Below are 56,304 nucleotides of genomic sequence, written 5' to 3' on the forward strand. Positions count from 1 at the left end.
CAAGGTCGGCGAACTCCTCGATATCTTCTCCAAAGAGGAATGCGCCAACTATCTCAAAAATTCAGGCTATGTTTCCGTATAAAAACATCATGCTCTAAGCGCGTGCGCGTCGCGTCAGTGCACGCTCACCGCCTGCAACTCGTTGCTCCAGGCATTGGCGATCGCGGCTTCGCGGCTGTCGGTCAGCATGATCGGCGTGCCGTCGGCGGCGTGGAGCGCGAAAAGTTTCAGACCCGGCGCAATCTTGGGCGCCTCGGGAAACAGGCCTGGCACGTCCTCGGAGCGGATCTGCTTCACATAGGCGATGTGGCCTTCGCCAAGGGTCGCCAGCGTCTCGGCTGAGACATTCTTGGCTTCGTATTCGAACGCAACGTGACCTTCACTCATGGTCTCGACTCCTCTCTCGAAATTAAGCGGTCGAGTCCGCTACTCGTTCCATTATTCGTGCTCATTGATAGCGATTGTCTTAACGATCCTTTCCGGTTCCGGCCGGGCAAGATCGATCGACAACAGACCGTTCTTCAGATCCGCCCCCAGCACGAGCATCCCCTCCGCCAGCACGAAGGTGCGCTGGAAGTGGCGCGCGGCGATGCCGCGATGGATGTATTGCCGGGTCTTGTCGTCCTGCTGCCGCCCGCGGATCACGAGCTGGTTTTCCTCAATGGTTACATCGAGTTGGTCGCGGGTGAAGCCGGCGACCGCCAGCGTGATGCGCAAGCGCTCGGGTTGGCCGTCCGACCGGTCGCACCTCTCGATATTGTAGGGAGGATAGCCGTCGGCGCCCTTCACGACACGATCGAGCACGCGCTCGATCTCGTCGAAGCCCAGAAGGAACGGACTGGATAACGTGGGAACACGAGACATAGTTTACAAAGTCCTCGCGGAAAGCGACTTTGACGTTTCAGGGCCCTGAATGGCACCCCTTGTGACCCAATATGGGCACATCCCCGTGCAGGTTCAAGCACCTAGCGGGCGCCCTGCACAGCGGTGATTTCGGGGTTCCACGCCAGCGGGCCCCCCATGCCGGATCCTTTGCATGGGGTTGTTTTCGACATTTTTTATCGCCCGGCTCGGGAAGCCTCAGGCCTCACCCCGGAATCGACCCGATCGCTGCTTTCACCCATCCGAGCCGAGGACGAGGAATAAGGCCGTAATTGTAGAAGCTGAGACCTTCGGCGCCGCCACGGACGGCGCTTTGCACTTGCGCCGCAAGCTCGAGCCCCGAACGGAACTCCGGATAAAGCAGCCGGAAACCGGCACCCAGGTAACGGTCAGGGCCGAGCTTCCGGCGCCCTTCGTGAAACAGCCCTTCCACGTCTTCAGGGGACATCGCGTAGGCGCACAGAATCGCACCGTCGCAGAGACCGGCAACTTCGCTCAGCTCGCACCCTCCGAGCCAACCATCCTTCAGGTCGATGAGATAAACCTTGGTGTCCGGATGCGTTCGGGCGCGAAGCTCCGAGATGAGTGTGAGAACAGGATTCGAGCGCCAGGCGAGGTAGTCGTACAGTGCCGGGCTTGCTCGAAAACCTTCGATCCCGCAGCGCGGGAAGTCGGGCAGGCGAGGCTGGGGCACTTCACGCTCACAGGCTTCAACGATCCATTGGCAAACCACGGCCCGCGCCGCCTTCACGTCGACCCCGGCTCCCGCGGCGGCCACCATGCATGACGGGCAAAAGCACAGCGAGAGCAGGAAGTCGTCCTCGGGCGTCAGCCCCACCGCGTCCTTTTCGTGGTGGTATTCATGCGCAAAGCCCATGAAGCCCGGGCTTTCGAGCTCGATCACATCCGGCCGGTAGCGGTGCGAAATGTCCTCGACGAGCGCGCCCACATAAGCCCGCACGTCCGGATGCGAGGGGCAGAGATTGTAATAATTGGGATCGCCGAACGCGTTCCGCGTCACTGCTTCGGGATGCATCATGCCGAGGCGGGTGTTGTGCAGGCACACGGTCCAGCAAGAGACCCGCGGGCCCCCGGCATCGCGCCGGGCAATCAGCGCGGCGAGCACATCCCCGCCCTCGCGGACGATGTCGGCGACCTTGGGCTGGATACGAAGATCCGCCCAAAGTTTCGGGGTCGGCTCGAAATAGATCGTGCCGTCCTCGGGGAAATACGCCTTTCGCTTCGGGCTTCGCGGCTGGAGAAAGCGCCCGGCGTGATACGACGTCGCAAGGCTGATCGTGTCGATCCCAGCTGTGCCGAGCTCGGCGATCACCTCGTCCACGCCGATATCCTGCACGTCCCACGGATAGGTCCACATCGAAAAGTGCATGCGGGAATCCTCGCCTCAGCCGTCAGACCGCGGCCGTCGCGCTGATCTCGATCCTGAGGTCGGGATCGGCCAGCCGTGCCTCCACGCATGCCCTCGCCGGCGGCCGCGCAGGATCGATCCACTCGCGATAGACGCCGTTCATGGCCTCGAAGTCCGAGATGTGGGGCAGGAAGACGTTGAGTGCGAGGAGCTTCGATTTGCTCGTTCCGGCCAGCGACAGCAGGGCGTCGATCTTGGCCAGCACATCGCGGGTCTGGCTCTCGATGCCGGCCTTGCGATCATCGGCCACTTGCCCGGCGATATAGGCGAGGCCGTTGTGCACCACCACCTGCGCCATGAGCGGTCCAACCTTGTGATAGTCTGTCATCGCATTGCCTCCGGTTGCTCTCGTCGCGTCCCAATTCGTTCGGCCGAAATTGGTCGGATCATTGTGCGATCCTTCCACCGCACGCTAAAGCGCGATGAATCTAGGTTGAATCGTCATCGCGCTTTAGCTCCTTGTTTGAGCACGATCTTTTCGGAAAACCGCTTCACACTTTTCCGGATCGTGCTCTAGTATCGCGTCCTGTCGTTTCCTTGCGCGGTGCCCATGGCGATCTATCGCGGACCGATCGTGGACGCCCATCATCACCTCTGGGATCTCGCTCTCGGCCGTCACGCCTGGCTCCGTTCCACGTCGAAGGATCGCGGCGCGCTCGGCGATCTCGCGCCCATTCGCCGCACGCATCTGCCTGCTGATTACCGCGTTGCGGCTGCCAATCAGAACGTCGTCGCAACCGTGCATTGCGAGGCTGGTTGGGACGTCGCCGATTGTGTCGGCGAAACCCACTGGCTCGAATCGCTCGCCCGCGAAGATGGTGTGGCTATCAGCTATGTCGCGCAGGTGCCGCTCAAGGCGGCCAAAGCCGCGGCCCTCGTTGCGCAGCAGGCGGGGTTTGCCCGCGTGTGCGGCATTCGCGACGCACTGGCATGGGACTCCGACCCCGCCAGGCGCTTTGCCGCCGCCGGCGATCTCATGACCGATCCGGGTTGGCGATCCGGCTTTCGCGCGCTCGGCGACCACGCCTTGAGCTTCGACGCGCTGGTGTTTCCCCGCCAGCTCGATCAGTTGCGGCAGCTCGCAACCGACTTCCCCAACCAGCTCATCATCCTCAATCATTGCGGCAGCCCGATCGATCGCGATCCCGAGGGAATGCGGCACTGGGCGGAGGCGCTGGGCCGCCTGGCGGCGGCGCCCAATGTCGCCATCAAGATCTCCGACTTGGTCGCCTACGATCACCACTGGACCCTCGACAGTCTGCGCGAGGTGACGCTGCGCTGCGTCGATTGCTTCGGGCCCGGGCGCGCCATGTTTGCCAGCGACTTCCCGGTCGCCGGGCTGCATGCGAGCTTCGATGACATCTTCGAGGCGTTCAAAGCCATCGTCTCCGATTTCTCTGAGTCCGACCAGCGCGCTCTTTTCTGCGACACCGCCGCGCGCCTCTATCGCCTGGATCTGCCGTCACCGCCGCTGCCTCTCGCGTCCCGATAGCAACAGCAATGCCATGATGAGCGTGCCGAAAAGGATATTCCGCCATCCGGCGGACGCGTTGAGCATGGTGATGAGCGCGGTGATGGTGACGAGGAGGATCGCTCCGGGGATCGTCCCCGCATAGGTGCCGCGCCCGCCCAGGATCGAAGTGCCGCCCAGCACCACCGAGGCAATCGACGCCAGGAGGTAGGAATCGCCGATCCCCACATAGCCCTGTCCGTTGACACCGAGCACGAGCGCGCCGGCGAGGCCGGCCGTGAAGCCGCTGATGGCATAGACGGCGATCGTGGTCGAACGGACGCCGATACCCGACAGCGAGGTCGCGAGCGGATTGGTCCCGAGCGCGAACAGGCGCGCGCCGAACGGCGTCTTGTGCAGCAACCACAGCGCAATGGCCGAAGCGAGGAGCCACAGCAGGACGGATGCTGAAATTCCGCCGGGCCGGGCGTTGCCGAGCCAGCTCAGCACCGCGTTCTGCGCCGAGATCGCACTGCCGCCGGCGATGAGGATGAGCACGCCCTGCAGGAACGTCGCCATGGCCAGCGTCATGATCATCGGATGGACGCGAAGCAAGGCGATCCCAAGTCCGTTGAGCGCGCCGATCAGCGTCGCGCAGAGGAGGATGAAGAGGGCCGGCGCGGTCCCCGTCGGGTCCGCCAACCAGGTGACGAGCGGCACGCCGATGGCGCTCACCGTGACGATTGCGCCGACCGAGAGATCGATCCCGCCAGCGACGACCACGAGGGTCTGTCCAATCGACACGAGCCCGACGATGGCCGCGAGCTCGAGCAGATAGCGCAGGTGGCGCCAGCCGCCGAAGCCGGGCTGGAAGAAGGAGGCGCCGATCCAGGCAAGCGCGACCATGGCGACAGTGAGCATCGGCCGGCTACGCAGCACGGCCTGCCAACGCGCGGCGGCAAATCGCTCGGTGGGACTCGTCATGTCCTGGGCCTCCGCATGGCGGCGATCTCGGGAAGGGCGACGGCGACGACGATGATCAGTCCCTGCGCCACGTACTGGGCGACCGGCGGCAGCCCGAGAAAGAACATCACGCTGATCATGATGCTGAGCAGCAGGCTGCCCGCCAGGGCGCCCCGCATCGTGCCGCGTCCGCCCAAAAAGCCGACCCCTCCCAGCACCGCCGCCGCGATCGAATTGAGCGTGAACGCATTGCCGATCACCGGATCGCCCGCGCCGGTCTGCGCCGCAACGAACAGCCCCGCTGCCGCGCACAGCAGGCCGCTCAGTCCATAGGCGGCGATACGCGACAGATCGACCGGCGCGCCCGACCGGTAGGCGCCCACCGGGTTCTCTCCCGCCGCGTAGAGGCTGAGGCCGAGCGGTGTCGCCAGATAGAGCTTCCACAGCAGTACCACGAGAACGAGCAGCCCGAGTGCGACCGGCGTGTTGCCGGCCAGCAGGTCGGAGAACCAGGCCGGCACCGCGCCACCGGGGCGCGGCATGATCAGCAGCGCCCATCCGGCGATGATGAAGGAGGCGGCTAACGTGACGACGATGGCGGGCAGGCCCAGGCGAACGACGATCCAGCCCGAGGCAAGCCCGGTCGCCGCGCCGACCAGCAGGACGACGGCCGAGCCGCCGGCGACGCCGAGCGGGCCGGCGAGCAGCGTCGCCGCGATCACCCCGCCGAGGCTCACCGTGGCGCCGATCGACAGGCTGATGCCTCCCGCCAGCATCAGCACCGCCTGCGCCATCGAGACGAGCGCAAGCGGAAACCAGTTTTGCGAGAATTTGGAAATGCCCCCGGTGCTGAGCAGTCCGGGGAAAAGATAGACATAGAGCGCGATGAATGCCGCGACGACGGCGAACAGCCACCATAGCCCGCGGTTTCGCACATTCTGGATGCGCCAGTAGAGCAGCGAGGTGGAGGTCGTCATGCAGCGGCTCCTGGCACGGCCGATTCCATGGCCGCAGAAACGATCGCTTCCTCGCTCAGCTCGGTCCGCTCGAGCACGCGCACCAGGCGCCCGGCGCGCATGACGGCGACGCGGTCGCAGAGGTTGACCAGCTCGGGCGTATCGGAGCTCAGCAGCACCACGGCGCGGCCCTCCGCCGCGAACCGGCGCAGCAGCGCGTAGATCTCGCGCTTGGTGTCGACGTCAACGCCGCGCGTTGGATCGTTGAGCAGCAGCACCGGCGGGTCGCTGGGCAGCCATTTGGCGAGCGCCACCTTCTGCTGGTTGCCGCCCGACAGTGCCTGTACCTCGCGCGTGAGATCGCCCTTGATGCCGAGCCGGTCCGCAAGGGCGATGGCGCGTTCTCGCTCGCTCGCCGTGCGCCGCATGGCGAGCGAGGGGGCGCGTCCGAAGCTCGGGATCATGAGATTCCAGGCAATCGAGTGGATGAGGTGGAGGCCCTCCCGCTTGCGGTCGGCTGGCACATAGGCGAGCCCGCGCGCATTGGCCTGCGGAACGGAGCGCGGCAGCCCGACGACGCCGTTGAACTCGGCTCTCCCTGCGACTGCCGGGATCGCACCATAGAGCCCGAGCAACAGATCTTCCTGGCCCTGGCCGACGAGGCCGCCGACGCCCAGCACCTCGCCGCGCCGGATCGTCATGGCAACGTCGCGCACCATGCCGGCGGAGAGTCCTTCGACCGCAATGATCGGCGCGGGTTCTGCCGAGGGCGTCCAGCGCGGAAAGAGATCACCCGGCTCGCGCCCCACCATCAGCCGCACCAGCCCCTGGGCGTCGACGCCCCCAAGCGACCGGTCGGCAGTTACGACGCCGTCCTTGAGCACCGTCACCCACTCGCACAGCGCCAGCACTTCGTTGAGCCGGTGCGAAATGTAGAGGACCGCGGTGCCCGCATCCCGCAGGCGCCGCAGCACCGCCATCAGATTGGCCGCCTCATGGGCCGAGAGCGAGGAGGTCGGCTCGTCGAGGATCAGCACCCTTGGCTTACGGAACAGCGCCTTGGCGATCTCGACCAGCTGCTGCTGCCCGAGCGGCAGGTCGCCCACCGGGCGCGCCAGGTCCTGCTCGAGGCCAACCAGCGCACACACCTCGTGCGCCCGCCGCATCAGCGCGGAATAGTCGATCAGCCCGAGCCGCCGCGGCAGCGCGCCCATCCCGACGTTTTCGGCGATCGAAAGCTGACTGGTGAGGCTCAGCTCCTGCTGCACGACGGCGATGCCGGCGGCGCGCGCGATGGCCGGCCGGACCGCGGCGTGGCGGACGCCGTCGATGTCGATGTCTCCGGCGTCGGGGGCGAGGGCGCCCGACAGGATGCCGATCAGCGTGGATTTGCCCGCGCCGTTTTCACCAAGCAGGGCGTGGATCGTGCCTGCCCGCAGCGTGATTGAAACGTCGTTCAGGACCCGGTTGGAAAAGAACGACCGGCTGATCGAACGGGCCGCAACGATGGCGTCTTGGGTCATGGGTTGCGGCCCGTCCCGTGGGCTTACTTCTGGGCCAGCAGTTGGTCGAACAGCCCGTCGCTGTAGGGCGAATAGATGTAGCCGTCCGCCGGGAAGTCACCGGCCTTGGCGAGGTACTCGCCGACATTGGCGTTGCTGATCACCGGCAGCGGGATCTTGACGAAGGCGGGGACGTCCTTGCCTTGCAGCGCCTGCACCGCGGCATAGGTCGCGAACGCGCCCAGCCAGTTGGGCTGCATCGTCGCCCAGGCCTTGAGGTTCTTGGACTTCCACATCTCGAGGAACTGCCGCGCGTTTTCGCCCGTGATCGGAACCATCGGGCGGCCTTCCTTGTCGAGCGCGTTGATGGCGCCTGCCGAGAGCGCACCGCCCAGCGACAGGATGCCGTCGATCTGCTGGTTGGCGAACAGCAGGTTGGTCACCGCTTCCTGTGCCGGCGCCACGTTGTAGGCCGTGTTGGTCTCGGTGAGGATCTTGATGTCGGGATGCGCGGCCAGCACCGGCGTTGCGCCCTTGCGGCGGTCGTCGCTCACCGACACGCCGGCCGGACCGTTGAGCACGATGATGTTGCCCTTGCCGCCCATGGCGTCGATCAGCCAGGTCGCGGCCTGGGCGCCCCACTGCGCCGAGTCGGTGTTGATCTTGGCAGTCACCTGGTCGGTATCCACCAGGCTGTCGAAGTTCATGATGGCGATGCCCTTGGCGCAGGCAGCGGCGAGCACGCGGGCCGGCGCGCTGGACGAGCCGGCGATCAGGATGATCGCGTCGACATTGGCATCGATCATCGACTGGATCTGCTGGATCTGGGTGTTGGCGTCACCCTGCGCGTCGGTGACCACCAGCTTGGAGACCAGGCCCTTGGCCTTGAGCGCGTCGACTTCCTTTTCGATGGTGCCCTGGGTCTCCTTCATCCAGGTGGGCACCGAGTAGATGTTGGCCCAGCCAATCGTATAGGGCGGCTTGCGATCGCCCTTGATGCAATTGGCGGCGGCGTGGGCCTGCCCTACGAGGCCGACCAGTGTCGCTACGCCCAGGCAGGCGAACGCCGCTGCCCGAAGAAGAACATTCTGCATGACCTGCACTCCTGTGTGATGGTCGAAGCACGCGGTGAACCAAGCTCCCGGCAACTATGCGCCTACCCCGTCCACGCCCTCCAACGTCTCCATTGACATGTCCGCTATAATGAACATATGCCTCTTACAACGGACATACGCAAAGCTATTTCGTCATTTCGCGTGGTGCAATAGGAAAAGGTGGGCGACGTCGGCTCCCCGTGATCAGGTGCTTTGAGAATGCAGACCAAGATCAAGACCAACGAGACGCCAGGGCGAAGAGCCAGGGGTTTGGATAGGGCGTTCGACATTTTGGACTATCTGCGCGAGCGGAAATCGCCGGCGCGCCCCAACCAGATTGCGGTTGCGCTTTCAGCGCCGCGGTCCACCGTTTACGAGCTCATCGCCGCGCTTCTCGAGGCCGGCCTGCTCGAGCAGACCGATGCCGAGGGGAACGTCTTCCTGGGGCGGAAGCTCTATTTTCTCGGCCTCGCTTACGAAGCCAATTTCGATCTTACGCGGGAGTGTCGCGCTTATCTCGACAGGCTGGCCATCGAGACCCGCGAGACGGCACAGCTCTGCATGCTTGATGGCAACAAATATACGGTTGCCATGATGCGCGAGGGCGCGCGCCCTTTTCGCATCAGCTCGAATGTCGGTGAGCCCGTCCCGGTTCCGTGGACGGCCTCAGGCAGGCTCCTTGTCTCGCACATGACTGACGAGGAGATCTTGGAATTCATTCCTGCGGCGGATTTTGTGTTGCCGACCGGCGCCACGCTCAACCCAAGAACCTTCATCGCCGAGGTTCGCCAGGCCGACAAAGCCGGTTTCTTCTCCTTCGAGACGCTCGCCGACAATTTTACGCGCTGCTTCGCCGCTCCCGTGCGCGATCATGGCGGTCGCTGTGTGGCGACGCTCTGCCTCATCGCGCCGCGAAACGATGCCCAACAGTACTTCGAGCGGTACAAGGCGACACTTCTCGATGCGGCCGCCGATCTGTCGACCAAATTGACGTCGCGCTCTCTGCCTTCCAGTCGAACGATTTCCCTTTGAACGGGCACCGACGTCGACTGAACCGGCAGTCGGGAAGCCTCAGGCTTCGATCCGTTTTCGTCCGTCGCCGCTGAACAGGTGCAGCTTCTCGCGCACCGCCGCGATGCGGATCTTCTGGCCGATCGCGGGGGCCTCGGCCCCGGGGATCCGGACGATGACCTCGCCGGGCGGCAGCTCGCCCGGCGTCGCGGCGACCGGCTGCTCGTCCTGCCGGCGCGAGCCGTAGACGAAGGTTTCGGCGCCGACCCGCTCGATCGCTTCCACGGTGAGGGCAAGCGCGACACCGCCGGCCGGCGTCTGGTCGGTGATGACGAAGTCCTCGGGGCGGATGCCGAGGATGCCGGCCTCGGCCGCGCGGCCGTCGGCGCCTAGCTGAGTCTTGATCTCGTCCGGCCGCGTCGACATCAGATTCATCGGCGGCGCGCCGATGAAGGACGCGACGAACGTGGTGGCCGGCTTCTCGTAGATCGCGAGCGGATTGCCGACCTGCTCGACCTGGCCGCCATTCATCACGACGAGGATGTCGGCCAGCGTCATCGCCTCGAGCTGGTCGTGGGTGACGTAGATCGACGTCGTGTTCAGCCGGCGCTGCAATTTGCGGATCTCGACGCGCATCGCGATGCGCAGCTTGGCGTCGAGATTGGACAGCGGCTCGTCGAACAGGAACACCTTCGGCTGCCGCACGATGGCGCGGCCCATGGCGACGCGCTGACGCTGGCCGCCGGACAGCTGGCGCGGCTTGCGCTCGAGCATCGGTGCGAGCTCGAGCACGCGCGCTGCCTCTTCCACACGGGTCTTGATCTCGGCTTCCGCCATGCCGCGGTTGCGCAGGCCATAGGCCATGTTGTTGTAGACGCTCATATGCGGATAGAGCGCGTAGTTCTGGAACACCATCGCGATGTCGCGATCGGCGGGCTCGACCTGGTTGACGACGCGGCCGCCGATGTCGATCTCGCCGCCGCTGACGGTCTCGAGCCCCGCGACCATGCGGAGCAGCGTCGACTTCCCGCAGCCGGAAGGACCGACCAGCACGCAGAACTGTCCGTCGCCGACATCGACGTCGACGCCCTTGATGGCCTCGAAGCCGCCCGGATAGGTCTTGCGGACGTTGCGCAGGGTGACGTTAGCCATGAAAACTCACTTCTCCGTCTCGACCAGGCCGCGCACGAACAGTTTCTGCATCACGACGACGACGAACACCGGCGGCAGCATCGCGAGCACGGCGGTCGCCATCACGACCGGCCATTCGGTGAGTGCGTCGCTGGTGGTGATCATCTTGCGGATGCCGACCTGTATGGTCTGCATATCGTCGCGCGTCGTGATCAACAGCGGCCAGAGATATTGATTCCAGCCGAGGATGAAGAGGATCACGAACAGCGCCGCCATGTTGGTGCGCGACAGCGGCAGCAGCGTATCCCAGAAGAAACGCAAGGGACCGGCGCCGTCGATGCGCGAGGCTTCCAGGAGCTCGTCCGGCACCGTCATGAAGAACTGTCGGAACAACAGCGTCGCGGTGGCCGACGCGATCAGCGGCAGCGACAGGCCGGCATAGCTGTCGAGCATGTGCAGGTCGGCGACGATCTTGTAGGTCGGATAGATGCGCACCTCGACCGGCAGCATCAGGGTGATGAAGATGATCCAGAAGATCGGCATCCGGAACGGGAAGCGGAAATAGACAATTCCATAGGCTGAGATGATCGAGATCGCGATCTTGCCGACCGCGATCAGTATCGCCATGATAAGCGAGTTGAGCATCATGTTGGCCACGGGCTCGCGGGTCGAGCCGCTCGTGCCGACGAAAATCGTCTGGTAGTAGACTTCGAAGAAATGCCCGCCCGGCAAGAGCGACATCTGACCGTTGGCGATCAGCGCGTTGTCTTGGGTCGAGGCGACGATCGCGATGTAGACGGGGAAGGCGACGATCGCGATCCCGATCCAGAGGATGACGTGGGCGACATAGCGCCGAAAGCCCTCTTCCTCGACCATCAGTAGGTCACCTTGCGTTCGACGAAGCGGAACTGGATTCCCGTCAGCACGATGACGATGACCATCAGGATGACCGATTGCGCCGCGGAGCTGCCGAGATTGCCGCCGAGCAGGCCGTCGGAATAGACCTTGTAGACCAGCGTTTCCGTCGCCTTGCCGGGGCCGCCGCGCGTCATGGTGTCGATGATGCCGAAGGTGTCGAAGAAGGCATAGACGATGTTGATGACCAGGAGGAAGAAGATGGTCGGCGACAGCAGCGGGAAGGTCACGGTCCAGAACCGCCGCATCGGGCGGGCGCCGTCGATCGCGGCGGCCTCCATCACGCTCTTCGGGATGGCCTGAAGACCGGCTAGGAAGAACAGGAAATTGTAGGAGACCTGCTTCCAGGCGGCGGCGAGGATGACCAGCGTTGCTGCCTGGTTGCCATCTAGCAGCGGATTCCAGTCGATGCCGGCGGCGCGCAGATAACGAGAGATCACGCCCAGCGAGGGATGCAGCATGAAGATCCAGAGCACGCCGACCACGGGCGGTGCAACAGCATAGGGCCAGATCAGCAGCGTGCGATAGAGCGCGCCGCCGCGGAGCGGCTTGTCCGCCATCACCGCGAGCAGCAGCGCGAGCGATAGCGACGAGACGGCGATGGCGAAGGAGAAGAAGAACGTCCGGACGATCGCCTCGAAATAGGCCGGCTCATTGAACAGCTCCTGATAATTGTCGAACCAGACGAAGCTGGTCGACAGACCGAAGGCGTCCTGAAGCAGGAAGGACTGGATCGCGGCCTGCAGGGCAGGCCAGTAGAAAAAGATCAGGACGATCGCGAGCTGCGGCGCAACCAGCGCGAACGGCAATAGCCTGGATTGGAAAATGGCTTGCTTTTGCATGATGTGAGGTGAGCGGCAGGCCGCGAGGTCGGCCTGCCGCTCATCGCCTTATTTCACGGCGGTCTTTTCGAACTGCCGGAGCATCGTGTTGCCGCGTTCGACGGCGGCATCGAGCGCCTGCTTGGCGGTCTTCTTGCCGGCGAGCGCCTGCTCGATCTCTTCCGACCAGACGTCGCGGAGCTGCACCATGTTGCCGAGCCGCAGGCCGCGCGAATTCTCGGTCGGCTCCTTGTTGGTCAGCTCGATCAGCGGCGTTTCGAGATAGGGCTGATCCTTGTAGAAGCCCTCTGCCTTGGCCTTCTCATAGGCCGCCTTGGTGATCGGCAGGTAGCCGGAAGCCTTGTGGATGTAGACCTGACGATCGGTGTCCGACAGGAAGGTCAGGAATTTTGCGACACCCTTGTACTCATCGGGAGTCTTGCCGCCCATCACCCAGAGCGAAGCGCCGCCGATGATCGAGTTCTGCGGCGCGCCCTTGGCGTCGGGATAATAGGGCATCGGCACCGCAGTGAAGTTGAACTTGGCCTGCGCCTTGACGTTGCCGAAGAAGGCCGACGACGTCAGATAGATCGGGCATTCGCCGGCGGTGAAGCGGCCTTCGCCGGTGTTGGTGCGGCCGGAATAGTCGTAGGTCTTGTCTTTCTGAAGCTCGACCAGGTTTTCGAGATGCTTGACCTGGAGCGGACCGTTGAACTGAAGAACCGTGTCAAAGCCGTCGAGGCCATTGGCCTTGGTCGAGAGCGGCACGTTGTGCCAGGCGGAGAGCTGCTCGAGATTGACCCAGGTCACCCAGGAGCCGGAGAAGCCGCAATTGGAATAGCCGGCGGCCTTCAGCTTCTTGGCATCCTCAAACACTTCCGGCCAGGTTTTGGGAATGTCGGCGATGTTCGCCTTCTTGAGCGCGTCGAGATTGATCCACATGACGGTGGACGACGAGTTGAAGGGGAAGGACAGCATCTCGCCCTTCGACGTCGAATAGTAGCCGGTGATCGCGGGCAGGTAGACCTTGGGGTCGAACTTCTCGCCGGTCTCTGCCATCAGCTTGTAGACCGGTTTGACGGCGCCGGTCGCGGCCATCATGGTCGCGGTGCCGACTTCGAACACCTGCATGATGTGCGGCGCGTTGCCGGCGCGGAAGGCCGCAATGCCGGCGTTCATCGTGTCGGGGTAGTTGCCCTTGTATGTCGGAATGACCTTGTAATCGCTCTGCGACGCATTGAAGTCGTTGGCGAGCTTGACGATGACGTCGTTGTTGGCGCCGGTCATCGCGTGCCACCACTGGATTTCAGTCACGGCCAGCGCCGGCGAGGCGGCAAAACCGAACGTGGCGGCAATGGCGGCAGCCGCAGCAAATTGTCGAAGAGCCATCAAGAAACCTCCCTTGGGCCGTCATCAAAGAGCGCTTGCGCTAGCAGCGCCATGTGACGTTCACATGACTGTGTAAGCGGCTGAAACGAAAGCGGCAAGCGGGGCAAAAGGGAAGCTGTCAAATAGGCGAAGACGCCTGCGCAAGGCCCCCGTTCGCTGCGCACTATCGTGCCCGCGCCGCAGTGCGGCATCGGTTGATGCAAGGCTGACGAGCAGGCCGCAGGTTCGAAAACCTCTCCCGCTTGCGGGAGAGGCAAAGGCCGCCGCGGCCGACCTCTTGAGAGACGCCGAGGCGAAGCCTCGGCTACGGCGTAGCGCCGGGTGAGGGCTCTATCCTCGTTGGGAGTCTCTCTGCGGAGCTACCCTCTCCCCAACCCTCCCCCGCAAGCGGGGGAGGGAGCGCACCTGCGTTGCCGCTCGATTTGTTCTGATCGGTCCCTAGCGCTTGCGCTCGGGACCGCAGACCACGCCGGTCTCGACCATCGCCTCGATCTCGGCCCTGGAATATCCGAACTCGCCGAGCACTTCAGTGGCGTGCTGGCTGAATTTCGGCGGCACGCGGCGCAGGCTCGGCTTGCTGCGATCGAGCCGGATCGGCGAGGCGACGCCCTTGTACCAGTCCTTCTCGATAATATCGCCGCGGTAGACCGTGTGCGGATTGTTCAACGCCTGGTCGATCTTTTGCACGGGACCCGCCGGCAGACCTGCCGCGAGCAGGCGGTCGCACAGCGGCTCGGCCTCGTGCTTGCTGAACACCGCGGCAAGTTCGGCGCGCAGCGCCTCGCGATTGGCGATGCGGTCCTTGTTGCGGGCAAAGCGCGGGTCGGTGCCGAGCTCGGGCTTGCCGATCTCCTTGGCCAGCTTGCGGAACGTGCCGTCATTGCCGACGCCGATGAAGATGTCGTCGGTCCGGGTCGGGAAGATCGCGTAGGGCACGAGGTTGGGATGCTCGTTGCCGGTCAGGCCAGGCGGCTTGCCGTGCATGAAATAGTTCGCGGTGTGCGGATGCATGATGGCAAGGCCGGTCTCGTAGAGCGTGGTCTCGAGGAATTGCCCCCGACCCGAGCGTTGCCGCTCCGACAGCGCCATCAAAATGCCGATCGCCGCATAAAGCCCGGTGGTGATGTCGACCAGCGGCACGCCGATCCGCATCGGCCCGCTCTCGCGCGAACCCGTCGCCGCGATCATGCCGGTCATCGCCTGGATGATCGCGTCATAGCCGGGATTGCCGCCGCGCGGACCATCGGCGCCGAAGCCGCAGATCCGGCAATGCACGAGGCGCGGGAATTTCTCGCGCAGCACCGCGTTGCCGATGCCCCATTTCTCCAGCGTGCCGGGCTTGAAATTCTCGATCAGGACGTCGGCCGTCTCCAGCATTTTGAGCAGCACGAGGCGGCCGCCCTCGGAGGCGAGGTCGAGGCCGATCGAGCGTTTGTTGCGGTTGATGCCGACGAAGTAGGCGGCGTCCTCCTCATGGAACGGAGGTCCCCATTCGCGCACCTCATCGCCCGCGGGCGGCTCGACCTTGATCACGTCGGCGCCGTGGTCGGCGAGAATCTGGGTGCAATAGGGGCCGCCGAGCACGCGCGTGAGATCGATGACGCGCAGTCCGCTCATTGCGCCGAGTGCGGCTTCGGAAGTCATGACGGCAACCTTCGTTTCGGCTCGTTGATCTCTGTTCGATCACAGGCCTAGCGAGGTTCGCGTGAGCCGGCAATGGCTCCCGGGGTAGGGCTGCATGCACTGCCGCTCCCAATCCCGCGGCGTGGCATATCAAGGCGGTGAGTGGCTGGCTCGAGGGGGATCCCGGGCCAGCCGGCCTTTGGCGTCACGCAACCTTCAGGCGGACGTCGACGTTGCCACGGGTCGCATTGGAATACGGGCAAACCTGATGGGCCTTTTCGACCAGCGCCTCGGCCTCCGCGCGGGGAACGCCGGGCACCGAAACCAGAAGATCGATGTCGAGGCCGAAGCCGCCTTCCGAGCGCGGGCCGATGCCGACCGTCGAGGTCACCGAGGTGTCGGCGGGAACCTTCGGCCCGCCCTGGGAGGCCACGAACTTCATCGCGCCGATGAAGCAGGCGGCATAGCCGGCCGCAAACAGCTGCTCGGGGTTGTTGCCCGCCCCGCCTCCGCCGCCGAGCTCCTTCGGGGTGGTGAGCTTCACGTCCAGCGCGCCGTCGAGGGTCGCAGCGTGGCCGTCGCGGCCGCCGGTGGCCTTGGCGCTGGTCTTGTAGAGGACATTCACGGACATCTTGGGTCTCCCTGGTTTCCGGTTGGGGTGCGTCGTATATTGCAGACAATTAGATTGCGCGCAATATAAATTGCGCGGCCTCACATTTAATTGTTCGCAATTGAATGTGCCGGCGCTCCGCCCCAGAATGTCGAAGCGATTCTCGTGAGGTCTTTCCATGGCTCGGAAACAACTGGCCGCCGACCAGCCGCTGCGGCTCGATAACCAGATCTGCTTTGCGGTCTATTCCGCCGCGCACGCCTTCAACCGCGTCTACAAGCCGCTGCTCGACCGGCTCGGCCTGACCTATCCGCAATATCTGGTGATGCTGGTGCTGTGGGAGCGCGACGGCGTGCCGCTCAAGGATATCGGCGAGAGGCTGTTTCTGGACTCGGGCACGCTCACGCCGCTGCTCAAGCGCCTGGAGGCCGCACAGCTCGTCAAGCGCACGCGCTCGACCGAGGACGAGCGCCAGGTGCTGATCGCGCTGACGCCGCAGGGGCAGGCGCTGAAGGACAAGGCACGCAGCGTGCCGCAGTCGATCCTGGCCGCGTCCGACTGCACGGTGCCGGAGCTGGTCGCAATGAAAAACGAGATCGTCGCGCTGCGCGACAGGCTGAATGCGGTGATTGGGGAGTAGGGGGCTGGCGGCCCCAGGCTACACACTCAGCCTTCGCTCTCTGTTATGGGTCAGAGGCGCTTCTTCGCGAAAGCACGGCCGGAAGCCGACTTCAGGTACCTTTCAAATGCGATCGCCTGAGCTGCATCGCTGAAGGCGACGTAGGTCTTAATGCGCCAGGGGCCGTACTTTGATGTGTGCGGAACTTCCCCAGCATTGTGCTTCGCTAATCGGGCGCGCAGATCGTCGGTAATGCCGATGTAAAAATGCTCGGCGTCAAGGCTTTCAAGAATGTAGACGTACTTCATATGGCGTTCCCCAGACCTTCAGATCTGGGACCATGGTATCTCAGGCAAAGTTTTTGCCGAGGCCCGGCTTCGCCCTTCGGGCTACGCCGCGGCAGCCTTCGCTAGCTTCGCTACGATAGAGCGGAGCTGGCTTGCCGAGCCGAAGCTCGCGAAGCGAGCGAAGGCTGGTGGAGCCAGGCGGGATCGAACCGCCGACCTCTTGCATGCCATGCAAGCGCTCTCCCAGCTGAGCTATGGCCCCTTAACCATCCGACGCGTCTTGGGCGGCGCGTCGGGAAAGACCCAGAACCACAGTTCTGGAATTATCTCAAGTCTCTTCATCGCCTCCGACATCACCAATGATGTCGGTCACGTCCTCATCGCCCTCTTCGTCGTCGGCGATGAAGGTCGAATCATCGTCATCGTCGTCCTCGATGGTCTCGTCGACTTCGATGTCGTCCTCGGATTCCGGTACGGCCGCCTTGACCTTGCCGGTGTTCTCCTCGGCATCGGCCTCCTCGAGGGAGACCATCTCTTCGGCCTCGGCCGGCGCCGGCGTGGTGTCCTGCGCCATGCTGCGCGCTTCGGCGCCGCGGGTCGGGCGCGCCGGCGCCACCGGCGCAATCGGCACCACCTCGCCAGTATAGGGCGAGATCACCGGATTCTTGTTGAGGTCATAGAACTTTTTGCCCGTGGTCGGGCAAATGCGTTTGGTTCCGAGTTCGGACTTGGCCACGGCAGGAATCCTGGGAATGTCTGAAAAGCGGTGCTTCACTTGGCTAGTTGGCGGCCCGCTGTCAATAGCGCATTGCGGAAGAAAGACATGCCCGTGACGGCGGGCTGACCATGTGTTACCTGCGCCCGCGAGCCCCCAGGGACACTACAAGGACACTCAAAGGCCATCCGCGGGCATTCAAGGACACAATCTTGACCCATTCCGACCAACCGAGGCCGCTCCAGTCGCGCGCCAGCGGCGCCCTGACCGGGAAAGTACGGGTGCCCGGAGACAAGTCGATTTCCCACCGCTCGCTCATTCTGGGCGCGCTGTCGGTCGGCGAGACCCGGATCACCGGCCTTCTGGAGGGCGAGGACGTCCTCAACACCGCCAAGTCGATGCAGGCGCTCGGCGCCGCGGTCGAGCGCACCGGGGATTTTGCCTGGCGCGTGCGCGGGGTCGGGGTTGCCGGCTTTGCCCAGCCCAAGGCGCCCCTGGATTTCGGGAACTCCGGGACCGGCTGCCGGCTGGTGATGGGGGCGGTTGCAGGCTGCCCGATCTCGGCGGTGTTCGATGGCGACACCTCGCTGCGAACCCGTCCGATGCGGCGGATATTTGATCCCCTCGAGAAGATGGGCGCCAAGGTCATCGCCGTCGTCGAAGGCGGCAAGCTGCCGCTGACCCTGCAGGGCGCGCGCGATCCCCTGCCGATCACCTACAAGACCCCGGTGGCCTCCGCCCAGATCAAGTCGGCGGTGCTGCTGGCAGGCCTGGCTGCGCCGGGAACGACGACCGTCATCGAGAGCGAGGCGAGCCGCGACCACACCGAGCTGATGCTCAAGCATTTTGGCGCGGACATCACGTCGGTGATGGAGGGCCAGCATGGCCGCCGCATCACGCTGGTCGGCCAGCCCGAGCTGCATGGCGCCGCTGTCGTGGTGCCCGCCGATCCTTCCTCGGCGGCCTTTCCGGTCGTTGCCGCACTGATCGCCGAGGGCTCCGACGTCGTGCTGTCCGACGTCATGACCAATCCGCTGCGCACCGGGCTCTTCACGACGCTCCGCGAAATGGGCGGCGCGATCGAGGAGAGCGAGGTTCGCGGCGATGCCGGCGAGCCGATGGCGAGCTTGCGCGTCCGCGCCTCGAAACTGCGCGGCGTCGAGGTGCCGCCGGAGCGCGCGCCGTCGATGATCGACGAATATCTGGTGCTCGCGGTGGCGGCGTCCTTCGCTGAAGGCACGACCATCATGCGCGGCCTGCACGAGCTGCGCGTCAAGGAATCCGATCGGCTCGCGGCGACCGCCGACATGCTGCGCGTCAACGGCGTGAAGGTCGAGATCTCCGGCGACGATCTGATCGTCGAGGGCAGGGGCCATGTGCCCGGCGGCGGTCTCGTCGCCACCCATATGGATCACCGGATCGCGATGTCGGCGCTGGTGATGGGCTGCGCGTCAGATCAGCCGGTGAAGGTCGACGACACCGCCTTCATCGCCACCAGCTTTCCCGACTTCATTCCGATGATGCGTTCGCTGGGGGCCGATTTTTCATGATCATCGCCATCGACGGCCCCGCGGCCTCGGGTAAGGGAACGCTCGGCAAGCGCCTCGCGCATCATTACGGCTATCGTCACCTCGATACCGGAGTGATCTACCGCGCGGTGGCCCATGCGCTGATAGAGGCGGGTGCCGAGCTGCGCGACGAGGCCGCGGCCGTCGCAGTGGCGTTGGAGCTTGACCCCGAAAAATTCGGCAATCCTGTCCTGAAGACCCAGCGGATCGGCGAGGCCGCCTCCGTGGTCTCGGCAATTCCCAGGGTTCGCGAGGTCCTGGTCAATTTCCAGCGGCAATTTGCCGCCGACCCGCCCGGCGCGGTGCTCGACGGCCGCGATATTGGAACCGTGATCTGCCCTGATGCCGACGTGAAGATCTTCGTCGTCGCCGACCCCAAAGTCCGCGCCCGCCGCCGCACCATGGAGGCCAGGGCACGGGGCGAGGAGGCGGACGAAGCAGCGGTGCTCGCCGACATCATCGCGCGCGACGAACGCGACCAGAACCGGCCGATCGCGCCTTTGAAACCGGCCGCGGATGCTTACTTGCTAGATAACTCCCAACTGGATATAGAAGGCGGCGTCCGGGCCGCCATCGACATTATCGAGGCCGTCCGAGCGGGCCGTCCGCGGACTTGAGCCGCGGTCGTCATTGGAGGAAGAGCCCGCTCCCGTTCTTGAAGGTCGATATTCCGGTCCCGATTTGGGACCGGCGACGATTTAAGGCTCCGGAAACAATTCAACGTATCGAACGCGCGGGCTCTCGCCGGCCCGCTCCTGCTGCTTTCGGAAAAGATCCGAGGCAACGAGCGGTCGCTCGAAGGTTTTGCGGACCTTCCGACACTGCGCGCGCGATACGCCCATAAACCCAACGGCCGGCAAGACGTCCGCAACTGGAGAACAAATGGCTTCGACTTCCGCTAATACCTACAGCCCCTCGCGCGACGATTTCGCCGCGATGCTCGACGAGTCCTTCGCAGGCGGCAATCTGCAGGAAAGCTCCGTCGTCAAGGGCAAGGTTGTTGCAATTGAAAAGGACATGGCCGTCATCGACGTCGGCCTGAAGACCGAGGGCCGTGTCGCCCTGCGCGAATTTTCCGGCCCCGGCCGTGACAGCGATCTCAAGGTCGGCGACGAGGTGGAAGTGTTCCTCGATCGCATCGAAAACGCCCTCGGCGAGGCCGTGCTGTCGCGCGACAAGGCGCGCCGCGAAGAGAGCTGGGGCAAGCTCGAGAAGGCGTTTCAGAACAACGAAAAGGTCAACGGCGTCATCTTCAACCAGGTCAAGGGCGGCTTCACCGTCGACCTCGACGGCGCCGTGGCGTTCCTGCCGCGCTCGCAGGTCGACATCCGTCCGATCCGCGACGTTGCGCCGCTGATGAACAACTCGCAGCCGTTCCAGATCCTCAAGATGGACCGCCGCCGCGGCAACATCGTCGTCTCCCGCCGTACGGTGCTGGAAGAGACCCGCGCCGAGCAGCGTCAGGAGCTGGTGCAGAACCTCGAAGAGGGTCAGGTCATCGACGGCGTGGTCAAGAACATCACCGATTACGGTGCGTTCGTTGATCTCGGCGGCATCGACGGCCTCCTGCACGTCACCGACATCGCGTGGCGCCGCGTCAACCACCCGACCGAGGTGCTCTCGATCGGCCAGACCGTGAAGGTCAAGATCATCAAGATCAACCACGAGACGCACCGCATCTCGCTGGGCATGAAGCAGCTGCTGGATGATCCGTGGCAGGGCATCGAAGCCAAGTACCCGCTGGGTGCCCGCTTCACCGGCCGCGTCACCAACATCACCGACTACGGCGCGTTCGTCGAGCTCGAGCCGGGCATCGAAGGCCTGATCCACGTCTCCGAGATGTCGTGGACCAAGAAGAACATGCACCCCGGCAAGATCGTCTCGACCTCGCAGGAAGTCGAGGTGCAGGTGCTCGAAGTCGATTCCGTCAAGCGCCGTATCTCGCTCGGCCTCAAGCAGACCATGCGCAACCCCTGGGAAGTCTTCGTCGAGAAGCATCCGACCGGTTCGGTGGTCGAGGGCGAGGTCAAGAACAAGACCGAGTTCGGTCTGTTCCTGGGCCTCGAAGGCGACGTCGACGGCATGGTCCACCTCTCCGACCTCGACTGGAAGCTTCCGGGCGAGCAGGTGATCGACAACTACAAGAAGGGCGACGTGGTGAAGGCCGTCGTGCTCGATGTGGACGTCGAGAAGGAGCGGATCTCGCTTGGCATCAAGCAGCTCGAAGGCGACCCCTTCGCCGAGCCGGGCGATGTCAAGAAGGGCGCGGTCGTGACCTGCGAAGTGCTCGAAGTGAAGGAAGCCGGTATCGAGGTGAAGATCGCCGGTACCGACTTCACCACCTTCATCAAGCGCTCCGAGCTTGCCCGTGACCGCAACGACCAGCGCGCCGAACGCTTCGCCGTCGGCGAGAAGGTCGATGCCCGCGTCATCCAGTTCGACAAGAAGGCCCGCAAGGTCCAGGTGTCGATCAAGGCGCTCGAAGTCGCCGAGGAGAAGGAAGCCATCGCGCAGTACGGCTCCTCCGATTCGGGGGCGACGCTCGGTGACATCCTCGGCACCGCGCTCAAGAACCGCGGCGAGAACAAGTAAGCGGATTACCGCCTCTGCAAGCATCAAAGCCCCGGCGATCCGCCGGGGCTTTTTGTTGTGGCAAACTCAATCGTCGTCCCGGCGAAGGCCGGGACCCATACCCACAAGGAGTAATTGTGGCGCGAGCTGGTAACTCCTAGTCTCCGCCAAACTCAATCCTGTGGTAATGGGTCCCGGATCAGCGCTCCGCTTCGCTGCGCTTGTCCGGGACGACGAACGTGCGTGTGGCAAGATCTCAGCCTCCGCCAGACCAGGCCTTCAATTCTTCAAAATGCCTCGCAATTGATGTATCCAGATAAGTGAATGGTCACGCTGCGACTGCAAAAGGCGTGAGCCCACATTTGGAGATTTTTCGATGTCGCTCGATTCGGACATCATCGTCGATCGCCGCCGGATCCGCCGCAAGCTGACCTTCTGGCGCGTCGCTGCCGCGCTGATCGCGATCGCGGCGATTGCAGGCTTTGCGCTGGTCGCGACGCCGGGCGCGCGCGGCACATTCGCCTCCGCCGGCTCGATCGCGCGGGTCCAGATCGATGGCCTGATCCGCAGCGACGCCGAGCGCACCCAGGCGCTCGAGCGGCTGGAGAATTCGCGCGCGGCCGCCGTCATCGTTCACATCAATTCGCCCGGCGGCACCACCGCCGGCTCCGAGCAGCTCTATGATTCGCTGACGCGGCTGAAGGCGAAGAAGCCGCTCGTCGTGGTGGTCGAGGGGCTTGCCGCTTCGGGCGGCTACATCACCGCGATCGCGGCCGATCACATCATCGCCCAGCAAAGCTCGCTGGTCGGCTCGATCGGCGTCTTGTTCCAGTTTCCGAACGTCACCGACCTCCTGAAGACCGTCGGCGTGAAGGTCGAGGAGGTGAAATCCTCGCCGTTGAAGGCTGCGCCGAACGGTTTTGAGCCCACCAGCCCCGAAGCGCGCGCCGCGCTCGATGCGCTGGTGAAGGACTCCTATGCCTGGTTCAAGGGACTGGTGAAGGAGCGCCGCGCCATGGATGACGCGCAGCTCGACAAAGTTGCCGATGGCCGCGTTTTCACCGGCCGGCAGGCGATCGAGCTGAAGCTGATCGATCAGCTCGGCGACGAGAAAACCGCGGTGACCTGGCTCGTCGAGCAGAAGGGCGTCAAGAAGGACCTGCCGGTCCGCGACTACAAGCTCGAGCCTCGTTTCGGCGATCTGCCATTCCTCAAGACGGCGGCCACCGTCACGCTCGAAGCGCTCGGTTTGAGCTCGCTGGCGCATCAGATCGAGCGCAGCGGCGTCGCGCAGGCGGTCGATCGGATCGGTTTGGACGGAATGCTCGCGCTATGGCAGCCCGCCGCGTCAAATTGACCGGAACCGGGCGAGGCTGAGATGGTTTTCCCGTTCGGCGGGTATTGTGACAGACCCCCTTCCAGGCCTTTGTCACGTACTTTAGCGCTGTCCAAACTTGATTTAGCGTCTTGACAGTTCAAGGCATTTTCACGGAAATGGTCATCCGCACGCTTCCGGGTCCTATCTCTCGATGATCAAATCCGAACTTGTTCAGCGCATCGCCGAGCACAACCCGCATCTGTACCAGCGGGATGTCGAGAACATTGTGAATGCGATCCTCGAGGAGATCGTCGCAGCGCTCGCGCGCGGCGATCGGGTCGAGCTGCGCGGTTTCGGTGCTTTTTCGGTGAAGCATCGCCCCGCGCGCGCAGGGCGCAACCCGCGCACCGGCGCCCATGTGCCCGTCGACCAGAAGAGCGTCCCGTTCTTCAAGACGGGCAAGGAAATGCGCGAGCGGCTGAACCGCGACCATCCGGACCCTGGCGGGCCAGACTAGGGCTGGCGCCCAGGTTGACCGGCGTGGCCGCTTGATGCGGCCACAAGCATGATTCAAGGCGAGCGATCGAGATGCGAAAATTCCTGACCGCGTTGATCGTGATTCCGCTGGCCCTGCTTCTGGTGGTGTTTGCCGCCGCCAACCGGCATTTCGTGACGGTGTCTTTCGATCCCTTCAATTCGGCCGACCCGGAACTGTCCCGCCAGGTGCCGCTGTTCCTGCTGCTGATCCTGGTGGCTGTCCTCGGGGTGTTGGCCGGCGGCTGCGCCGTCTGGTTCGGTCAGCGGCATTGGCGCCGCGCGGCGCGCCGGCATGAGGCCGATGCGCGCTCGGTGCGGGCCGAATTGGCCGACCTCCGGGCCTCCCTGGCCGTCTCGCGGCCCGAACCGCAGCGCCTGCCGGCCCCTGTCGGAGCCGGCCTTTACAGCCCCGTCGGGCGAGACAAGCAGCGCGCGACGTTGTAGAAGCGGCCGCATCGAAAATCCAGTTTTTCCGGCCGCGCACCCTGCGGCCTCCACGCGCCTTGAGACCATGTCCCTGCTCGTTAAAATCTGCGGCCTGTCCACGCGCGAGACGCTTGACGTCGCGCTCGACGCCGGCGCCGACATGGTGGGGTTCGTGTTCTTTCCACCCTCGCCCCGGCACCTGTCGCTGGAAGTCGGGCGCGATCTCGGCCGCCAGGTCAAGAAGCGCGCGCTCAAGGTCGCGCTCACGGTGGATGCCGACGATGCGACGCTCGACAACATCATGGACGCGCTGTCGCCGGACATTCTCCAGCTGCACGGCAAGGAGAGCGTCGCGCGGCTGCGCGACATCAAGCAGAAGTTCGGCCGCCCGGTGATGAAGGCGCTGCCCATCGAGACGGCGGCCGATCTCGCGGTATTGCCCGGCTACGCCGTGGTCGCCGACCGCATCCTGTTCGATGCCCGTCCGCCCAAGGACGCAACCCGGCCCGGCGGGCTGGGCGCGCCCTTCGACTGGCACCTCCTGGAAAACCTCGATCTGAAGCTGCCCTATATGGTCTCGGGCGGGTTGCACGCCCAGAACGTCGCGGAGGCCCTCCGCCTCACCCGCGCCGGCGGCGTCGACGTCTCCTCCGGCGTCGAGAGCGCCCCCGGTGTGAAGGACCCGGAGATGATCAAAGCCTTTATTCGCGCCGCGCGCGCCACCCAAGAGTTGAGCGTACGATGAACATCGCCAAACCAAATTCCTATCGCAGCGGCCCTGACGAGCGCGGTCACTTCGGCATCTTCGGCGGACGTTTCGTCGCCGAGACCCTGATGCCGCTGATCCTCGATCTGGAGAAGGCGTACAACGCGGCCAAGGCCGATCCGGCCTTCCAGGCCGAGATGAACGGCTATCTAAAAAACTATGTAGGCCGGCCCTCGCCGCTCTATTTCGCTGAGCGTCTCACCGAACACCTCGGCGGCGCAAAAATCTACTTCAAGCGCGAGGAGCTGAACCACACCGGCTCGCACAAGGTGAACAACGTGCTCGGCCAGATCATGCTGGCGCGGCGCATGGGCAAGAAGCGCATCATCGCCGAGACCGGCGCCGGCCAGCACGGCGTCGCCACCGCGACGCTGTGCGCGCGGTTCGGCCTCGAATGCGTGGTCTATATGGGCGCCGTCGACGTCGAGCGGCAGCAGCCCAACGTCATCCGCATGGAGATGCTGGGGGCAAAGGTGTTTCCGGTGCAGTCGGGCACGCGCACGCTGAAGGACGCGATGAACGAGGCGCTGCGCGACTGGGTCACCAACGTGCACAACACCTTCTATTGCATCGGCACGGTCGCAGGTCCCCATCCCTATCCGACGCTGGTGCGCGACTTCCAGTCGGTGATCGGCAACGAGACCAAGGTGCAGATGCAGGAGGCCGAAGGCCGGCTGCCGGATTCGCTGGTCGCCTGCATCGGCGGTGGCTCCAACGCGATGGGTCTGTTCCATCCCTTCCTCGACGATCCCTCGGTCGAGATCTTCGGTGTCGAGGCTGCGGGCCACGGGCTGACGCAATTGCATGCGGCCTCGATTGCGGGCGGCCGTCCCGGCGTGCTGCACGGCAACCGCACCTATCTCCTGATGAACGAGGACGGCCAGATCCAGGACGCGCATTCGATCTCGGCCGGTCTCGACTATCCCGGCATCGGTCCCGAGCATTCCTGGCTGCACGAGATCGGCCGCGTCAACTATCTCTCCGCGACCGATGACGAGGCGCTCGCAGCATTCCAGCTGTTGTCGCGGCTCGAAGGCATCATCCCGGCGCTGGAGCCGGCGCACGCCATCGCCAAGGTGATGGAGCTCGCGCCGAAGCGGCCCAGGGATCACCTGATGGTCGTCAATCTCTCCGGCCGCGGCGACAAAGACGTCCCGCAGGTCGGCGATATCCTGAGGGGCAAGACCAAGTGACCACGCGTATCGATACCCGTTTCGCCGAGCTGAAGAAGCAGGGCCGCTCGGCCTTCGTCACCTTCGTGATGGCCGGCGATCCCGATCCGGCGACGTCGCTCGAGATCATCAAGGCGCTTCCGAAGTCAGGCGCTGACGTGATCGAGCTCGGAATGCCCTTCACCGATCCGATGGCCGACGGTCCGTCGATCCAGGCCGCCGGGCTTCGCGCGCTCAAGGCCGGCATGACGCTGAAGAAGACGCTGGATCTCGTGCGCGGCTTCCGCAAGGACGACGACACGACGCCGATCGTGCTGATGGGCTATTACAATCCGATCTACATCTACGGCGTCGACAAATTCTTAGGTGATGCCAAGAGCGCTGGCATCGATGGCCTGATCATCGTCGACCTGCCGCCGGAAGAGGACGACGAGCTCTGCCTGCCGGCGATGAAGGCTGGCCTGAACTTCATCCGCCTGGCGACGCCGACGACCGACGACAAGCGTCTGCCGGCGGTGCTCGCCAACACCTCGGGCTTCGTCTACTACGTCGCCATCACCGGCATCACTGGTGCGGCCGCTGCAGATGCCACGGCCGTGAGCGGCGCGGTTGCCCGTATCAAGCGGCACACCAAACTGCCGGTCTGCGTCGGCTTCGGCATCCGCACGCCGGAGAACGCCCGCGCGATTGCGTCCCATGCGAACGGCGCGGTGGTCGGCACCGCGCTGGTCGATGCGCTCAAGAACAGCCTCGATGCCGAGGGCCGGGCGACCAGCAAAACCGTTAACGCCGTTGCCGAGTTGACCGCATCCCTCGCCCAGGGTGTGCGGGGCGCGCAGCAGGCGGCGGAATAGGCCATAATTCCGCTTCTAACGCGGACCACACGGCGGCTTGCCGGGGGAACTCCCGGCCGCCATATATCCCTTCAGGCGATCCCCAGGGCGGGATGGCTAATCGGAGCAAACCATGAACTGGCTCACCAACGTGGTCCGGCCGAAGATCCGCAACATGCTGCGGCGGGAGACGCCGGAGAATCTGTGGATCAAATGCCCGGATTCCGGGCAACTCGTGTTCTACAAGGACGTCGAGGCCAACCAGTTCGTCATCCCCGGCTCGAACTATCACATGCGCATGGGCTCAGTGGCGCGGCTCAAGTCGATCTTCGACAACGAGACCTGGTTCGACGTCGCTCTGCCGGAGGTCGCCCCCGATCCGCTGAAATTTCGCGACGAAAAGAAATATGCCGACCGCATCAAGGATGCGCGCGCCCGTACCAATCTGAACGATGCGATCAAGGTCGGCTACGGCAAGCTCGAAGGCGCCGCCGTGGTCATCGCCGTGCAGGATTTTGACTTCATGGGTGGCTCGCTCGGCATGGCCGCGGGCGAAGCCATCGTGCGCGGGCTCGAACTCGCGGTCGAGAAGAAGTCGCCGTTCATCGTGTTCGCGGCCTCGGGCGGCGCGCGCATGCAGGAGGGCATCCTGTCGCTGATGCAGATGCCGCGCACGACCGTCGCGGTGCAGATGCTGCGCGAGGCAAAGCAGCCCTATATCGTGGTGCTGACCAACCCGACCACCGGCGGCGTCACCGCGTCCTATGCGATGCTCGGCGATGTGCAGATCGCCGAGCCCGGCGCGCTGATCGGCTTTGCCGGCGCCCGCGTCATCGAGCAGACCATCCGCGAAAAGCTCCCCGAGGGTTTCCAGCGGGCCGAGTACCTGAAGGAGCACGGCATGGTCGACATGGTCGTGCATCGCCATGATTTGCGCCCCACCCTGGCGCGGCTCTGTCGCCTTCTGACCAGGTCGCCGGCGCTGGAGAACGCGCCCAAGTCGGTGCAGCCGGTCACCAGCGCGGCGCAGATCGTAGCGGCCCCCGACGTGGCGCCGGCCGCACCGCACGCGTGAACGGCTCCGCTGACAGCTCAAAGGCGTCGCTCGGTGACGTGATCGGGCGGCTGTCGGCGCTGCATCAGAAGCGGATCGATCTCGGGCTCGAGCGGATGCATCGCCTGCTCGAGCGGCTCGGCCATCCCGAAAGCAAGCTGCCGCCGGTGATCCACATTGCCGGCACCAACGGCAAGGGTTCGACACTCGCTTATCTGCGTGCAACGCTCGAAGCCGCGGGCCTGCGCGTCCACGCCTATACCTCGCCCTATCTGGTGCGGATCAACGAATGCGTCCGGCTCGGCCGCGTTGGCGGCGGCGTGCTGGTCGGCGACGACGAGTTGCGTGCCGCGTTTGAAGAGGTCGAGCGCGTCAATGCCGGTGAGCCTGCGACCGTGTTCGAGCTCAAGACCGCCGCCGCCTTTCACCTGTTCGCGCAAAATCCGGCCGATGTCGTGCTGCTCGAAGTCGGCCTCGGCGGACGGCTCGATTCGACCAATGTGATCGACACGCCCGCGGCCTGTGTGATCACGCCGATCAGCATGGACCACATGGATTTCCTTGGGCCGACCTTGAGCGGGATCGCGGGCGAGAAGGCAGGGATCATCAAGCGCGGCGTGCCCGTGATATCGGCCGAGCAGACGCCGGAGGCGATGGCGGTGATCGAGGCGCAGGCCAAGCGCATGCACGCGCCGCTGTTTGCGGCGGGCGAGAGCTGGCACGTCAATGTCGAGCACGGGCGGCTGGTCTATTCCGACGATCGCGGCCTGATGGATCTTGCGGCGCCGCGCCTGTTCGGCCGTCACCAGTTCGACAATGCCGGCCTTGCGATCGCGACGCTGCGCGCCACCAGCGCCTTCAAGATCTCTCATGCGGCGTTCGAAGCCGGTATCGTCGGCGCCGATTGGCCGGCGCGGATGCAACGAATCACCTCCGGCGCGCTGCTCGGCTGGGGGCCGCAGGGTTCCGAGATCTGGCTCGATGGCGGACATAACGCCGAAGGGGGCCGCGTTGCGGCCGCCGCGCTCGGCGATCTCGAGGAGCGGGTGTCGCGGCCACTGGTCGTGATCGCCGGCATGATGGCCAACAAGGACGCGCAGGGCTTTCTCGCCAATTTCGCCGGCCTCACCCGTCACATCATCGCAGTGCCGATTCCGGGAGCCGAGAATGCGATGCCGGCCGACCGGCTCGCGGACGCCGCACGCAGTTTTGGCATGCGCGTCGAGATCGCGCCCGGCGTCGAGGCTGCGCTCCGCGCGCTGTCGCAGCTCGCCTATGACGTGCGGCCGCGCATCCTGATCACCGGCTCGCTCTATCTCGCCGGCCACGTGCTCGCGCTCAACGGCACGCCTCCTGCATGACAGGTCTCGTGTCCCGGACGCGCTGCAACGCGTTAGCGTTGCTGCGCAGAGCCGGGACCCAGAATGCCGCCACATGGGCCCCGGCTCTGCAGCGCATCGTTTCACGCCGCGCTGCGTCCGGGGCACGAGATAGGGAATGACGATGCGTTTTGCCGCGATTGCCGACGTCCACGGAAACTACCTCGCGCTGGAGGCGGTCCTCGCCGATATCCGCGCGGAGGGCGTCACCGACATCGTCAATCTCGGCGACATGCTGAGCGGCCCGCTCGATGCGCGTCCGACGATCGACATCCTGATGCGGCTGGACGCCGTGCACGTGCTCGGCAACCACGATCGCTATCTCCTCGACCGCCCGCCTGAGAAAATGGGCTCATGGGATCGTCCCGTCCATGCGCAGCTCGATGCCGGACATCTCGACTGGCTGCGCGCGCAACCGATGGCGCGTGTGTTTCGCGATCAGGTGTTCCTCTGCCACGCGACACCGGAGGACGACGAAATCTATTGGCTCGATACCGTTCATCCCGACGGCACGGTGGCGCTATCGCCACTCGACAGGATCGAGCAGTTCGCGCAAGGCATCACGCAATCGCTGATCCTCTGCGCGCACACGCACCTTGCCCGCGTCGTGCGCTTGCGCGACGGCCGGCTGATCGTCAATCCCGGCAGCGTCGGCAGCCCCGGCTATCGCGACAAGCATCCGTTGCCGCACGTTGTTGAAGCAGGCACGCCGCACGCGCGCTATGCGATCCTCGAGCTGGTGAGCGGTGCCTGGCAGGTGACGTTCCGCCACGTCGCCTATGATCACGAGGCGATGGCCGCGCTGGCGCGGCGCAACGGTCAGCCGGAGCTGGCGCAGGCGCTGGCGACAGGCTGGATCAAGCCGTGAAAAACAAAACGGCCGGCGTTGGGCCGGCCGTTCAGAATTCTCGTCAGTCGCAAAGCGCCTCAGACCGCAGCGGTGATCCACTGCTGGAGCTTCGCCTTCGGCGCCGCGCCGACCTGGCGGGAGGCCATCTCGCCGCCCTTGAAGATCATCAGGGTCGGGATCGACATCACGCCGTACTTCGACGCGGTCTTCGGGCTCTCGTCGACGTTGAGCTTGACGATCTTGACCTTGTCGCCCATCGCGCCGGCGATCTCGTCGAGCGCGGGTGCGATCATGCGGCAGGGGCCGCACCATTCGGCCCAGAAATCGACGACCACGGGGCCGTTCGCCTTGAGCACTTCGGCTTCGAAATCGGCGTCAGAAACCTTGCCAACGGCCATTGGAGTACCTCGTTCGGTTGAAAGGAAACGGCGCGACGTGGAATCGCGCCTAACGATCATGGCGTCAACCTATGAACGAGGCCTTGCCGGGTCAAGGACGCTCACGCCGACATGAAGGGATGCCAGCGCCGCGTCCAGCGCGGGAGCGGAAATCTCCATATATTCAAGGGTCTCGGTCCAGAGCAGGGCCGCGCCGATCGGCGTTTGGGGATAAAGCCGGGAGAGCACGGCCCGGTACAGCGCGAGCTGACGGACGTAGGCGGCCGGCGCCTCGGCGGCGCTCCTCGGCGCCACCTGGTTGGTCTTGAAATCAACGATCAGGACCTCCTCGGGGGTCACCACCAGCCGGTCGATCTGGCCTGAGACCAGCGCCGGCGGCCGGCCGGATCGCTCCAACCGGCCGACGATGGCGACCTCGGCGCGGCTGCCGGGGGCGAACACGGCGGCAAAGCGCGGCGCGGCGATCAAGGCGAGCACCTTGTCGGCCAGCGCCGTGCGGTCGGCTTCCGGCCAGTCCGCGGCGTTGCGCGCCATGAAGCCGAGCGCGGCCTCGGGCCGGCGGTCGGGAGCGATATCGGGCAGGGATTGCAGCAGCCGGTGCACCAGCGTGCCGCGCTGTAATGCGAGGGCCCGGGACTGGACCGATTCGCCCGTGCGCACCGCGCGGCCGTCCCCGGCAGCTTGCCCCGATGGGCGCACCGGATCCTCATCGAGGATTTCTTTCGGTGCGGGGCTTCGCAGCCAGTCCGGCAGGGCGATGGTTTCTTCGGTCGAGGTCGCGGGCGTGCCCAGCGCCGCGACTTCCTCCGGCCGGGCAAAGCGGGTCACCTTGCCGAGTGGCGTCTCGATCGTCTGCTTTTCAAGGCCAGAACCGGTGAGGCCTTTGTCGACGAGGTCGTACCAGCAGAGCTTGCGCACGGTGTTCATGTTGCCGGGCATGCAGCCGCCGACGATCAGCCGGTCGGCCGCGCGCGTCATCGCGACATAGAGAAGGCGGCGATACTCGTCCTCGGTTTCCTCGAGCATGGCCTTGCGCGCGTCGATGACTGGTTTCGGATCGTCCGCCTTGCGGCCGGCCCAGACCACGACCTCACCGCCATTGCCGCGCGGCACCTGGATCAACCGCAGGCGCTGCGTGTCCGAGGGCGAGGAGGTGGTGTCGACCATGAACACCACGGAGGCCTCCAGCCCCTTGGCGCCGTGCACGGTCATCACGCGGACCTCGTCGCGCGATATCTCCATGTCGCGCTTCACCTCGGTGTCGGCCGAGCGCAGCCAGGCCATGAAGCCTTGCAGCGAGGCCGGCGCCTTGCGCTCGTAGTTCAGCGCGAGCTCCAGGAATTCGTCGAGCGCGTCATTGGCCTCATGGCCGAGCCGGCGCAGGATGCGCGCGCGGCCCTGATCGCCGCCGAGCAGCCAGGCATAGAAGGCGAACGGCGTCTCGTTGCGCGCGCGGGCCTCGCAGGCTTCCAGCCGGCGCTGCACGGCTGCGAATGTCTCGCTTGTTCGCGCGTGCTCGGCCAGCGCGCGGCGCAGCGAGCCCTTGCGGTCCCAGGCGAGCGCAAACAAATCGTCGTCGTCGAGGCCGAACAGCGGGCTCTTCAGCACCACCGCGAGCGCAAGATCGTCCTGCGGCAACAGCAGCACATCGGCGAGGTTCATCAAATCGATGATCGCGATGTGCTCGGTCAGCTTCAGCCGGTCGGCGCCGGCGACGGGAACGCCGGCGTGCTTCAGCGCCTGGATCACCGCGTCGAACGCATTGCCGCGCCGCCGCACCAGGATCAGCATGTCGCCATAGCGCAGGGGCCGCCGCTCGCCGGCATGTCCCGTGAGCGTGCCGCTCTCCACCAGACGTTTGATCTCGGCCTGGATGCGGCGGGCGAGCTTCACCTCGGGGCTGGTCACGGAGACGCCGTCGAACGGCGCGCGCCAGCCTTCGATGTCCTGCCGGTCGTCGGCTTCCGCGAGATCCCAGAGCTCGATCAGGCTCGGACCGGCATCGGCAAGCGCATTGTGCAGGGGATGGCCGATCTCGATCGCGTGGATGCTCTTGTAGATCTCCGCCTCGCGGAAGACGCGGTCGACCGAATGCAGGATCGTTGCACCCGAACGAAACGAATAGGTGAACGCGACCGGATCGAATTTCAGCCCGGCTGCGGTGAACTTGCGGTGCAGCTCGCGCCGGCGTGCGTCGAACTCGTGCGGGGCGGCGCCCTGGAAGGAGAAGATCGACTGCTTCTCGTCGCCGACGGCGAAGATGGTGCGGTTGAGCCCCTCGCGTGCGCCTTCGCCTGCGGTGAACTCGGAGATGATGTGCGCGACGATGTCCCATTGCCGCGGGCTCGTGTCCTGCGCCTCGTCGATCAGCACGTGATCGACGCCGCGGTCGAGCTTGTAGTGCACCCAGCCCGAGCTGACACGATTCAGCATCGTCAGCGTCTTGTCGATGAGATCGTCGTAATCGAGCAGGCCGCGTTCCTGCTTTTCGCGACGATAGTTCGCCGCAGCGGCGATTGCGATATGCAGCAGCGCCTCGGTGCGGTCGCGCACGGTGACCGCGCGGCGACGCTCGATCAGTCCGGCGAGGCGCTGCACCTCGGCCTCGAACAGGCGCGCGACGGACGGGTTGTGTTCGCCGAACTTCTTGGTGATCACCGCCTTGCGCGGCAGCTTCTCGTCGGTGAGGAACACGCTCAAATAAGCGTCGACCTGCGCGCTGCCGGAAAACACTTTTGCGGCGCGTAAGCGCTCCGCCTGGTCGTTGTCGGACTTGCTGCCGTCCTCAAGCGCAAAGCCGATGTCGTCCCAGCGCGCTCGCGGCAGGAACGGACCATCGAGAATCTGGAGCTCGATGTCCTCCATGCGATCGCCTGCATCGACGCCCAGCACCGCCGCCATCTCCGCTGCTGCTGCTTCGGCGCTGCCGGCCGCATCGGTCCAGGCCATGAAATGATCGCGGCTGAGACAGGCTTCGCGCACGACCTCCTTGAAGGTGACGTCGGCGGCGCTCGCCATCGCGGTCAGCAGCGCGCGGCCGGTGACGCTTTCAGGATCGCGCGCAGCCTCCAGCAGCACCTTCAGATTGGCGCGCTCCATCATGTCGGTCTGGTCGCGCTCGTCGATCACGGCGAAGCGTGCCGGCACATTGGCCTCGAACGGAAACTGCTGGAGCAGCCGCGTGCACAGCGCATGAATGGTCTGCACCTTCAGCCCGCCCGGAGTCTCCAATGCGCAGGCGAACAGTTTTCGCGCCTCGCGCCGCAGTTTGGTGTTGGGGTAGGGGATACCGGCCGCGCGGATTGCATCGTCTAGCGCGGCATCGTCCAGCGTCACCCAATGGCCGAGCGTTGTGAATACGCGCTCGGCCATGTTGGCGGCGGCTGCTTTCGTAAAGGTGATGCAGAGGATCTTTTCCGGCGGCACACTAGCAAGCAGAAGACGGATCACCCGCTGCACCAGCACATGGGTCTTGCCCGAGCCGGCATTGGCCGACACGAAGGCCGATGCGTTCGGGTCGGACGCGCGCGCCTGCGTGGCACGCACGGCGTCGGGGATGGGACGAGGCGCCTTCACCATTCCTCGATCCCCAGGCCGCCGGCGGCGGACCATTCCTTGATGCGCGCGAGATCGTCATAGCTGCCGTAGCGGTTGGTCCACATCGGCAGGTTCAGCGAGGTGTAGGCCTGGTTCTCGTCCTCGAAGGCGCGGATCAGCGCTTCCAGCTTGTTTCGCGCTTCCGCAGCTGCGGTGTCCGGTGGCTGCGGCGCATCGCTCGGTTTGATCTTGAGCTCGAGGATGCGCTCTTCGGCGGGCGGATTGTTGCCGCTGAGGCGAACGTAAACGAGCTGGCTGACGGATGAGCCGGCATCGATGTCGGGAAAACCGCCCTCGCGCAGGATCGCCGCCTCCAGCGTGAGCTGCGGCGACAATCCCATACGCACCTGCTTGCCGGTCGGCGGCTGGCCGGTCTTGTAGTCGAGGATCGCATAGCCGCCGCCCTGGCGCCGCTCGATCCGATCGGCGCGCGCGGACAGATAAAACGTGCGCTCATTGTCGAGCGGGATGGATATCTCGCCGCGGGTCTCGGCGGCGATCGCTTCGATCGCATCGCGCCGCGCCTGCTCCCATTCGCCAAACCAGCGGGCGATGCGCTGAAAGCGCGGCCACCACAGCGCGCGCGCTTCAGGGCGCTCCATCAGCGGTGCAAAATGCTTCTCGCCGATCGCGCGCAGGACGCGTGCGGGATCTTGCGGCAAGCGGGCGGCATAGGCTTCGGTGAACTCGCCCAGCGCATCGTGGATCGCAGAGCCGCGGTCGGCGGCCGAGAGCGGCATGTCGACGGGATCGAGCGCATCCAGCCGCAAGATGTACTTTGCGTAGATCGTGTAGGGATCGCGCAGCCAGTCCTCGATCGCGGTGACCGACAGTTTCAGCGGCCGCGTCGCACGCGGCGGCCGCGGCTCGGGCTGCTTGATTGGCTTGACCGCGTCGGGCTGGTCCAGCGCGCCGGCGAACTGGACATATTTTTCGCCGGCGCGTCTTGCCGCCTTCCAGTGATCGTCACCCGCCACGGCCTCTAACCGGTGCAGGAAGCGAGAGGCCACCGCCGGCGCGCCACCGGCCTTGGCGGAGTGGGTGAGGATGACCTCGTCGGCGCCGAGTAGTTGCGCGAAGTCATGCGCGGAGAGGCCGATGCGGCGCTCCGGCAGGTCGAGGCCGAGCTCGTGCCGCATCGGGCGGCTGAGCCAGGGATCGATGCGCGGCGAGGGCGGCCACACGCCTTCGATCAGTCCGCCGACGATGATGCGGTCGGCCTGCATCAAACGCGATTCCAGGGGACCGTAGATCTGAAGCCGCGCACCGGGCTTGTCCGGCCGCCGCACCGCGCGGTCGCCGAACGCGGTCTGGAACACATCCGCATAATCCGAGAGCGGAACCACCAGCCCGCTCGTCGTGCCGCCGCGCAAGAGATCATCGAAGGCGCCGGCGAGCGCCAGTCCCTCGCGGTCTTCGAAGGCAAGCGAGACGCCCTGCTCATCGCGCGACAGCGCGATCAGGATCTCGCGATGGCGATGCGCGAGCTCGGCGAAATCATGAGGCTTCGACGATGCCAGGCTCTCGATCGGCGCCAGCGTGGCTTGCAGGGCTACGATCAGTGCCTGGATGCGATCGAGGTCTTCGTCCCTGAGCCGCGCGCGGGGTTCACTCCGATGCAGCGCGGAGATCTCGTTGCGCCATAGTTTTGCAATCTCATCGCGGAAGCGGGCGAATTCGCGCGAGAGTCCCGCCGTGCCGGGCGGCGGGCGTGTCCCGCGCAGCACTGCGAGCTCCAAGCCCTCGATCGCACTCTTCCACGCGCCGGGCACGCCGCCGAGCCGGCACAGCGGATGCTTCAGCAGCGCGAGCAAGGTCGGCGGCTCCAGGCCCTTGGTTGCGACTTCCGCCGCAAGACGCGCAAAGGTGCCGGCGGAGGTTTCCATCAGCACGTCGCCGCCGGAATCGTCGAAGGCGAGATCCCAGCGCGCGAGCGCCGCCATCACCCGCCGCGCGAGCGCGCGATCCGGTGTGACCAGCGCGGCGGACTTGTCGAGATGTCGCGCCTCGCGCATCGCAATTGCGATGGCGAGTGCTTCCATCTCGGGATTGGGCGCCTCGACGACGGCAAGCCCCTTCATGCCGGCGGCGATCTTGCCGGCGACGTCGCTCTGCTTCAGCCGGTCGTGCCATTTCTCGGTGGCGCTTGACGGCCGCATCGATTCGGAGGCCAGGAGATCGCGGCCACCTGTGGCCTGCGGCGCGATACTATCGACGTCGCTGCGCTTGATACCGAAGCGCTGCAACAGGGCATGCATGGCATATTGCGGATGGTTCGAGGCCGGATGCTCCGCGAACTTGCCCAGCGCATCGCGCACGCCGCCGATGGTCCGCCAGGCATCCTCGTCGAGATCGGTGTCGAGCCCCGGCAGCACCACTGCGCCATGCGGGAGCGACGCCACCGCGTGCAGGAATTTTGCCGTGGCCGGCATCGAACCGGTCGAGCCCGCTGCGATCACGGGTCCTGCGGGATGCGTGGTCAGCCGCTTGGCTTCTGCGGCGATGAGTTGATCGCGCCGCGCCGCCGGCTCGATCCGGTTGATCTCGGCGAGATGGTTGGGCCAAGCCTCGCGCGCGATGCGCAGGAACTGGAGCGAGTGCTGCCAGTATTGATCGAGCTGGTCGGGGATCAGCCCGTCGAGCGCGCTCCAGTCGACGCCGCGCGTCACCATGTCGTCGATGAGGCGCGCCAGATCCGAGGCGAGCGCCAGCGTCGAGGCGGGGCCGCCGACCACCAGCGGCGCCAGCACCGGACCTTTGGCCCAGGCTGCGACCAGCCGCGCCAGTGTCAACCTGCGTTCGAGCTCGCCTAAACGAGGCGGAATGTCGAGCGGCGTCGTACCGGAAAACTGTTCGGCCTCGTCGGCAAAGGCGAGCTCGTCCTCGTCGATGTCGCCGAGGGCGACGATTCGCGGCAGCACCACCGCGTCCGCCTTCATCTCTTCCAGGAAGATCTCGCGCACCACCCGCATCGCGCGCCGTGTCGGCAGATAGAGCGTGGCGTCCGCCAGCCGCGCCGGCTCCTTGCGCGCCTCAAAGCCAACGACCAGCCGGCCGTCGAGCAGCGCGGCGACGACCGTGCGCAGGAAGGGAACCGAGACCGGAACGGTGAAGACGCGCATGAGCTGCCTGATTCGGGGATCAGGCGCCAATATAGGGATGCAGCTTCAAATGGTCATGCATGGAGCCAGGGTCTTCCACGCTGTTCGCTCCGCTACGGCTGTCGTGCCCCGGACGCAGCGCGGCATGAAAGGACGCACTGCTGAGCCGGGGCCCATGCTGCACATTGCGGTTACGGGATTGTGGGTCCCGGCTCAGCGGCAGCACCGCTGCGCGCTGCACCGCGTCCGGGACACGAGAGCGGTCTAAGCCACGCTCTCCAGAAACGCCTCTTCGGCGGCGTGCACGGCATCGGGGGTGCCGACATGCATCCACAGGCCGTCGAGGCGCAGGCCGAACAGCCGCTCCTGCTCGCCGGCGCGGTCGAACATCTTGGTCAGCGAGAACTCGCCCTTGGGTGCACCGGCGAAGATCGTCGGCGTGATGATGGCTGCACCGGCATAGACGAACGGCACCACCTGGTGCTCGCGGCGGGCGCGCAGCGTGCCGTCCGGCTGCATCGAGTAGTCGCCGCGACCGCTGTAGCCAATGCTGCTCGCCGTCGGCGCCATCAACAAGAGGATGTCCATCCGCGCCGGATCGAAATTCTCCGCAAGCCGCTCGAGGTTGGAGCGCACACCGTCGATCCAAAGCGTGTCGGAGTTGACGTGGAAGAATGGGGCATCGCCCAGCAGCGGCAGTGCCTTGACCACGCCGCCGCCGGTGCCGAGCACCTGGTCGCGCTCATCCGAGATGATCGCGCGCGGCTGCTTGCGGCCGGCGACGTGGTCGATGATCTGGTCCGGCAGATAATGTACGTTGACCACGGCTTCGGTGACGCCGGCCTGGCCGAGCTTGTCGAGCACGTGGTCGAGCAGCGGCTGGCCCGCCACGCTCACCAGCGGCTTCGGCATCTTCTCCGTCAGGGGGCGCATGCGCAGGCCGAGGCCCGCTGCGAGCACCATGGCTTTGGTCGGTTTGACGGGCATGCCTGACTTTCTCAGAACCTCTGTTTTGCTGCCGCAGCAATCCTAGCACGCGGATCAGCCGGCCAAACCGCCATAATCACCCGGGATGACGTTTGTAAGACGGGTGTTGCAATCAAGCTCCCGCAGATGTGGACCGCGCCTTTTTCCTCTTGTCGCCCTGTTTCAGGAAGTTGACGCCGATCTGGTCGCCATTGACCCAGGCCAGTTCGCAGCGGCGGTAGGCCAATCCGGTGGACGACAGCAGCAGAAAAAATTCCTTGAGATGCAGGCCCTCGACCGAGCCGTCGATGGTGAGCTTGGCGCCGGTCTCCGAGACGTCCTCCATGAGGCAATCGCGCCGCCAGGTGCCGTCGATCCCCATCATGTGGGCAGGTATCCCGCGCTCGAAGACGACGCGATCGCCTTTGCGCCGTTCGGTGCTCGCTGCCATGCGTCCTCGCTTCTAACCCGGTACCTTCCGGCCTCCAGCGGGCGAGATTACGACTGCGACGGCTAACAGCCGGTAAATCGGGTTTCGATCAACCTTTGGGCGGCGGAACGTTGGCGAGGTACCAGTCGCGCATATGAGCCAGCGACGGGTGGGCCAGCGAGCGCTGAAGATAGGTCCAGATCCGAGGCTGGTGGCGCAGATAATGCGGCTTGCCGTCGCGGCGGTCGAGGCGCGCAAAGGTGCCGAGCAGGCGCGTATTCCGCTGCGCCGACATGATGGCGTAGAGCTCGGCAAAGCCGGCCGGATCGAAGCCGGCATCGCCGGCGCGGCGCACCTTGATGTAGCGCGACAGCAGCGTCAGCTCGAGGCTTTCAGGCACGTCGATGCGGGCGTCCTGGAGCAGCGATACGACGTCGTAGGATCGTGGTCCGAGCACGGTGTCCTGGAAGTCGATCACACCGACACGTGCGATGCCCGTGCGGTCCGCAAGCCAGATCAGATTGGGCGAATGGTAATCGCGCAGCACCCAGGTCTTCGGCGCTGCCAACGGCCTCTCGAGCAGCGCGCGCCACATCGCGAAGAATTCCGCGCGCTTCTCCTCGCTCAGCGGGGCGTCGCGATCGGGGAGATACCATTCCGGCATCAGCCCGATCTCGATCAGGAGCGCATCCCTATCGAAGACGGGAATGGCGTAGTCGTCATGACCTGGCAGCGGCAGGATCTCCGGTAACGCCCTGCCGTGCAGCGTGGCCAGTGCATCGGTCGCGGCCTCATAGCGCTCGGCAATGGGGCGCGGCGGATCGCCCTCGATCACGCCCTCGCTGCCAAAGTCCTCCGTGATCAGGAAGCCATGGTCGAGATCGGAATGGTGGATGGCAGGCGCAGAGATGCCGAGCGCGCGCAGGCCGTCGTCGATCGCGACGAAGGGCCTGACGTCCTCGGCCAGATGCACGGCGGCGCTGTAGGACTTGCCGTTGTAGATCGCGGCGCCATCCGGGCGCTTCGGAAAGTTCATCAGGATGACGATGCCGTCGTCACGGACGAGCCGCGCATAGGACCGGGTCGAGGCGTCGCCGTTCATGCGGCGGCGCGTCGCGTCCATGTAGCCGGATGTTTCGAGAAACTCGCGCAGCGCCTTCAGCCGCGCAACCTGTGCAGCAGCTTTGCCATAACCGGTGATATCGGCCGCGCGCGCGGTCGACCCGAGCGCGGGCCGGTGCGTGAGGGCGATATCGATGCGATCCGGAGGCAAGGCGGACGGCGCGCGCTCCGGCCATTCGATGAGGGCGAGCGTGGCTTCGGGCAGCGGCGACAGCCCGATCTCCTCGAGCTCGCCTTCGTCCTCGACGCGATAGAGATCGGCATGCAGCACCGCGAAAGGCGGCAGCTCATAGCCCTGCACCAGCGTGAAGGTCGGGCTCGGCACTTCCAGCATCTCGTCATCAGCGAGATAGCGGATCATGGCGCGTGCGGCGGCGGTCTTGCCGGCACCGAGATCGCCGGAGAGTGTGATGACGTCGCCGGGTCCGACCAGGAGCGCGAGGTCGGCCATCAGTCGTGCGGTGGCCGTCTCGTTGAAAAGCGCGACGGAGAATGTCGTTGATGCGGTCATTCGGCGGCGTCGCGATGCGCCGCCTGGTCGGTCGGGAAGTCGCAGGTCACGGTCGTGCCCTTGCCGACGATCGAATCCACCCGCACCTTGCCGCCATGCAGCTCGACGAAGGAGCGCACCAGCGAAAGGCCGAGGCCGGCGCCGCGGTGGCGCGAGCCCTGCGAGCGGCTCTCGAACCAGTTGAACACCTTGTCCTTCATGTCGGCAGGTATTCCAGGCCCGGAATCTGTCACGGTGAAGACCACGCTGCGCTCGGTGCGACGCGCACTGATGCCGACGGTAGAATCCTGCGGCGAGAAGCCGATAGCATTGGCGAGCAGGTTATAGAGCACCTGCACCACGCGCTTCTCGTCGCCGACGAAGCTGCCGGCGTCGGGTGCGATCTCGACCCTGAGGCGGATGCGGTCGGTGGCGAGCCGGTCCTGGATACCTTCGGCGGCAAGCTCGATCGCCTTGGAGACGTCGACCGGGCCGAGCTCGAGCTTCATCGCGCCGGCGTCGATGGTCGCAAGATCGAGGATGTTGTTGGTCAGTGCGAGCAGCGCGTTGGTCGATTTGGTGACGTAGTCGAGATATTCGGCCTGCTTCGGCGTCAGCGGGCCGGTCGAGGGATCGCTGAGGAAGTGCGCGAAGCCGATGATGGTGGTGAGCGGTGCGCGCAGCTCGTAGGAGACGTGGTGGACGAAATCCACCTTCATCTGGTCGGCGGCTTCCAGCGCCTCGTTGCGCTCGCGCAGCGCGCGCTCGACATTCTCGGTGTCGGTGATGTCCTGGAAGGTCAGCATGGTGGCGCCGTCGGGCAGCGGCCGGATCATGCCGTTGACGACGCTGCCGTCCTTGCGCTCCAGCTTCAGCGGCACATCGGCGCGATTTTCGATCGAGGTGATCGCTTCACGGATCTGTCGCCAGACATTCGCCTCGTCGAACAGCGGCTGGCACCAGCTCTCCACGGTCTGGATGTGCGGCTGCTCGCGCAACGCCTCGTTCGATAGCTTCCACATCCGCGCGAAGGCCGGGTTCGACAACTGGACCTTGCCGTTGCTGCCGAACACGGCCACGCCTTCGGCGAGGCTGTCCAGCGTCTCGCGCTGCACACGGATCAGGCCGTCGAAGCGGCGCGCAAGATCGAGGCTCTCGGTGACGTCGTCGAACAGATAGGTGACGCCGCCTTCGGGACTGGGCGTGGTGACCACGGAGAGCGCGCGTCCGTCCGGCAGGAACCAGGTGTCATGGGCGGTCTCGACCGCGCGATAGGCTTCGTGCAGCTTGGCCTTCCAGGCACGGAAATCCGGTTGCTCCGGCAGCTTGCGCGCAGCACGGAGCTGATCGAGCACGCTGGAATCATCGGGATTGGCATCGAGGAAGGTGCGGTCGAGATCCCAGAGCCGGCGATAGGAGTCGTTGTAGAAGGCAAGCCGCCGCTGTCCGTCGAACACGGCAACGCCGGAGGAGAGCTGGTCGAGGGTGCGGCGATGTGCTTCCGCCATCCGCACCAGCGCCGAGCTCAGCGCATCCGCTTCGCTGGCGTCGATAGCGACGCCGACGCTGGCATCGCCGACATTGACGGCACGCACGTCATAGATGCGGCGCTCGCCTCCGATCACGATCGGCAGGCGCGAGGTGAAATTGGCCGCGTCCTTCAGCCCGCGCTCCATGTCGGCGCGGTCGGCGCTGTCCAAAAGCTCGAGCTTGCGCTCCTGGGCGTCGGCGACGCTGGCGGCCTCCGTCGCCCGCACATAGGCCGGGTTGGCGTAGGCGAGCGCGCCGTTCGCGCTCTTGGCCCAGATCGGCCAGGGACTGGTGGCGGCAAAGCCGCGCAGCATCTCGGTCTCGTCGAGCAGCGCCTTGTGGCGCAAATTGGTTTCGGCGAGCTCGCGCCTGAGCCCCGAGAGCTCGCGAATCCTGACAATGGCCTGGCCGCCGATGGCGCGGCCGATGGCTTCGAGCGTGCGGCCGCTCGCGGTGGTCAGGTTGAGCTGGAACCCGTCGCCATGCTCGCGCAGCGCATCGACCGCGTGATCCATCTCGAGCGCCGGCTCTGGCGGCAGCCAGGTTCCAAACGCCAGCACGCGCTGGGGCGAGGAGTCGCGCGGCAGCACCATGGAGACATCGCCGGAGATCTGGGCGCGATTATCGCCTGCGGGCCAGGAGATCAGGATCTGCGGCTCGGCGAACAGCAGCGCGCCGAAGCGGTCGGCCTGAAGTTGCAGTTCCCCGATGCGGGTCTGCAAACGCGCCTCGTTGTTGGCCGTGCGGACGCGGGTCCGCATCAACAGGATCGCGGCCACCACCGAGAAGCCCAGCAGAGCGAGCGCAGTGGTCAATACCGCGACTTCCTGCCGGTTGAAGTCCAGCAGTGTGGAAAGTGTGTCGATGAGGTCGGCGGCCTTCGCCGGCGCAGCCGGAAGCAACGCCGCGAGAGCGCCGCCAATCAGGCCGTTGCGCGCCAATGACGTGCACGATAGCAGCGTCCGACGCATCGACACGATCACGCCTGACATCATTGCCCCAAGATCGCACGTATTTACGCCCGGCGATTTCCCCCGCCGCGCGCGAATCAAAAGACAATATCCTCAACGTGACTCGACCGGTAAGAGTCCAGATCGTGAACGCAAAGGTGGCCCCAAAAAAATGCCGGCCACGCCATGTGAACCGCGTAGATTTGCGGTCAATTCGATCGGAATTGTCGGAATGTTCAGCGTCCGGTCGAGCCGAAGCCGCCGGCCCCGCGATTCGTCGTCGACAGCGTGGCGACGGGAACCAGGCTGGCCTGAACCACCGGCGCGATCACCATCTGCGCAATGCGCTCGCCGCGCTTGATCGCGAACGGCGCATCGCCGTGATTGATCAGGATCACCTTGACCTCGCCGCGATAGTCCGCATCGATCGTTCCGGGCGAGTTCAGCACGGTGACGCCATGCTTGGCGGCGAGCCCCGAACGTGGCCGCACCTGCGCCTCGTACCCGGCCGGCAGTGCGATCGCGAGTCCGGTCGGCACCAGCGCGTGCTTGCCGGGGGCGAGCGTCAGAGGTTCGTTCTCGGGAACCGCGGCCATCAGGTCGAGACCGGCGGCCTCCTGTGTCTGATAGGCCGGGAGCGGCAGGCCTTCGGCATGGCCTAAGCGTTGCAGTTCGACCGCGACTTTCGTGCTCAAGATGCCGGCTCCAGGGGGTTGTCGGCCACGCTTTTCGCGACATGCGCGATCAGCTCGATGGCGACCTGTTCCTTGGTCATCACCGGCCAGGAATCAACCGCAATCTCGCCGTCCTCCCCACCGCTTTTGCGGCTGAGCAGATGCACGGTGTTGCGGTCGCCGCCCATCACGCCGGTGGCGGGCGAGACGTCGTTGGCGACGATCCAGTCGCAGCCCTTGCGCGCGAGCTTGGCCTTGGCGTTGTCGATGAGGTGCTCGGTCTCGGCGGCAAAGCCGATTACCAGCGGCGGACGCTTGTCCCTGAGTTTCGAGATCGTGGCGAGGATGTCGGGGTTTTCGACGAGCTGAAGCGGCGGCATGCCGGCCGACGTCTTCTTCAGCTTCTGCTCGCCCTCATTGGCGACGCGCCAGTCGGCGACGGCTGCGGCAAAGATGGCGATGTCGACCGGAAGCGAGGCCTGCACATGCTCCAGCATCTGCCGGGCCGATTCCACATGCTTGACGTTGACGCCGTCGGGATCGTCGAGGTCGACCGGGCCGCTCACCAGGATGACCTCGGCGCCTGCGGCTTGCGCGGCGGCGGCAATGGCAAAACCCTGCTTGCCGGAGGAGCGGTTGGCGATGTAGCGCACCGGATCGATCGGCTCATGCGTTGGGCCTGCGGTGATCAGCACGCGCTTGCCCGCAAGCGGCCGCGGCAGCGGTGGTCGCAGCAGGCGTTCGGCGGCGGTGGCGATCTCGATCGCCTCTGACATGCGCCCGACGCCGGCTTCGCCGGCTTCCGCCATCTCACCTGCATTGGGGCCGATCAGCACCACGCCGTCGCGCTGGAGCTGCGCCACATTGCGGCGCGTCGCGGCGTTGTTCCACATCAGAGGGTTCATCGCCGGCGCCAGCAGGATTTTTCGGTTGGTGGCGAGCAGGATGGCGCTGGCGAGATCATCGGCATGCCCGTTCGCCATCTTGGCCATGAGGTCGGCGGTCGCGGGGGCCACCACGATCAGGTCGCAGTCGCGCGCCAGGCGGATGTGGCCGGCGTCGAACTCGCTCTGCGGGTCGAACAGGTCGGTATAGACGCGCTCATGGGACAGCGCGCTTGCCGCCAGCGGGGTAACGAATTGCTCGGCGGCCTTGGTCAGCACGCAGCGGACCTCGACGCGGCGTTCCTTGAGCCGGCGAATCAGGTCGAGCGATTTGTAAGCCGCGATCCCGCCGCCGATGATCAGGGTGACGCTGGCCTCGGGCAGCGCGCTGGCGCGTGGGGATGTGGGAGCGGGGGATGGCGCTGGAGGCACCGCGAACGGCGTCAGCGGCTCCTCGCGGCCCTCGATCAGCTCCCGCAGGATGACCCGAACCTCTTCCTCGACGGACCTGCGGTTCTTGGCCGAGCGCAGGCGCAAATAGGTTTTGACGCTCTCGTCGAGCTTGCGGATGGTCAGGCTGGCCATGACGCCCTCCGGCAGAAATGATAGCAATGCTATCAAATATGTGATTGCATCGCAATCACAGATTCCGGACGGCGATCAGGATTCCGATGAAGGTCGCGGCGATGATCCAGAGCGCCACGGTGCGCCAGCGGTTCTTGCGGCCCTCGCTGCGGCCCATCGCCGCGATGCTCTCCGGCGACAGCCGCAGGCCCTCGCGCGTCATGGTCTCGAGCTGCTCCAGCACCTTGACCGAGCGCGCGGCGATATCGGGCAGGTTCATCAGCACCCGCGCGATGTCGCCGGTGCCGGCGAGCGCGCCCTGCACGCGGCCGATGGGTCCGAGATTGCGCTCGATCCATTCGCGCACCACGGGGTCGGCGGTCTTCCAGATGTCGAGCTTTGGATCGAAGCCGCGCGCCACGCCCTCGACCACCACCATGGTCTTCTGGAGCAGGATCAGCTCGGGCCGGGTCGTCATGTCGAACAGGCCGGTGACCTCGAGCAGCAGCGTGAGCAGCCGCGCCATCGAGATCTCCTCGGCGGTGCGGTTGTGGATCGGCTCGCCGATGGCGCGGATCGCCTGCGCAAAGTTCTCGACCGAATGGTGCGAGGGCACGTAGCCCGCCTCGAAATGCACCTCCGCCACGCGGCGATAGTCGCGGGTGATGAAGCCGAGCAGGATTTCCGCGAGGAAGCGCCGCTCCTTCAGTCCGAGCCGGCCCATGATGCCGAAATCGACCGCGACGAGACGTCCCGCATCGTCCAGGAACAGATTGCCCGGATGCATGTCGGCGTGGAAGAAGCCGTCGCGCAGCGCGTGGCGCAGGAAGCTCTGGATGATCTTGCGGCCGAGATCGGGCAGGTCGACATTGGCTTCCTGCAAGCGCGCGTGATCGTTCAGCGCGATGCCGTCGATCCATTCCATCGTCAGCACGTTGTGCGTGGTGCGATCCCAATCGACGGTCGGAATGCGGAAATCCGGATCGTCCTGCGTGTTCTCCGCCATCTCGGACAGCGCAGCCGCTTCCAGCCGCAGGTCCATCTCCATGGCGACGGAGCGCGACATGGTGTTGATGACCTCGACGAGGCGCAGGCGTCGCGCCTCGGCCGAATGGGTCTCGGCCCTGTGCGCGACGAAGAAGAAATCGGAGAGGTCGCGCCGGAAGCGTGCGGCGACGTTGGGCCGCAGCACCTTGATCGCGACCGGCTTGCGCACGCCGTCGCGCACCACCTCGCCGCGATGCACCTGCGCGATCGAGGCTGCCGCAACGGGCGGGCCGAAGCTCGCGAACACTTCCGTCAGCGGACGCTCCAGCGAGGTCGCGATCGCGGCTTCCGCTTCGGCTTGCGAAAAAGGTGGCAGGCGATCCTGGAGGCTTTCGAGGTCGCGCGCGATGACGACGCCGACGACGTCCGGGCGCGTAGCCAGGAACTGGCCGAGCTTGAGATAGGCCGGGCCCATCCGGGTCAGCGCGCGCGTCAGTCGCGGTCCGTGCTTTGGGCCGCGCCGTTCGACGAGGCGGGCAAGCTTCAAGGCGAGTTGTCCGGGCGGCGGCACCAGGCTCGGATCGACGGCGCCGAACACGCCCTCGCGCGCGAACACGATCGCGGCGCGGGCAAGACGCGCAATGTGGGTAATGGCAGAGATCACAAACGCCAGCCTGAATGCAATGCGACGATGCCGCCGGACAGGGTCTGCCAGCTCACGCGGGAGAAGCCGGCCGCTCGGATCATGTCGGCGAAGGCGTTCGGCTTCGGGAATTTGCGGATGGATTCGACGAGATACTGATAGGACTCGGAATCGCCCGTGACCATGCGGCCGAGCGGCGGAATCACCTTGAACGAGAACAGGTCGTAGAGACGATCGAGCCCGGGCATCTCGACCGTGGAGAACTCCAGGCACAGGAAACGGCTGCCCGGCTTCAGCACCCGATAGGCCTCGCCAAGTGCGAGATCGATCCGCGGCACGTTGCGGATTCCGAAAGCGATCGTATATGCGTCGAAGCTGCGATCGGCAAAGGCGAGCGCTTCGGCATTGCCCTCGACGAAGTCGACCTGGGTGTCGAGGTGCCGCTTCTCGGCGCGCTCGCGTCCCACGGCCAGCATGTTGGCGTTGATGTCGCAGACCGTGGCATGAAAGCCGGTGCCCGCCGCCTTGGCGGCGCGGAACGAAATATCGCCGGTGCCGCCGGCGACGTCGAGCAGCGCGAACGGCCGATCGCCCCTGGGCGGATCGAGCGCGTTGATCATGATGTCCTTCCAGACCCGGTGCAGGCCACCGGACATCAGGTCGTTCATCAGGTCATAGCGCGAAGCAACGCTGTGAAACACGTCGTTCACCAGCGTCTGCTTGTCGCTCAGGGGGACGTCCCTGAAGCCAAAATGCGTGGTTTCGCCCGGCCGATCCATTACTCTACTCCACGAGGCGGACCATAGCGCGGCCGCCGCAATGGCGCTATCACACCGCCCTCATAAGGTGAATGCCCGACTATGCCTGAATTGCCCGAAGTCGAGACCGTCCGCCGCGGACTCCAGCCCGTCATGGAAGGCGCAAAAATCGTCAAGGCGGAGGCCCGCAGGGCCGATTTGCGCTTTCCCTTTCAGCCGGATTTCGTGGCGCGGCTCCAGGGCCAGGTGGTCACGGGGCTCGGCCGGCGCGCAAAATACCTCATGGCCGATCTCGCCTCGGGCGACGTGCTGCTGATGCATCTCGGCATGTCCGGCTCGTTCCGCGTCATCAAGCCGGATGATGAAAAGTCGCCGGGAGAATTTCACTATCCCAGGGGCAAGGATTCGACACACGACCACGTGCTGTTTCGCATGTCCTCGGGCGCCGACATCGTGTTCAACGATCCGCGCCGCTTCGGTTACATGAAAGTGATCGCGCGCAATGCGCTCGAGGACGAGCCGCTGTTGCGCGGGCTCGGCCCCGAGCCGCTCGGCAATGAATTCGACGCCGCGATGCTGGCGCAATCCTGCGCCGGCAAGAAGACCAGCCTGAAGGCGGCGCTGCTCGACCAGCGCGTGGTGGCGGGGCTTGGCAACATCTATGTCTGCGAGGCGCTGCATCGCTCGCATCTGTCGCCGCGCCGGACTGCCGCGACGCTCGCCACGCGAAAGGGTGAATCGACCGATCATGCAAAGCGGCTGGTCGGCGCGATCCACGCCGTGCTCAACGATGCGATCAAGGCGGGCGGCTCGAGCTTGCGCGATCATCGCCAGACCTCCGGCGAGCTCGGCTACTTCCAGCATTCGTTCAAGGTCTATGATCGCGAAGGCGAGACGTGCAAGACGCCGGGCTGCGGCGGCATCGTGAAGCGCTTCACCCAGAACGGACGATCGACGTTCTGGTGCCCGAAATGTCAGAAGTAGCAGGTCATGCTGCGCTCCCTCTTCCGCTTGCGGGAGAGGCGAAGCGAGATCGTGGCGATGGCAACCGTTAGCAACTGCGATCAACGCGAAGCGAAGCAATCCGGCCGGGCTGGTGGCCGGATTGCTTCGTTGTTTGGGCGTCCTGTTACCGGAAACAGGACGCCCGGCGATCGTCCGAGCGATTGCCCCGCTCAGGACGTCAGCGTGGCCGCATCGTTAGATGCAATCTTGGCGGCGGCGTGCATCATCCCGTCCGCGGCCGAGATGACTTGATCGATCAGCAGATTGGTCGTGGACGAGAGGTTGAGCCGGGTCTCGATCCACTGCCAGAGGCCGCGGATCTCGTCGGCCGACTTGCTGCCGGGCGCAAATTCGCTGACTGCAAGGCCGGCGGCGAGCGCGTCCTGGTGGTCGTTGCGCATCACGATCAGTGGACGCGCAAGCACGTCGGCGAGCTCGAGCGCGGCCTCATCGGCAAGCGTGTTGGCTGCATGATCGATGCGCTGGCCGCGGATCGGCGTCTGGTTCAGCACGAAGCCGAAGGGTCGTTTCCAGGCGCGGGCGACGCTGAGCGTCGAGGCGGTGGCCTCGATGTCAGCGACCGTGGGCCGGGACGGGATCAGGCACAGATCGGAATGGCGGATCGCTGCGGTGGTCGCGGCGCTGAGGCCGGCTGCGGTGTCGACGATCGCGAGCTGCAGACCGCTCGACGCCAGCATCTTCAGGCGCGGCTCGATGTTGGCGGCCTGGTAGATCGGCTCGACCACGGGCTCGGTCTCGGTGCGGCGGCGCTGCCAGTTCGACAGCGTGCCCTGTGGGTCGGTCTCGATCAGGCGAACGCTGAATCCGGCCTGCTTTGCGGCCAGCGCGAGGCCGATGGCAAGGGTGCTCTTGCCACTGCCACCCTTTTGGGTGGCCAGTACGATAGTATGCATCGATGATGAATCCTTTGGATTGCCAGGGTCTCGGGTAACGCCACGCGAACGTGCATCGACGGTGATGCTGAGCGCTTCTCGCTCAGGACGTGCCCGGCCCGATCCAAAGGGATCGCGGATGTCCGAATCAGCTGTAACGATGATGGCGGAATAGGGGATGCCAGCTAATCCGTACAAGTACTGGATAGGTAGTCGTACGTATGACCGGCTCGACTTACTTCCGCACGCAGATCACGCGCACGACGGCCGCTTTTGCATCCGTGGAGCTGCCATTCGCGGTGACATCGTTCGCTTTCAGGAAATCGCGGACGATGTTGGCGGACACCATCACCGCCTGCGCTGATGGCGCCGCATTGGCGGGGCCGGCGACGACCATCGGCTTCAGCAGCGCGATGCCGGCGAACTTGCCGTCACCATCGATCGCGGCGCCGCCGGAAAATCCGACCGCCGGCGGCGGCGAGAGCGCCGCATCGCCGCCGGCGACCGGGGCCAGCGCGGTCTTGAGGCTCGAGACGGCGGCGCTGCCGCCCTGGTTCTGCGGATCGGCGATGCCGACGACATCAACGGCCGCTTTGGCCCCGCCAGTCGAAAGGCTCAGCGGCTTCAAGCCGCGCGCGCCATAGATGTGCAGCAGCGCGAGGTCGTGCTCCTTGTCTTCCGCGAGCCGGTCGGCATTGCCGTGGCCACCGATGGTGAGGGCAAGGCAGCCGTCGGTGACGAGACGGTCGGTGACGATCGCGCCGTCATCGCTGACGACGACGCCGGTGCCATATTCGACGGTCTTCCGCGGCGCTGGTCCGGGCTGAGGCCCTGACGGAAACGCGCTGAAGGCGCTCGACATGGCGATCACGACCGGCTCGACGGTGTTCTCCATGGCCTGATCGTAAAGGATCGTCATGATGCGGACCTCATCGCCCTTGAAGGTGCCGCGCACGTAAAACTTCTTCAGGCCCTGCAATCCCGACAGCACGAAGAAGTCGGGCTTCACCACGGTGTAATCGACCTTGCGCCCGGCCGGTTCCTTCTTCTCTGCTTCGGCGAGCTTTGCGGTGGTCGGATTCGCTTCCTTGCGGCGGCTGAGCAACACCTGCACCGTGCCGGTCGGCGAGGTCCATTTCGAGCCGTTGGCATCGGTCGCCTGCTGCGGCACGAGCTTGCCGGGGATGCCGAGCCGCGCGCCGCTGGTCGGCTCCATCACGATCTTCCAGCCGACGCTCTCCTGCTTCCTGCGCGCCGTCTCGGCAAGTGCCGCCCGCTCCTGCGGGTTCAGCACGCCGGTCGGCTTGCCGCCCTGCGCCTTCTGGTATTCCTTGATGGCGTTGACCATGCGCTCGCTGACGTCGCCGGTGATCGCGCCGTTGTACTGCCCGACCCAGGCGAGGTCGGATTGCAGCAGAAGGCGCTCCGCCTGCCCCATGGCGTCCGCAGTCTCGGACGGCGTTTGCAATGCGGGACGGATCGGAACGGTCTGGACCGTCTTCGGCTTGGTGCCGGGAAGCGGCGGCGTCGTCATCTGCGCGTGCGCGGCAGTCGCGGTCATCAACACAAATGTTGCCGCGAGCATCGATCTCATGACAAATCCAACCCGGCCATTGAACGTGGGCTCATTGAAGCACATCTCGTTGGTCGCAAACAATGTCGGGGTGGTTCAGGAGCAAAGAGTGTGCTGAGTCCGGACGAACTCGAACGCTATGCCCGTCATATCGTGCTGCGCGACGTCGGCGGTCCGGGTCAGGCCGCGCTGAAGCAGGCCTCGGTGCTGGTGATCGGCGCCGGCGGTCTCGGCGCGCCGGCCCTGATGTATCTTGCCGCTGCCGGCATCGGCACGCTCGGCGTCGTCGATGACGACGTCGTGTCGCTCTCCAACCTGCAGCGTCAGGTCATCCACACGACGCCGGATATCGGCCGGCACAAGGTCGAGAGCGCCGCGGAGCGGATCGCGGCGCTCAATCCGCATGTGCGCTTCGTCGGTCACGCCACCTGGCTCAACGCCGACAACGCGCTCGGCCTGATCGGCGATTACGACCTCGTGCTCGACGGCTCCGACAATTTCTCCACCCGCTATCTGGTTTCGGACGCCTGCTTCTTCGCGAAAAGACCGCTGATCACGGCCGCGCTCGGCACCTTCGACGGTTCGCTGACGACCATCCGCGCGCATGAGAAGAACGAAGCCGGCGAATTCAATCCGACCTATCGCTGCCTGTTCCCGGAGGCGCCGCCGCCCGGCACCGTGCCGGCCTGCTCCGAAGCCGGCGTGATGGGGGCGCTCGCCGGTGTGCTCGGCTCGATGATGGCGCTGGAAGCGATCCGCGAGATCGTCGGCTTTGGCGAGGGCCTGGTCGGCCGTCTCCTGATGTTGGATGCGCGCGCGATGCGCTTCGAGACGCTGCGCTACGCGCGCGATCCGGCCAATCCGCTCAATGGCGATGGACCCGTGTTCGAGGATCTGAGCATCCACCGCGAGTAGCGGTGGCGCTGCTCAGCGCGCGAGCGGCCGTTTGCTATCCACGTGCAACGGCGCGGCTGAAGGTCAGAGCATGCTCGGCAGCACGCGATCCGGCGGCTTGTGGGCGTCGAGGAAAGTGCGGATGTTGATGATCACCTTCTCGCCCATCTCGACGCGGCCTTCGATCGTGGCCGAGCCCATATGGGGCAACAGCGTCACCTTGCCGGCCTTGGCGAGCCGCACCAGTTTTGGATTGACCGCAGGCTCGTGCTCGTAGACGTCGAGGCCGGCGCCGCCGATCTCGCCGGCTTCGATCAGCTTGATCAGCGTGTCCTCGTCGGTCACCTCGCCGCGCGCGGTGTTGACGATGTAGGCGTCCTTCCGGATCAGCTTCAGCCGCCGTGCCGAGAGCAGGTGGTAGGTTGCAGGCGTGTGCGGACAGTTCACCGAGATGATGTCCATCCGCGCCAGCATCTGGTCGAGGCTTTCCCAATAGGTCGCGCCCAGCTCGTCGGCGATCTTCGGCGCGACGGGACGGCGGTTGTGATAGTGGATCTGAAGGCCGAAGGCGCGGGCGCGTCGCGCCACGGCCTGGCCGATGCGGCCCATGCCGATGATGCCGAGCCGTTTTCCCCCGATGCGGTGGCCGAGCATCCAGGTCGGCGACCAGCCCGCCCAGGGTTTGCCTTCCGTGAGCACCGAGGCGCCCTCGATCAGCCGGCGCGGCACCGCGAGGATCAGCGCCATGGTCATGTCGGCGGTGTCCTCGGTCAGAACCTTCGGCGTATTGGTGACGGTGATGCCGCGCGCATGCGCCGCCTCGACGTCGATATTGTCGACACCGTTGCCGAAATTCGCGATCAGGCGAAGCTTGCAGTCGGGCTGGTTGATGACGTCGGCGTTGATCTGGTCGGTCACGGTCGGAACCAGCACGTCGGCCGAGCGCGCGGCCTCCGCGATCTGCTCCCGCGACATCGGGGTGTCGTCAAGATTGATCCGGGCGTCGAACAATTCGCGCATGCGCGTCTCGATCGAGTCCGGCAGCTTGCGTGTCACGACGACGAGGGGTTTTTTCTTGACCGACATGTCCTGCTTTCATGAGGCATCGCTGGTCGCCTCTGTCGTCAAAGGCTTAACCGTTCAGACCTCATTAACCCGGGTGTTCGACACTGGCCCTGCCGCATCGTCCCCGGCGTTTCCTTGAAGCTCTCCCGACATTTCCGGCCGGAAAATCGGGCCAAACTGGTTTGTTAGACGCTCGTCCTCTCTAGCAGATGGCCGGGCCAAGACAAGAACCACGGCAGAGCCGGGAAAGACCCGCGTGGGGCGGGGAGAGGGGCGTGCGGCGGGGTTTGGAAGTGATTTGCGGAATTCGGCGTGCTTGCGCCGGGGTTCCGGCGGGAGACGGGTCGTGATGGCGTTGGGGCGTTTTTGGTCTGTTGTAGCGCTCGTCTTGGGTTGGTTGGGTGCTTTGGTCAGCCCCGGACATTCGGCCAAGGACGCGGCTCAAACCGCAAGCGGCCTTCCCGTGCCGCGTTATGTCAGCCTCAAATCCGACCATGTGAATGTCCGCGCAGGTCCGACCAAGGACAATGACGTGGCCTGGGTCTATACCCGCGCCGGCCTGCCAGTCGAAATCACCGCCGAATTCGAGAACTGGCGGCGGGTGCGCGATTCCGAAGGTGCCGAGGGCTGGGTCTATCATTCATTGCTGTCGGGCCGCCGCACCGCAGTCGTCACCATGAAGCACAAGGACGATCTCGCGCCGATCTATGATCGCGCCGATGCCGAGAGCGCGATCGCCGCAAAGCTCCAGGCCGGCGTCGTTGCCCAGGTCAAGAAATGCACCACCGGCTGGTGCCACGTCACGGGCAGCGGCTTTGACGGCTGGATCCAGCAAGAGCGGCTCTGGGGCGTCTACTCCGACGAGCAGGTGAATTGACGCGCACGTCGCCGTCGTCCCGGCGCAGGCCGGAATCCATAACCACAGGCAAAAGTTTGACGAAGACCGGTGGTTACGCAGTCGTCCCGTGGTACGGATAGCTGTGCCTATCGATAGATCACGCGGTATGGGTCCCGGCCTTCGCCGGGACGACGCGAGATTTGAAGCATCAGCGCTTCTTGCGCAGGCGCACGACCATGTCGATGCGCGCGATCTCGTAGCCCTCGGGCACGTCGGGCATCTTCGACAGCGCCAGATGCGGGTCGGTAATGTCGACCAGCTCGTGGCTATTCTCGAGATAGTAGTGGTGGTGCGTGGTGACGTTGGTATCGAAATAGGTCTTGGTACCGTCGACGCTGACCTGGCGCAGCAGACCGGCATCGGTGAGCTGGTTCAGCGTGTTGTAGACGGTCGCCAGCGATACCGGAACCTTGGCCAGCGTCGCTTCCTCATAGAGCATTTCGGCGGTCAGGTGCCGCGCACCCTTGCCGAACAGCAGCCAGCCCAGCGCCATGCGCTGGCGCGTCGGGCGAAGCCCGGCAGCCTGGAGCATTTCGTTGACGTCGTGCCACGGGCAACCGGTCAAGGCCGGCTGGCGTCCGGAGTGGAGGGACGCGGAATGGGCGGTTTCGTCGTGGTGGTTCGGGGCGTTATCGCTCATTTCCAATTTCAGGGCACGCGAGGAAAAACACTATTGTTCTGCAATATATGGACGGATAGATGCAGATGCAAGTTTCTCGCAACTAGAGTGGTTCTAAGTCGGTCGGAACCGGGGCGAAGATGCGATCATTTTACCCTGTAAAGGGCACTTTGACGCCGGGAAGGCCTATGATAGAGAGCGCGCGGTCCCGCTTAACCGATTTTGGCGCAGCCGGGCTCAACGAGGCTTGGCCCGCGGTCCGTCCGGTCGCGCGGTTTTCGCGCCTGACAACGGCGAATGGCGCTCCTCCCGTCGGGAAACGGGGCCATTGTCGCCAAAACTGTCCCATCGGGATTTGAACAGAGGCTCCGGGATGCTGAACAGGCGCAACGGTTACGAATACGAGGATCTGCTGGCCTGTGCACGTGGCGAGATGTTCGGCCCCGGCAACGCGCAATTGCCGCTGCCGCCGCTGCTGATGTTCGACCGCATCACGGAAATTTCCGATACTGGCGGCGAATTCGGCAAGGGTCTGGTGCGTGCCGAGCTCGACGTCAAGCCGGACCTCTGGTTCTTCGGCTGCCATTTCAAGAACGATTCCGTCATGCCGGGTTGCCTTGGCCTCGACGCGCTCTGGCAGATGGTCGGATTCTACCTCGGCTGGATCGGCGGCGAGGGCCGCGGCCGCGCGCTGGGATTGAGCGAATTGAAGTTCGGCGGCCAGGTGCTGCCCGAGGCACGCAAGGTTGTGTACAACGTCGACATCAAGCGCGTGATGCGTTCAAAGCTGGTGCTGGGCATTGCCGACGGGTGGCTTTCGGTCGATGACCAGATTATCTATCGCGCCAAGGATCTGAAGGTCGGCCTGTTCAAGCAGGGCACGAGCCTGGGCTGACGCAAAGCGCATCACTGAAAGAAGACAACGATTAGGGCGAGGCTGTCATGAGACGGGTTGTGGTCACCGGGATGGGCATCGTCTCGTCCATCGGAAACAACACCCAGGAAGTGCTTGCGAGCCTTCACGAGGCAAAGTCAGGCATCTCGCGGGCAGAGAAATATGCCGAGCTCGGCTTCCGTTCGCAGGTCGCGGGTGAGCCCACGCTCGATCCGGCGACAGTCATCGACCGGCGCGCGATGCGCTTCCTCGGCCAGGGTGCGGCGTGGAATCACATCGCGATGGAGCAGGCGATCCAGGATTCCGGTCTCGGGCCCGACGAGATCTCCAACATCCGCACCGGCATCATCATGGGCTCCGGCGGACCGTCGGCCCGCACCATCGTCGAATCCGCCGACATTACCCGTGCCAAGGGGCCGAAGCGGGTCGGACCGTTCGCGGTGCCGAAGGCGATGTCGTCAACGGCGTCGGCAACGCTTGCCACCTGGTTCAAGATCAAGGGCGTGAACTATTCGATCTCGTCGGCCTGTGCGACGTCGAACCATTGCATCGGCAATGCCTATGAGACGATCCAGATCGGCAAGCAGGACGTGATCTTCGCCGGCGGTTGCGAGGAACTGGACTGGTCGCTGTCGGTGCTGTTCGACGCCATGGGCGCGATGTCCTCGAAATACAACGACACGCCCGCCACCGCCTCGCGTCCCTATGACGTCAATCGCGACGGCTTCGTCATCGCAGGCGGCGCCGGTGTGCTGGTGCTGGAAGAGCTCGAGCACGCCAAGGCGCGCGGCGCACGCATCTATGGCGAGATCGTCGGCTATGGCGCGACGTCGGATGGTTACGACATGGTCGCGCCGTCGGGTGAAGGCGCCGAGCGCTGCATGCGCATGGCGATGTCGACCGTGAAGACCAAGGTCGACTACATCAACCCGCACGCCACCTCGACGCCGGCGGGCGACCCGCCGGAGATCGAGGCAGTCCGAAAGGTGTTCGGCGTCGGCGAGAAGTGCCCGCCGATCTCTGCTACCAAGGCACTCACCGGCCATTCGCTGGGCGCGACCGGCGTGCAGGAAGCGATCTACTCGCTGCTGATGATGAACAACGGCTTCATCTGCGAGAGCGCGCACATCCAGGAGCTCGACCCGGTGTTCGCCGACATGCCGATCGTGCGCAAGCGCATCGACAACGCCAAGATCGGTACCGTGCTGTCGAACTCGTTCGGCTTTGGCGGCACCAACGCCACGCTGGTGTTCAGCCGGCTGGATGCGTGATCTGTCATGCCCCCGAAAGTGGGGCATCCAGCACACCGCGGCGCCTCGGCCAATAACAACTATCTCTGGAATACTGAATCGCCCGCCCCGGTGCGCAAGTGCGCACAAGGTGGGCGATGACCTCGGAATGATGGGAGCCACGCGGCGATGGAAGGTCTGATGAAAGGCAAGCGCGGTCTGATCATGGGCATCGCCAATGATCACTCGATCGCCTGGGGCATGGCGA

52 protein-coding genes and 1 tRNA gene (1 of these 53 only partly in view) are annotated in these 56,304 nt (G+C 65.2%); 21 read left to right on the top strand and 32 right to left on the bottom strand.

What is annotated here, in order from left to right:
- Positions 1-114: 114 nt before the first annotated feature.
- The 4 genes from QQL28_RS39390 to QQL28_RS39405 all read right to left on the bottom strand — a co-directional run bounded on the left by QQL28_RS39390 (position 115) and on the right by QQL28_RS39405 (position 2,639).
- Positions 115-387 carry a BQ00720 family protein gene (locus tag QQL28_RS39390; protein ID WP_284274347.1) on the bottom strand — a complete coding sequence of 91 codons (273 nt, stop codon included), beginning with the start codon at positions 385-387 and terminating at the stop codon, positions 115-117.
- Between the two features lie 51 nt (positions 388-438).
- Complete coding sequence (locus QQL28_RS39395) at positions 439-864, bottom strand: Hsp20 family protein (RefSeq protein ID WP_011083554.1); 426 nt, start codon at positions 862-864, stop codon at positions 439-441.
- A 223-nt stretch (positions 865-1,087) separates the two neighbouring features.
- Positions 1,088-2,272, bottom strand: a complete 1,185-nt coding sequence (locus tag QQL28_RS39400; RefSeq protein ID WP_284274350.1) for a hypothetical protein — start codon at positions 2,270-2,272, stop codon at positions 1,088-1,090.
- Between the two features lie 22 nt (positions 2,273-2,294).
- Positions 2,295-2,639: a RidA family protein gene (locus QQL28_RS39405; RefSeq protein WP_284274352.1), complete on the bottom strand. Its 345-nt coding sequence runs from the start codon at positions 2,637-2,639 to the stop codon at positions 2,295-2,297.
- Positions 2,640-2,861: 222 nt separating this feature from the next.
- On the opposite strand from QQL28_RS39405, the gene QQL28_RS39410 reads away from it, so the two are divergent.
- Positions 2,862-3,803 (top strand): amidohydrolase family protein, encoded by a 942-nt coding sequence (locus tag QQL28_RS39410; RefSeq protein WP_284274354.1) that lies wholly within the window; start codon positions 2,862-2,864, stop codon positions 3,801-3,803.
- Here the strand turns inward: QQL28_RS39410 and QQL28_RS39415 are convergent.
- Genes QQL28_RS39415 through QQL28_RS39430 form a run of 4 tightly spaced genes read right to left on the bottom strand, consistent with a single transcriptional unit; the run spans position 3,774 to position 8,276 of the window.
- On the bottom strand, positions 3,774-4,745 hold the full coding sequence (locus tag QQL28_RS39415; RefSeq protein WP_284274356.1) for an ABC transporter permease: 972 nt from the start codon (positions 4,743-4,745) through the stop codon (positions 3,774-3,776). The two genes, QQL28_RS39410 and QQL28_RS39415, sit on opposite strands and share 30 nt — an antisense overlap.
- A complete protein-coding gene (locus tag QQL28_RS39420) occupies positions 4,742-5,701 on the bottom strand; it encodes an ABC transporter permease (protein ID WP_284274357.1) in 960 nt (319 codons plus the stop codon). The genes QQL28_RS39415 and QQL28_RS39420 overlap by 4 nt, the downstream gene beginning before the upstream one ends.
- Entirely contained in the window at positions 5,698-7,203 is a 1,506-nt protein-coding gene (locus QQL28_RS39425) for a sugar ABC transporter ATP-binding protein (RefSeq protein ID WP_284274358.1), read from the bottom strand. Before QQL28_RS39425 ends, QQL28_RS39420 begins: the two co-directional genes overlap by 4 nt.
- A gap of 23 nt (positions 7,204-7,226) precedes the next feature.
- Positions 7,227-8,276, bottom strand: a complete 1,050-nt coding sequence (locus QQL28_RS39430) for a substrate-binding domain-containing protein (RefSeq protein WP_284274360.1) — start codon at positions 8,274-8,276, stop codon at positions 7,227-7,229.
- A gap of 219 nt (positions 8,277-8,495) precedes the next feature.
- Between QQL28_RS39430 and QQL28_RS39435 the strand changes: the two genes are divergently transcribed.
- On the top strand, positions 8,496-9,308 hold the full coding sequence (locus QQL28_RS39435) for an IclR family transcriptional regulator (RefSeq protein ID WP_284274363.1): 813 nt from the start codon (positions 8,496-8,498) through the stop codon (positions 9,306-9,308).
- 39 nt (positions 9,309-9,347) lie between these two features.
- Here the strand turns inward: QQL28_RS39435 and QQL28_RS39440 are convergent, their stop codons facing one another.
- From QQL28_RS39440 to QQL28_RS39465, 6 genes are all read right to left on the bottom strand, one after another.
- Positions 9,348-10,439 (bottom strand): sn-glycerol-3-phosphate import ATP-binding protein UgpC, encoded by a 1,092-nt coding sequence (locus QQL28_RS39440; RefSeq protein WP_284274365.1) that lies wholly within the window; start codon positions 10,437-10,439, stop codon positions 9,348-9,350.
- Between the two features lie 6 nt (positions 10,440-10,445).
- Positions 10,446-11,294, bottom strand: coding sequence for a sn-glycerol-3-phosphate ABC transporter permease UgpE (gene ugpE / locus QQL28_RS39445; protein WP_284274367.1), 849 nt, complete (start codon positions 11,292-11,294; stop codon positions 10,446-10,448).
- Positions 11,294-12,175, bottom strand: a complete 882-nt coding sequence (gene ugpA, locus QQL28_RS39450) for a sn-glycerol-3-phosphate ABC transporter permease UgpA (RefSeq protein WP_284274370.1) — start codon at positions 12,173-12,175, stop codon at positions 11,294-11,296. The genes ugpE and ugpA overlap by 1 nt, the downstream gene beginning before the upstream one ends.
- Positions 12,176-12,223: 48 nt before the next feature.
- Entirely contained in the window at positions 12,224-13,543 is a 1,320-nt protein-coding gene (gene ugpB, locus QQL28_RS39455; RefSeq protein WP_284274372.1) for a sn-glycerol-3-phosphate ABC transporter substrate-binding protein UgpB, read from the bottom strand.
- 438 nt (positions 13,544-13,981) lie between these two features.
- The gene (locus tag QQL28_RS39460; RefSeq protein WP_284274375.1) at positions 13,982-15,187 is read right to left on the bottom strand and encodes a CaiB/BaiF CoA transferase family protein; all 1,206 of its coding nucleotides are present in this window, start codon (positions 15,185-15,187) and stop codon (positions 13,982-13,984) included.
- A 184-nt stretch (positions 15,188-15,371) separates the two neighbouring features.
- A complete protein-coding gene (locus QQL28_RS39465) occupies positions 15,372-15,797 on the bottom strand; it encodes an organic hydroperoxide resistance protein (RefSeq protein ID WP_284274378.1) in 426 nt (141 codons plus the stop codon).
- A 157-nt stretch (positions 15,798-15,954) separates the two neighbouring features.
- Here QQL28_RS39465 and QQL28_RS39470 point away from each other — a divergent pair, with 157 nt between their 5' ends.
- Entirely contained in the window at positions 15,955-16,416 is a 462-nt protein-coding gene (locus tag QQL28_RS39470) for a MarR family winged helix-turn-helix transcriptional regulator (protein WP_027528280.1), read from the top strand.
- Between the two features lie 50 nt (positions 16,417-16,466).
- Here the strand turns inward: QQL28_RS39470 and QQL28_RS39475 are convergent, their stop codons facing one another.
- The 3 genes from QQL28_RS39475 to QQL28_RS39485 all read right to left on the bottom strand — a co-directional run bounded on the left by QQL28_RS39475 (position 16,467) and on the right by QQL28_RS39485 (position 17,418).
- Entirely contained in the window at positions 16,467-16,703 is a 237-nt protein-coding gene (locus QQL28_RS39475; protein ID WP_284274381.1) for a GIY-YIG nuclease family protein, read from the bottom strand.
- 165 nt (positions 16,704-16,868) lie between these two features.
- A tRNA-Ala gene (locus tag QQL28_RS39480) sits at positions 16,869-16,944 on the bottom strand.
- A gap of 66 nt (positions 16,945-17,010) precedes the next feature.
- Entirely contained in the window at positions 17,011-17,418 is a 408-nt protein-coding gene (locus QQL28_RS39485; RefSeq protein WP_284274383.1) for a TIGR02300 family protein, read from the bottom strand.
- 191 nt (positions 17,419-17,609) lie between these two features.
- Between QQL28_RS39485 and aroA the strand changes: the two genes are divergently transcribed.
- The 12 genes from aroA to QQL28_RS39545 all read left to right on the top strand — a co-directional run bounded on the left by aroA (position 17,610) and on the right by QQL28_RS39545 (position 29,889).
- The gene (aroA, locus tag QQL28_RS39490) at positions 17,610-18,947 is read left to right on the top strand and encodes a 3-phosphoshikimate 1-carboxyvinyltransferase (protein WP_284274385.1); all 1,338 of its coding nucleotides are present in this window, start codon (positions 17,610-17,612) and stop codon (positions 18,945-18,947) included.
- Positions 18,944-19,582 carry a (d)CMP kinase gene (gene cmk, locus QQL28_RS39495; RefSeq protein WP_284274386.1) on the top strand — a complete coding sequence of 213 codons (639 nt, stop codon included), beginning with the start codon at positions 18,944-18,946 and terminating at the stop codon, positions 19,580-19,582. The genes aroA and cmk overlap by 4 nt, the downstream gene beginning before the upstream one ends.
- A 265-nt stretch (positions 19,583-19,847) precedes the next feature.
- Complete coding sequence (gene rpsA / locus QQL28_RS39500; protein WP_284274388.1) at positions 19,848-21,557, top strand: 30S ribosomal protein S1; 1,710 nt, start codon at positions 19,848-19,850, stop codon at positions 21,555-21,557.
- Between the two features lie 355 nt (positions 21,558-21,912).
- Positions 21,913-22,893, top strand: coding sequence for a signal peptide peptidase SppA (sppA, locus tag QQL28_RS39505; RefSeq protein ID WP_284274390.1), 981 nt, complete (start codon positions 21,913-21,915; stop codon positions 22,891-22,893).
- A 172-nt stretch (positions 22,894-23,065) separates the two neighbouring features.
- Positions 23,066-23,371 carry an integration host factor subunit beta gene (locus tag QQL28_RS39510; protein ID WP_027528287.1) on the top strand — a complete coding sequence of 102 codons (306 nt, stop codon included), beginning with the start codon at positions 23,066-23,068 and terminating at the stop codon, positions 23,369-23,371.
- Positions 23,372-23,442: 71 nt separating this feature from the next.
- Entirely contained in the window at positions 23,443-23,835 is a 393-nt protein-coding gene (locus QQL28_RS39515) for a lipopolysaccharide assembly protein LapA domain-containing protein (RefSeq protein WP_284274393.1), read from the top strand.
- Between the two features lie 67 nt (positions 23,836-23,902).
- Positions 23,903-24,562, top strand: a complete 660-nt coding sequence (locus tag QQL28_RS39520; RefSeq protein WP_284274394.1) for a phosphoribosylanthranilate isomerase — start codon at positions 23,903-23,905, stop codon at positions 24,560-24,562.
- The gene (trpB, locus tag QQL28_RS39525) at positions 24,559-25,776 is read left to right on the top strand and encodes a tryptophan synthase subunit beta (RefSeq protein WP_284274396.1); all 1,218 of its coding nucleotides are present in this window, start codon (positions 24,559-24,561) and stop codon (positions 25,774-25,776) included. Before QQL28_RS39520 ends, trpB begins: the two co-directional genes overlap by 4 nt.
- The gene (gene trpA / locus QQL28_RS39530) at positions 25,773-26,609 is read left to right on the top strand and encodes a tryptophan synthase subunit alpha (RefSeq protein ID WP_284274398.1); all 837 of its coding nucleotides are present in this window, start codon (positions 25,773-25,775) and stop codon (positions 26,607-26,609) included. The genes trpB and trpA overlap by 4 nt, the downstream gene beginning before the upstream one ends.
- Positions 26,610-26,721: 112 nt before the next feature.
- Complete coding sequence (accD, locus tag QQL28_RS39535; protein WP_284274400.1) at positions 26,722-27,663, top strand: acetyl-CoA carboxylase, carboxyltransferase subunit beta; 942 nt, start codon at positions 26,722-26,724, stop codon at positions 27,661-27,663.
- Positions 27,660-29,003, top strand: a complete 1,344-nt coding sequence (locus QQL28_RS39540; protein ID WP_284274402.1) for a bifunctional folylpolyglutamate synthase/dihydrofolate synthase — start codon at positions 27,660-27,662, stop codon at positions 29,001-29,003. Before accD ends, QQL28_RS39540 begins: the two co-directional genes overlap by 4 nt.
- Positions 29,004-29,145: 142 nt before the next feature.
- Positions 29,146-29,889, top strand: a complete 744-nt coding sequence (locus QQL28_RS39545; protein WP_284274451.1) for a metallophosphoesterase family protein — start codon at positions 29,146-29,148, stop codon at positions 29,887-29,889.
- Between the two features lie 59 nt (positions 29,890-29,948).
- Here the strand turns inward: QQL28_RS39545 and trxA are convergent, their stop codons facing one another.
- The 11 genes from trxA to ubiE form a co-directional block, all read right to left on the bottom strand.
- On the bottom strand, positions 29,949-30,269 hold the full coding sequence (gene trxA / locus QQL28_RS39550) for a thioredoxin (RefSeq protein WP_254101356.1): 321 nt from the start codon (positions 30,267-30,269) through the stop codon (positions 29,949-29,951).
- A 69-nt stretch (positions 30,270-30,338) separates the two neighbouring features.
- On the bottom strand, positions 30,339-33,848 hold the full coding sequence (gene addA / locus QQL28_RS39555) for a double-strand break repair helicase AddA (RefSeq protein ID WP_284274403.1): 3,510 nt from the start codon (positions 33,846-33,848) through the stop codon (positions 30,339-30,341).
- Positions 33,842-36,988: a double-strand break repair protein AddB gene (gene addB, locus QQL28_RS39560; protein WP_284274404.1), complete on the bottom strand. Its 3,147-nt coding sequence runs from the start codon at positions 36,986-36,988 to the stop codon at positions 33,842-33,844. The genes addA and addB overlap by 7 nt, the downstream gene beginning before the upstream one ends.
- 243 nt (positions 36,989-37,231) lie before the next feature.
- A complete protein-coding gene (locus QQL28_RS39565; RefSeq protein WP_284274405.1) occupies positions 37,232-37,954 on the bottom strand; it encodes a nucleotidyltransferase family protein in 723 nt (240 codons plus the stop codon).
- Between the two features lie 112 nt (positions 37,955-38,066).
- Positions 38,067-38,384: a PilZ domain-containing protein gene (locus tag QQL28_RS39570; protein WP_284274407.1), complete on the bottom strand. Its 318-nt coding sequence runs from the start codon at positions 38,382-38,384 to the stop codon at positions 38,067-38,069.
- An 88-nt stretch (positions 38,385-38,472) separates the two neighbouring features.
- Positions 38,473-39,996, bottom strand: a complete 1,524-nt coding sequence (tsaE, locus tag QQL28_RS39575) for a tRNA (adenosine(37)-N6)-threonylcarbamoyltransferase complex ATPase subunit type 1 TsaE (protein WP_284274409.1) — start codon at positions 39,994-39,996, stop codon at positions 38,473-38,475.
- Complete coding sequence (locus QQL28_RS39580; RefSeq protein ID WP_284274411.1) at positions 39,993-42,497, bottom strand: PAS domain-containing sensor histidine kinase; 2,505 nt, start codon at positions 42,495-42,497, stop codon at positions 39,993-39,995. The genes tsaE and QQL28_RS39580 overlap by 4 nt, the downstream gene beginning before the upstream one ends.
- A gap of 194 nt (positions 42,498-42,691) precedes the next feature.
- Complete coding sequence (gene dut / locus QQL28_RS39585) at positions 42,692-43,150, bottom strand: dUTP diphosphatase (protein WP_284274413.1); 459 nt, start codon at positions 43,148-43,150, stop codon at positions 42,692-42,694.
- The gene (gene coaBC, locus QQL28_RS39590; protein ID WP_284274415.1) at positions 43,147-44,598 is read right to left on the bottom strand and encodes a bifunctional phosphopantothenoylcysteine decarboxylase/phosphopantothenate--cysteine ligase CoaBC; all 1,452 of its coding nucleotides are present in this window, start codon (positions 44,596-44,598) and stop codon (positions 43,147-43,149) included. Before coaBC ends, dut begins: the two co-directional genes overlap by 4 nt.
- Positions 44,599-44,653: 55 nt before the next feature.
- Positions 44,654-46,228, bottom strand: a complete 1,575-nt coding sequence (ubiB, locus tag QQL28_RS39595; protein WP_284274417.1) for a 2-polyprenylphenol 6-hydroxylase — start codon at positions 46,226-46,228, stop codon at positions 44,654-44,656.
- The gene (ubiE, locus tag QQL28_RS39600) at positions 46,225-46,986 is read right to left on the bottom strand and encodes a bifunctional demethylmenaquinone methyltransferase/2-methoxy-6-polyprenyl-1,4-benzoquinol methylase UbiE (RefSeq protein WP_284274419.1); all 762 of its coding nucleotides are present in this window, start codon (positions 46,984-46,986) and stop codon (positions 46,225-46,227) included. Before ubiE ends, ubiB begins: the two co-directional genes overlap by 4 nt.
- A gap of 81 nt (positions 46,987-47,067) precedes the next feature.
- On the opposite strand from ubiE, the gene mutM reads away from it, so the two are divergent.
- Positions 47,068-47,949: a bifunctional DNA-formamidopyrimidine glycosylase/DNA-(apurinic or apyrimidinic site) lyase gene (mutM, locus tag QQL28_RS39605; RefSeq protein WP_284274421.1), complete on the top strand. Its 882-nt coding sequence runs from the start codon at positions 47,068-47,070 to the stop codon at positions 47,947-47,949.
- 191 nt (positions 47,950-48,140) lie between these two features.
- On the opposite strand, the gene QQL28_RS39610 is transcribed toward mutM, so the two are convergent.
- The gene (locus QQL28_RS39610; RefSeq protein ID WP_284274424.1) at positions 48,141-48,884 is read right to left on the bottom strand and encodes a ParA family protein; all 744 of its coding nucleotides are present in this window, start codon (positions 48,882-48,884) and stop codon (positions 48,141-48,143) included.
- 214 nt (positions 48,885-49,098) lie between these two features.
- Positions 49,099-50,457, bottom strand: coding sequence for a serine protease (locus tag QQL28_RS39615; RefSeq protein WP_284274426.1), 1,359 nt, complete (start codon positions 50,455-50,457; stop codon positions 49,099-49,101).
- Positions 50,458-50,547: 90 nt separating this feature from the next.
- Between QQL28_RS39615 and QQL28_RS39620 the strand changes: the two genes are divergently transcribed.
- Positions 50,548-51,351 (top strand): HesA/MoeB/ThiF family protein, encoded by an 804-nt coding sequence (locus QQL28_RS39620; RefSeq protein ID WP_284274428.1) that lies wholly within the window; start codon positions 50,548-50,550, stop codon positions 51,349-51,351.
- 63 nt (positions 51,352-51,414) lie between these two features.
- Here QQL28_RS39620 and QQL28_RS39625 read toward each other — a convergent pair whose 3' ends face one another.
- Complete coding sequence (locus tag QQL28_RS39625) at positions 51,415-52,416, bottom strand: 2-hydroxyacid dehydrogenase (protein ID WP_284274430.1); 1,002 nt, start codon at positions 52,414-52,416, stop codon at positions 51,415-51,417.
- Positions 52,417-52,744: 328 nt separating this feature from the next.
- Here QQL28_RS39625 and QQL28_RS39630 point away from each other — a divergent pair, with 328 nt between their 5' ends.
- Entirely contained in the window at positions 52,745-53,272 is a 528-nt protein-coding gene (locus QQL28_RS39630) for an SH3 domain-containing protein (protein ID WP_284274432.1), read from the top strand.
- A 169-nt stretch (positions 53,273-53,441) separates the two neighbouring features.
- Here the strand turns inward: QQL28_RS39630 and irrA are convergent, their stop codons facing one another.
- Positions 53,442-53,933: an iron response transcriptional regulator IrrA gene (irrA, locus tag QQL28_RS39635; protein WP_284274435.1), complete on the bottom strand. Its 492-nt coding sequence runs from the start codon at positions 53,931-53,933 to the stop codon at positions 53,442-53,444.
- A gap of 352 nt (positions 53,934-54,285) precedes the next feature.
- On the opposite strand from irrA, the gene fabA reads away from it, so the two are divergent.
- The 3 genes from fabA to fabI form a co-directional block, all read left to right on the top strand.
- A complete protein-coding gene (fabA, locus tag QQL28_RS39640; RefSeq protein WP_284274436.1) occupies positions 54,286-54,807 on the top strand; it encodes a bifunctional 3-hydroxydecanoyl-ACP dehydratase/trans-2-decenoyl-ACP isomerase in 522 nt (173 codons plus the stop codon).
- Positions 54,808-54,854: 47 nt separating this feature from the next.
- Positions 54,855-56,078: a beta-ketoacyl-ACP synthase I gene (gene fabB / locus QQL28_RS39645; RefSeq protein ID WP_284274437.1), complete on the top strand. Its 1,224-nt coding sequence runs from the start codon at positions 54,855-54,857 to the stop codon at positions 56,076-56,078.
- A 147-nt stretch (positions 56,079-56,225) separates the two neighbouring features.
- On the top strand, positions 56,226-56,304 hold the start of the coding sequence (fabI, locus tag QQL28_RS39650; RefSeq protein ID WP_284274438.1) for an enoyl-ACP reductase FabI. It continues 719 nt past the right edge of the window; 79 of the gene's 798 nt are visible here — the first part of the coding sequence; the start codon lies at positions 56,226-56,228; the stop codon falls past the right edge of the window.

The sequence above is a fragment of the Bradyrhizobium iriomotense genome, from assembly GCF_030160715.1.
Taxonomy (GTDB): domain Bacteria; phylum Pseudomonadota; class Alphaproteobacteria; order Rhizobiales; family Xanthobacteraceae; genus Bradyrhizobium; species Bradyrhizobium iriomotense.

Bases quoted from the DNA above. Each gene is read 5' to 3' on its own strand.
- QQL28_RS39400 (WP_284274350.1), bottom strand. From the start codon at position 2,272: ATGCACTTTTCGATGTGGACCTATCCGTGGGACGTGCAGGATATCGGC.
- QQL28_RS39430 (WP_284274360.1), bottom strand. From the start codon at position 8,276: ATGCAGAATGTTCTTCTTCGGGCAGCGGCGTTCGCCTGCCTGGGCGTA.
- rpsA (WP_284274388.1), top strand. From the start codon at position 19,848: ATGGCTTCGACTTCCGCTAATACCTACAGCCCCTCGCGCGACGATTTC.
- QQL28_RS39395 (WP_011083554.1), bottom strand. From the start codon at position 864: ATGTCTCGTGTTCCCACGTTATCCAGTCCGTTCCTTCTGGGCTTCGAC.
- QQL28_RS39630 (WP_284274432.1), top strand. From the start codon at position 52,745: ATGGCGTTGGGGCGTTTTTGGTCTGTTGTAGCGCTCGTCTTGGGTTGG.
- QQL28_RS39425 (WP_284274358.1), bottom strand. From the start codon at position 7,203: ATGACCCAAGACGCCATCGTTGCGGCCCGTTCGATCAGCCGGTCGTTC.
- QQL28_RS39440 (WP_284274365.1), bottom strand. From the start codon at position 10,439: ATGGCTAACGTCACCCTGCGCAACGTCCGCAAGACCTATCCGGGCGGC.
- QQL28_RS39405 (WP_284274352.1), bottom strand. From the start codon at position 2,639: ATGACAGACTATCACAAGGTTGGACCGCTCATGGCGCAGGTGGTGGTG.
- QQL28_RS39465 (WP_284274378.1), bottom strand. From the start codon at position 15,797: ATGTCCGTGAATGTCCTCTACAAGACCAGCGCCAAGGCCACCGGCGGC.
- QQL28_RS39460 (WP_284274375.1), bottom strand. From the start codon at position 15,187: ATGACTTCCGAAGCCGCACTCGGCGCAATGAGCGGACTGCGCGTCATC.
- trxA (WP_254101356.1), bottom strand. From the start codon at position 30,269: ATGGCCGTTGGCAAGGTTTCTGACGCCGATTTCGAAGCCGAAGTGCTC.
- irrA (WP_284274435.1), bottom strand. From the start codon at position 53,933: ATGAGCGATAACGCCCCGAACCACCACGACGAAACCGCCCATTCCGCG.
- QQL28_RS39545 (WP_284274451.1), top strand. From the start codon at position 29,146: ATGCGTTTTGCCGCGATTGCCGACGTCCACGGAAACTACCTCGCGCTG.
- ubiE (WP_284274419.1), bottom strand. From the start codon at position 46,986: ATGGATCGGCCGGGCGAAACCACGCATTTTGGCTTCAGGGACGTCCCC.
- ugpE (WP_284274367.1), bottom strand. From the start codon at position 11,294: ATGGTCGAGGAAGAGGGCTTTCGGCGCTATGTCGCCCACGTCATCCTC.
- QQL28_RS39475 (WP_284274381.1), bottom strand. From the start codon at position 16,703: ATGAAGTACGTCTACATTCTTGAAAGCCTTGACGCCGAGCATTTTTAC.
- QQL28_RS39415 (WP_284274356.1), bottom strand. From the start codon at position 4,745: ATGACGAGTCCCACCGAGCGATTTGCCGCCGCGCGTTGGCAGGCCGTG.
- addA (WP_284274403.1), bottom strand. From the start codon at position 33,848: ATGGTGAAGGCGCCTCGTCCCATCCCCGACGCCGTGCGTGCCACGCAG.
- ugpA (WP_284274370.1), bottom strand. From the start codon at position 12,175: ATGCAAAAGCAAGCCATTTTCCAATCCAGGCTATTGCCGTTCGCGCTG.
- QQL28_RS39390 (WP_284274347.1), bottom strand. From the start codon at position 387: ATGAGTGAAGGTCACGTTGCGTTCGAATACGAAGCCAAGAATGTCTCA.
- accD (WP_284274400.1), top strand. From the start codon at position 26,722: ATGAACTGGCTCACCAACGTGGTCCGGCCGAAGATCCGCAACATGCTG.
- QQL28_RS39515 (WP_284274393.1), top strand. From the start codon at position 23,443: ATGCGAAAATTCCTGACCGCGTTGATCGTGATTCCGCTGGCCCTGCTT.
- fabB (WP_284274437.1), top strand. From the start codon at position 54,855: ATGAGACGGGTTGTGGTCACCGGGATGGGCATCGTCTCGTCCATCGGA.
- QQL28_RS39580 (WP_284274411.1), bottom strand. From the start codon at position 42,497: ATGTCAGGCGTGATCGTGTCGATGCGTCGGACGCTGCTATCGTGCACG.
- QQL28_RS39435 (WP_284274363.1), top strand. From the start codon at position 8,496: ATGCAGACCAAGATCAAGACCAACGAGACGCCAGGGCGAAGAGCCAGG.
- trpB (WP_284274396.1), top strand. From the start codon at position 24,559: ATGAACATCGCCAAACCAAATTCCTATCGCAGCGGCCCTGACGAGCGC.
- coaBC (WP_284274415.1), bottom strand. From the start codon at position 44,598: ATGGCCAGCCTGACCATCCGCAAGCTCGACGAGAGCGTCAAAACCTAT.
- QQL28_RS39420 (WP_284274357.1), bottom strand. From the start codon at position 5,701: ATGACGACCTCCACCTCGCTGCTCTACTGGCGCATCCAGAATGTGCGA.
- sppA (WP_284274390.1), top strand. From the start codon at position 21,913: ATGTCGCTCGATTCGGACATCATCGTCGATCGCCGCCGGATCCGCCGC.
- cmk (WP_284274386.1), top strand. From the start codon at position 18,944: ATGATCATCGCCATCGACGGCCCCGCGGCCTCGGGTAAGGGAACGCTC.
- addB (WP_284274404.1), bottom strand. From the start codon at position 36,988: ATGCGCGTCTTCACCGTTCCGGTCTCGGTTCCCTTCCTGCGCACGGTC.
- QQL28_RS39510 (WP_027528287.1), top strand. From the start codon at position 23,066: ATGATCAAATCCGAACTTGTTCAGCGCATCGCCGAGCACAACCCGCAT.
- ugpB (WP_284274372.1), bottom strand. From the start codon at position 13,543: ATGGCTCTTCGACAATTTGCTGCGGCTGCCGCCATTGCCGCCACGTTC.
- fabA (WP_284274436.1), top strand. From the start codon at position 54,286: ATGCTGAACAGGCGCAACGGTTACGAATACGAGGATCTGCTGGCCTGT.
- QQL28_RS39565 (WP_284274405.1), bottom strand. From the start codon at position 37,954: ATGCCCGTCAAACCGACCAAAGCCATGGTGCTCGCAGCGGGCCTCGGC.
- QQL28_RS39625 (WP_284274430.1), bottom strand. From the start codon at position 52,416: ATGTCGGTCAAGAAAAAACCCCTCGTCGTCGTGACACGCAAGCTGCCG.
- QQL28_RS39520 (WP_284274394.1), top strand. From the start codon at position 23,903: ATGTCCCTGCTCGTTAAAATCTGCGGCCTGTCCACGCGCGAGACGCTT.
- QQL28_RS39470 (WP_027528280.1), top strand. From the start codon at position 15,955: ATGGCTCGGAAACAACTGGCCGCCGACCAGCCGCTGCGGCTCGATAAC.
- tsaE (WP_284274409.1), bottom strand. From the start codon at position 39,996: ATGACCGCATCAACGACATTCTCCGTCGCGCTTTTCAACGAGACGGCC.
- QQL28_RS39615 (WP_284274426.1), bottom strand. From the start codon at position 50,457: ATGAGATCGATGCTCGCGGCAACATTTGTGTTGATGACCGCGACTGCC.
- QQL28_RS39410 (WP_284274354.1), top strand. From the start codon at position 2,862: ATGGCGATCTATCGCGGACCGATCGTGGACGCCCATCATCACCTCTGG.
- QQL28_RS39610 (WP_284274424.1), bottom strand. From the start codon at position 48,884: ATGCATACTATCGTACTGGCCACCCAAAAGGGTGGCAGTGGCAAGAGC.
- QQL28_RS39570 (WP_284274407.1), bottom strand. From the start codon at position 38,384: ATGGCAGCGAGCACCGAACGGCGCAAAGGCGATCGCGTCGTCTTCGAG.
- mutM (WP_284274421.1), top strand. From the start codon at position 47,068: ATGCCTGAATTGCCCGAAGTCGAGACCGTCCGCCGCGGACTCCAGCCC.